The following is a 57,671-nucleotide window of genomic DNA, read 5'->3' as shown; positions in this document are numbered from 1 at the left end:
CGCCTGATAAATCACGTTTGCTTCTTTAAATAATCCAAAATGTTCTAACAACATTGCCGCTGATAAAATAGAAGCGATTGGATTGGCAATATTTTTTCCTTTTGCCTGAGGATAAGATCCATGGATCGGTTCGAACAACGCATTTTTTTCTCCTAAAGATGCCGATGCCAATAAACCAATAGAACCTGTAATAACACTTGCTTCATCTGACAGAATATCTCCAAATAAATTTTCTGTCAAAATCACATCAAATTGTTTTGGATTTAAAATCAATTGCATTGCTGCATTATCTACAAACAAAAAGTCTAAAGCCACATCTGGATAATTTACGCTGACTTTCTGAACGACTTTTCTCCATAATCTTGAGGTTTCCAAAACATTTGCTTTGTCGACCATTGTTAGTTTTTTGCGTCGGTTTTGTGCCGATTTAAAAGCTAAATGTGCAATTCTGGTAATTTCTTCTTCTGAATATTCACATAAATCCGAAGCGTGTGTTCCTTCTTCATTTAAAGTTTTAGCTCCAAAATAAGCACCGCCCGTTAATTCTCTGAAAATAGTAAAATCTGCTCCGTCGATAATTTCTCTTTTTAAAGGAGAAGCATCGATTAATGCTTTATACGGTTTTATAGGACGAATGTTTGCAAACAACCCAAGTTCTTTACGAAGCCTTAATAATCCTTGCTCCGGACGAACTTTTGAATTTGGGTTATTGTCATATTTAGGATCTCCAATCGCGCCAAACAAAACTGCATCCGTATTTAAACACAGATTCAGCGTTTGTTCCGGTAATGGATTTCCTGTTTTTTCAATAGCAATTGCCCCCATGAGAGCCTCTTCAAATACAAATTCATGATTGTACACCTCACCAATAGCATATAATGCTTTTTTGGCTTGTAAAATTACTTCCGGTCCAATTCCGTCTCCTGGTAAAACTGCTATTTTCAAATTCATAACGTCTCGTTCTTTATGTATTTAAATCCTTTATTTGTTCTCTTTATATTCTTTTACACATTTAAAATCTATGATTCTATGTGTTAAAACATTTTTCTCTTTCTTCTTTGTTCTTTCCTCTATTCTCTATTATCTCAATCCAACTAACTTCTAATCAAATCACCTTCAATTTTCGAAGCTTCAATAATTTGGTGAATATCTGCATCTATCACTTCTTTTTTGATATCTGCAAATTTCAGGAACTCAAGATAAACAATGTCCAATTGCACTTTTGTAAGCTCGTAACCTACTTTTTTAGCACGGTAAGCCAAAGCTGCTCTTCCGCTTCTGGCTGTTAAAATAATCGAAGATTCATTTACACCCACATCAAGCGGATCCATGATTTCGTAAGTTGCTCTGTTTTTAATTACACCATCCTGGTGAATTCCGGAACTGTGTGCAAAAGCATTTGCTCCAACAATAGCTTTATTAGGTTGAACGATCATTCCCATACTTTCAGAAACTAATCGGCTCATTTCATTCAATTCTCTTGTATTAATGTTTGTATCAAGATTTAAGTAAGGATGTTGTTTAAAAATCATCACCACTTCTTCAAGCGCCGTATTTCCGGCTCTTTCACCAATACCATTAATAGTACATTCTATTTGTCTTGCTCCATTTATAGCTCCTGCAATAGAGTTTGCAGTTGCCATTCCTAAATCATTATGACAGTGACATGAAAGGATCACATTTTCGATTCCTTTTACGTTTTCTTTTAAATATTTAATTTTTGCTCCGTATTCTTCCGGCAAACAATATCCTGTTGTATCCGGGATATTTAATACCGTAGCTCCTGATTTAATTACTTCTTCACAAACTTTTGCAAGGAAAGCGTTATCAGTTCTACCGGCATCTTCTGCATAAAATTCAACATCTTCTACATAAGATTTTGCGTGTGATACAGCATATTTTGCTCTTGCGATAATATCTTCTCTTGTGGTATTTAATTTATGGAGTATATGAGATTCAGATGTTCCGATTCCTGTATGGATTCTAGGTCTTTTAGCATGCTTTAAAGCTGCTGCAGCAACATCGATGTCGTTTTTTACGGCTCTTGTTAGTCCGCAGACGGTTGCGTTTTCTACGATCTTACAAATCTCAGAGACCGATAAAAAATCGCCCGGACTTGACACAGGAAAACCTGCCTCGATCACGTCAACTCCCATTTTATCAAGTCGTTCTGCTATAACTAATTTTTGTTTAGTATCTAACTTACATCCTGGAACTTGTTCGCCGTCGCGCAAAGTGGTGTCAAAAATTTGAACTTTCTCTCTATTCATATTCATTTATTTAATGTAATTTCACATCTTGATAACAAATATATATTGTACATAACGAGTATGAAATTCATTTTAATGAAATTATACTGTTCATAACACAATTTATAATGAATTAATCAATTAATAATCAATAAGTTATATTATTATATTTTACAATGGCTAACCATCAAAAAGATTTCTTATTTGTATTAATAAAATCACTTTCTAAATCCGAAAAAAGACAGTTTAAGATTTTTGCAAGCCGTTTAGAGACGAGTTCAAATACTAAATTCATTGAATTATTTAATATTCTGGACAAATCTGAAAACTACGATGAAAAGCTTATCCTGAAGAGCGGAATCATTAAAAAAGTACAGTTATCTAACTTAAAATCATACTTATACAAACAAATTTTGGTAAGTATTCGATTGAATATCCCAAGTCAGAACATTCGTTATCAATTGCGCGAACAAATAGATTTTGCGGGTATCCTATATAATAAAGGTTTGTATAAACAGAGTTTGAAAATTCTGGACAAAACAAAAATTATTGCGCTCGAAAATGACGAGAAATATATGGCGTATGAGATTGTGGAATTCGAAAAACTAATCGAATCACAATATATTACGCGAAGTATTCAGGGTCGCGCAGACGAATTGGTTATTCAGGCAAAAGAACTGAATTATAGAAATACAATCTCAAGTAAATTATCGAATTTATCGCTTCAGCTTTACGGAATCATGCTTAAAACGGGTTATGTAAAAAATGATGAAGAATATAAATACATCGATGATTATTTCAATAAACATATTGCCAAATTAGATGAAACTAAGTTTGGTTTTCGTGAGAAGTACTGGTTTTACAATGCTAATTTATGGCGTAGTTTTCTGGTTCAGGACTTCCTTGCAAGCTATAAATACGCTTATAAATGGGTGACTTTGTTTTATGACAACCCAAATATGATTTATCAGAATCCTGTGTTTTTCCTTAAAGGAAATCATTACTTTCTGGAATCCTTGTATATGTTGAAATACAAATCGAATTTCAAGAAATACCTGTCTCTTTTAGAAAAAACGATTCAGGACGAAAAATTCCCTGTAAATGACAACATTGCATCGCTATCATTTCTATATGTTTATAATAATAAATTAAACCTTCATATTCTGGAAGGAACTTTTGCGGAAAGCGAATACCTAATTCCCGAAATTTTAGAGAAGATCAAAATACACAGTGAGCATCTTGATGAACATCACGAAATGTTGTTTTTCTATAAAATTGCTTCTATTTATTTTGGAAATGAAAAATACAATGAATGCATTCTTTATCTTGATAAGATCATCAATAACAAGAACTTATCAATGCGCGAAGATTTAATGTGTTTTGCGAGACTTTTGTCTTTAATTGCTCATTATGAGTTAGGAAAAGATTATTACTTAGAAAATCATCTTAAAAACACGTATAAGTTTTTACTAAAAATGAATGACTTACACGAAGTTCAAAAAGAGATCATTAAGTTTTTAAGAAACCTGAATAACTTTTATCCGGCTGATATTAAAAAAGAATTCAAAAAAATGCACGCTCGTTTCGTTGAACTTGAAAAGAACACCTATGAAAAAAGAGCTTTTTTATATCTGGATATTATTTCATGGCTCGAAAGCAAAATTGAAAACCGCAAAATTGCTGATATAATAAGAGAAAAAGCAAAGTTTAATAGCCGTTAATTTAAAATCATTTTTTTTAAACTACAATCTTAAACAGTTTAAGATATATCCTTTTTAAAAATTTAAAAATTTGACAAAGGCTACAAATAATAAAAAGCGTGAAAGATTAAGGTCTTTCACGCTTTTTTTGTCATTTCGACGCAAGGAGAAATCACAAACTTTTTAGAGAATCTTTTTAAACAATAAACCCGACAGATTTTAAAAACCTGTCGGGTTAAAGCATTTATCTGCAATAACAGCATGTAGATGTTCCAGCAAGACAAATATCACCTCTTCCTGGTGTATTTGATAAAACTCCGCCGGCTTCTCCGCACAATCTGTCGCATAAACCTATAGTTGGATTAACGTATGGGAGAACGCCGCCAATTATAAATTTTTGTTCATTTTTACTTAAAACTTCAATGTTTCTTAGGTTTTTTAAGTTTTTCATAATAGCATGATTTGATTTTTCCTACTCTATTAGCTTTTCGGATTTCGCTTTTTAATTAAACTGAATTAACTCATTTAAATTCAAGTAATTGTCCTCTAAGTTAAAAATAAAAAGGTAATATTCGTACAAATAAAATAAAAACATACTGATATAAAATGACAAACCCGACAGGTTTTAAAAACTGTCGGGTTTACTTAATTCCAACGAATTGGATTTTTTAAACTTTATTCAACAATGTTAGAACTCGTTACATAAAAATCTTTACTCACCTCCATAGTTCTTTTTTCATTATTGGTTTTCTCAGATTTCCATTCTGTTGTGGGTTTCAACCATATTTCTTCGCCATTCAAGGTTACTTTTACCGGCATATCAAATTTAGAAACACAATTAGTCCAGTGATATCCAAAAGATCCGTTTTTAAAAATATATTCAAAAACCGGAATTTGTGTTGTCGTTAAATATTGAGCATAAACTCTGTTAAAATTAATTCCGGATTGATTATTTATATAATCTTCGATTTGCTTAGAAGTAACCGTTTGATGGTAAAAAGTACTGTTTAAACCTCTTAAAATCGATTTCCACTTTGCATCATCATTGATAACCTGACGAATCATGTGCAGCATATTGGCACCTTTTGGGTACATATCGCCAGATCCTTCATTGTTTACATCATAATTCCCTATAATTGGTTTATCATTTTTGATTCCTTTTCTGCATCCAATTACATACTCTGCCGCAGCATCTTTTCCATAATAATATTCCAGAAACAAACTTTCAGAATAGTTGGTAAAACTCTCGTGAATCCACATGTCTGCAATGTCTTTGTAAGTAATATTATTGGCAAACCATTCGTGTCCCGATTCGTGAATAATGATAAAATCAAATTTTAATCCCCATCCGGTTCCGCTTAAATCGCGGCCTAAATAACCGTTTTTATAGCCATTTCCGTAAGTTACACTACTTTGGTGCTCCATTCCTAAATAAGGCGCTTCGACTAATTTATAACTGTCTTCATAAAAAGGATAAGGTCCAAACCAATTCTCAAAAGCCTTTAACATTCTTGGAACATCTTTAAATTGTTCTTTGGCAAGAGCCAAATTGTCTTTTAAAACATAGTAATTACAATCTAGATCCCCTTTTTCTCCTTTAAACTTTTCAGAGAAATTGACGTAATCTCCAACATTAATATTTACTCCGTAATTATTAATAGGGTTCGAAACGTACCAATTAAACGTTTTTGTACCGTCTTTTTCTTTTTTAACGCTTTTTAGTCTTCCGTTCGAAACATCAGTTAAATCTCCCGGAACATTTACACTAATCAACATATTTTCGACTTCGTCATACATATGATCCTTGTTTGGCCACCAAACACTGGCACCTAAACCCTGACAGGAAGAAGCAATAAAATCTTTTCCGTTTTTATCTTTTTTCCAGGTAATGCCGCCATCCCAAGGCGGATTAACAGCTTCTTTTGGTTTTCCTCCAAACGAAATTATGATTTCCTTGGTTTCACCTACTTTTTGATTTGCTGTTAATTCAATAAAAAAAGCATTTCCGTCTCTTTCAAATTTCAATTCTTTTCCGTCCTGCGTTACCTTATAAATCTGCATAGGTTCCTGCAAATCAATTTGCATTTTGTTATAGGCAGTCAAAACGGTATAACGAACTGTGTTCGAACCTGTAATTGTTTTTTCTCCAGGATTTACCTTAACATCTAAATGATAGTATTTTAAATCCCACCAGATTCTTTCTTTTGTAATGCTTCCGCGTAAAGAATCCTGATGTGTAAAAACAGTTTCTGACTTATTCAAAAGTCCTTGTGCATTGGTCGTAAAACCAATTAAGAAGGCGATAAAAACGCCGACAAAGTATTTTTTCATACGAAGTAATATTTGCTTTTAACCAAAATAAAGCGGCTTTTCAACCTGCTCAAACTTCAACAAATGTAAACATTCGAATCAAATTTTGAATGATTTTACAATTCCGATTCTCAATATTTAATGTTAAACTTCATTTATTCTTCTGTATTTTAGCCAATCAAAATTATTTATACTATTTATGAAAATTAGTACAATCACTTTTATTTTGTGCTTGATATGTTCCATAGCAAACTACTCACAATCTGTTCCGGTTTATAAAACAAACGAGAAAATAAATATTGACGGTGATTTATCAGACTGGAAAACGCCATTTCTTGGTCCGTTTATCATTCATAATTCAGGCGAAAAAGCCAGCCAGAATACTTTTGTTTCACTTTCGTGGAATGATGAAAATTTATATATAGCGTATCGTTCTACTGATTCTAAAATAATTGGAAAAGCACAAAAAAGAGATTCTCCAATTTTTAATACTGATGATTTAGTAGAGATTTTTATAGATTCGGACGGCGACGGGCAAAATTATGTTGAGATTGGAGTCAATGCCTTTTCTTCTAATTATGATATGTTGCTAAAATGTATTTCGCCTATTTGTGGCGGCTGGAATACAACAATGTCTTTTGATATTGCAGGATTAGAAGCCGTTAGTAAAATAACTCCTGAAGGATATAATACCGAAATTAAAATTCCATTTTCGAGTTTAGAAACTATAAAAAACGGTAATTTTTTCAAACCAAAAATTGGCACAAAATGGAAAGGAAATACTTTTAGAATTGATTACGGTAATACAACCGAATATCTTGCATTACAACCTTATAAGAGTTTGAAATATGGTTTTCATCAACCGGAAGAATTTGCAGTTTTTGAGTTTGTGGAGTAACGTTTAGATGGTACGCGGATGACACGGATTCGCTAAAGCGAAAACGCAGATTTATGCGGATTTTTTGTTCTGTTTTTTGTAAACCGTATATTTTTTGTCAGACTGAGCGAAGTCGAAGTCCCGCAAAGTGATTTAGCAAACGGGACTTCGACTTCGCTCAGCCTGACATGAATGTAGATTGCAAATAAAAACTACTTCTGACGTTTCTTCAAAACATCAACAACATCATTCAATTGAAAACCTTTTGCCTGCAATAAAATCAAATAATGAAATAATAAATCAGCGCTTTCGCTTAAAAACAAATCATCATTATCATCTTTTGCTTCAATCACTACTTCTACAGCTTCTTCACCTACTTTTTGAGCAATTTTATTGATTCCTTTTTCGAATAACGAAGCCACGTAACTTTTTTCAGAATCAGCATTTTCTCTTCTGGTTTTGATTGTCTTTTCAAGATCAGAAATAAAACCATAATTGGCCGCGTTTTCTTCTTGCCAACACGTATCGGCGCCAGTGTGACATGTTGGCCCAACAGGTTTTGCCTGAATTAAAAGTGTATCGCCATCACAATCATTTTTGATACTTACCAGATTCAAAAAATTACCACTCTCCTCGCCTTTTGTCCAAAGCCTTTGTTTAGAGCGGCTAAAGAAAGTTACTTTTTGAGTTTCTATTGTTTTCTGAAGCGATTCTTCGTTCATATATCCCAGCATCAGGACATTTTTTGTTTCTGAATCCTGAATAATTGCCGGAATTAATCCGTGTGCGCTTTTTATATCTATGTCCATAATTATTTTAGATTTTAGAGTTCAGATTTTAGATTTTTCTGAATTCTATATTTTATTTCTTTCTTCTTGATTCTATTTTCTATTTTCTAAAGCCTAACTTCAATACCATTACTTCTAAGTTCCTGTTTCAAAACTTTAATCTCAATCTCTTTAAAGTGAAAAACACTCGCTGCCAAAGCAGCATCAGCTTTTCCGACTTTAAATGAATCTACAAAATGCTGAATATTTCCAGCGCCACCAGAGGCAATAATCGGAATATTAATCAACGTTGATAATTTCGCTAAAGCTTCGTTTGCAAAGCCATTTTTAGTTCCGTCGTTATCCATTGACGTAAATAGAATTTCGCCCGCGCCACGTTCTGCAACTTCTATCGCCCAGTCGAACAGATTGAGTTCTGTTGGTACTTTTCCACCAACCAAATGTACAATCCATTGTCCGTCAATTTGTTTCGCATCAATCGCAACTACAACACATTGACTTCCAAATTTCTGAGCTAAGTCATTAATCAACTGCGGATTTTTTACTGCCGATGAATTTATCGAAACTTTATCAGCGCCATTGTTCAATAGAATCTCAACATCTTCAACTGAAGAAATTCCACCACCAACTGTAAACGGAATATTGATTTTCTCCGCAACACTTCGCACCATATTCACCAACGTTTTACGACGTTCTTCTGTTGCCGAAATATCAAGAAAAACCAATTCGTCAGCGCCTTCAGCCGAGTAAATTTCTGCCAATTCAACCGGATCTCCCGCATCGCGCAAGTCAACGAAATTAACACCTTTTACGGTTCTTCCGTTTTTTATATCCAAACAAGGAATGATTCTTTTTGCTAACATTTTTTTAATGTGTCAATTTTTAATGTGCCAATTAGAAAATTTGATAATTAGATAATATAAATGCAATGTCAAAAAATATCTAATTTTCTAATTGGCACATTATCTAATTAATTCTCATTTTCTAATTATAAAGTTCTCTAATTGTTTCAAAGTAATTCTTCCTTCATAAATTGCTTTTCCAATAATGGTTCCTTCACAACCCAATTCAGCTAGTTTAGGCAATTCGTCGAAAGTTGAAATTCCTCCTGAAGCAATTAATTTTATGCCAATTGCTTCCTTTAATATTTTCTCATACAAATCAAAACTTGGTCCTTCCAGCATTCCGTCTTTTGCAATATCAGTACAAATAACATACTGAATTCCTTTGATTTGATAATCCTGAATAAACGGAATCAAATCTTCATTCGAATCTTCTAACCAGCCAGAAATAGACACTTTTTCATCTTTGGCATCAGCCCCAAGAATAATTTTATCTGAACCGTATTCAGAAATCCATTTTTCGAAAATCGCTCTGTTTTTTACGGCAATACTTCCGCCGGTTATTTGGTTTGCACCACTTTCAAAAGCAATTTTCAAATCTTCATCCGACTTTAAACCTCCGCCAAAATCAATCTTTAAACTCGTTTGTGTCGCAATTTGTTCTAGTATTTTATAATTGACAATTTTGCTTGATTTTGCGCCATCAAGATCCACTAAATGCAGATATTCTATTCCGTGCGCCTCGAATGATTTCGCTACTTCAAGCGGATTTTCGTTGTAAATTATTTTAGTATCATAATCGCCTTTTGATAAACGGACACATTTTCCGTCGATAATATCTATAGCTGGTATTATTCTCATGTTTTGATATTTTAGATTTTAGAGTTCAGATTTTAGATTCTCTAAATTGATATTTTGATTGAAATTGATTTTTGATATTGTATTACAATTGGAATTTTAAAATTTTACATTTTTAAAAAGTTCTCCAAAATCTTCTCTCCAACTGCTCCACTTTTTTCGGGGTGAAATTGAGTTCCGTAGAAATTATCTTTTTGTAATGCCGATGCGTATTCAAGTTCGTAATTGGTTATAGCAATGGCTTCATCGCAATTTGGAGCGTAAAAACTGTGCACCAAATACATAAATTCATTTTCAGGAATACCTTTAAACAAATCCGATTTTAAATCATAAATCTGATTCCATCCCATCTGTGGCACTTTTACTTTTGAAGTAAATTTAATCACATCAACATCAAAAATCCCCAAACCTTTTGTATTTCCTTCTTCAGATGATTTGCACATTAACTGCATTCCAAGGCAAATACCCAAAACAGGTTGTTTCAAAGTTGGAATCAAGCCTTCTAAACCACTTTCTTTCAGCTTTTTCATAGCCGAACTCGCTTCTCCAACTCCTGGAAAAATCACTTTATCTGCCGCAAGAATTTCTTCTGGATCATCACTCAAAACAGCCTTAAAACCAAGTCTTTCAATAGCAAACATAATGCTCTGAATATTTCCTGCTCCGTAATTTATAATTACTATTTTCATTTTGTTTTTTGTTTCTTTTGTTTCACGTTTCAAGTTTCAAGTTGCTCCACATAACGTGAAACCTGAAACTTTAAACTTGAAACAAATTTTAAATCATCCCTTTCGTCGAAGGCAAAATCATTTTCTCTGTATCTCTTTTCACTGCTACTTTTATGGCTTTCGCGAAAGCTTTAAAAATTGCTTCGATTTTGTGGTGTTCGTTTGTTCCTTCGGCTTTTATGTTGATGTTGGCTTTTGCTCCGTCTGAGAATGATTTAAAGAAATGATAAAACATTTCTGTTGGCATTTTCCCCACCATTTCACGTTTAAATTCGGTTTCCCAAACTAGCCAGTTTCTTCCGCCAAAATCAATCGCAACCTGCGCTAAGCAATCGTCCATTGGTAAACAGAAACCATAACGTTCAATTCCAAGTTTATTTCCTAATGCTTTCGCGAAAACTTCCCCTAAAGCAATTGCAGTATCTTCAATCGTGTGATGTTCGTCGACTTCAAGATCTCCTTTTACCAGAATTTCCAAGTCCATTTGACCGTGACGTGCAATTTGATCCAACATATGATCAAAAAAGGCAATTCCGGTTTCGATTTTACTTTTTCCGGTTCCGTCCAGATTCAAATCGATAAAAATATCCGTTTCATTTGTTTTACGCGTAATCGAAGCTGAACGTGCTTCTAGTTTCAAAAACTCATATATTTCTTTCCAACTTTTGGTTTGAAGGATAATCGTTTCATCTAATTCCTCTCTTTTAGAAGAGATTTCATTAGTCCCAATTCCGTCATTATCATTGATGAAAATTGCTTTTGCTCCCAGATTTTTAGCCAGTTCAATATCCGTTAAACGATCTCCCAAAACAAAAGAATTTGCCAAATCATACTCCGTATTATCAATATATTTTGTCAACATTCCCGTTCTAGGTTTGCGTGTTGGCGCATTATCTTCCGGAAAAGATCGATCGATAAAAATATCATCAAATAAAATTCCTTCGTTCTCAAAGGCTTTCAGGATAAAATTTTGCGTTGGCCAAAACGTATCTTCCGGAAAACTATCCGTTCCTAGTCCGTCCTGATTGGTTACCATAGCCAATTCGTAATCTAATTCATTGGCAATTTTAGCCAAATATTGAAAAGCTTTCGGATAAAATTCTACTTTCTCCAAAGCATCTAATTGATAATTTTCTGGTTCTAAAACAATCGTTCCGTCACGATCGATAAAAAGTACTTTTTTCATATATTTATTTTTGAGAATAAAGAAAAAAGAGTAAAGAAAATAGACTTTTCATTGTATCCAAAAAGCTCTTTCATTTTTTTCTTTCTTCTTTGCTCTATTCTTTCTTCTATGTTAACAACTTCAACTCTTTAATCAAAACTGCATTTTCCTCAGGAATTCCAATCGTAAAACGTAAACAATTCTCACATAAAGGTTGTGTAGTTCTGTTACGAATTACAATTCCTTTTGCAATTAATTGATCATATCTTTTATTGGCATCATCTACTTTTACTAACACGAAATTAGCTTCTGTAGGATAAACTTTTTCTACAAAAGACACTTCAAGTAACACTTTAAGCAGTTCTTCTCTTTGCTCAATAATTGAAGCTATTTCCTGTTTTATTTTATCCGAATCATTTAAACGAGTTATAGCTCTTTGCTGCGTTAATTCGTTTACATTATAAGGAGGCTTTATTTTGTTCAAAACCGAAATTACAGCTTCAGAACCATAACAAATTCCTAAACGAATTCCAGCCAGACCATATGCTTTTGAAAGCGTTTGGGTAATCACCAAATTTGGATATTCATCTATTTCCGTCAACCAGCTTTCTTTATCCGAAAAGTCAATATAAGCTTCATCAATTACAACCAAACCTTTAAAATTCTGAAGCAATTTCACGACACTTTCATCTTGAAAAGAATTCCCCGTTGGGTTATTTGGCGAACATAAAAAGATGATTTTTGTATTCTCATCAACGGCGTCTAAAATCTTTTCTACTTGTGGCTGAAAATCTGTAGAAAGTAAAACTTCCCTGTTTTCTACAGCATTGATATTCGCCAGAACGCTGTACATTCCGTATGTTGGCGGTAATGAAATAATATTATCAATTTTTGGCTCACAAAAAGCTCTAAAAAGTAAATCCAGAACTTCATCGCTTCCGTTCCCTAATAAAATCTGACTTGATTTTACGTTATTATTCTTCGCCAAAATCGCTTTAACCGAACTCTGTTGCGGATCCGGATAACGATTCACGCCATTTGGAAACGGATTTTCATTGGCATCCAAAAATATCATTTCTGCAGTATCAAAATCTTCAAATTCATCTCGTGCAGACGAATAAGGTTTTAATGTTTTTACATTTTCTCTTGTAATTGTATTTATATCGAATTTCATTTTTTTTATTTTTTTGAGGAGAGGAAAGATGCAAGAGACAAGAAAAAAGACTCAAATCTAATCCCATAAATCTTGCTTCTTGGCTCTTTACTCTATGTTCTATTTTCTCTACTCTAAACTCATCAATCTCAAAGTAACGGCATTTTTATGCGCTTGTAATCCTTCGGCTTCAGCCATAATTTCAATGGCGCGACCAATGTTTTGAATTCCTTTTTCGGATATTTTCTGAAAAGTCATTGATTTCATAAAACTATCGAGATTTACGCCACTATAATTTTTGGCATAACCGTTTGTTGGTAACGTATGGTTTGTCCCAGAAGCATAATCTCCGGCACTTTCAGGCGTATAATTTCCAATAAAAACCGAACCTGCATTTACGATTCCGTTGCAATAAAAATCATCAAATTCTGAACAGATAATAAAATGTTCCGGTCCATATTCGTTAATTAATTCCAAAGCAATCTGATCGTTTTCAACGTAGATTAATTTCGAATTTTCAATCGCTTTTTTAGCAATTTCTTTTCTTGGAAGTTCTTCAACCTGAATTTGAATTTCTTTTTCTACAGCATCAATCAATTTTTTCGAAGTCGAAACTAAAATAACCTGACTATCAGTTCCGTGTTCTGCCTGTGATAATAAATCTGAAGCTACAAATGCCGGAACCGCAGTATCATCAGCCACAACTAATAGTTCTGAAGGTCCTGCCGGCATATCGATTGCTACTCCAAACTGAGTTGCCAATTGCTTTGCTACCGTTACAAACTGATTTCCCGGTCCAAAAATTTTATACACTTTCGGGATTGATTTTGTGCCGAACGTCATTCCGGCAATTGCCTGTATTCCGCCCACTTTCAATATTTTTGTTACGCCACATAAATTAGCAGCATATAAAATCGCCGGATTTATTTTTCCGGTTTTATCCGGTGGTGAACACAAAACGATTTCTTTACAACCTGCAATTTCCGCAGGAACGGCCAACATTAGAACTGTTGAAAATAAAGGCGCAGTTCCTCCCGGAATATACAAACCAATTTTTTTAATTGGTCTTTTTTCCTGCCAGCAATTAACACCTTCAATGGTTTCTACTGAAATTCTATCTGTTTTTTGCGCAGTGTGAAATTTTAAAATATTAGCTTTTGCCAACTGAATCGCATCTTTTAATTCACTAGAAATCGAATTTACCGCTTCTTCAATTTCTGTCGTTGTAACCTCATAATTATCCAAAGAAATTCCGTCGAAAATTGAGGTATATTTTGCAACAGCTTCATCTCCTTTTTTCTGTACTTCTTTAAAGATTTCTTTTACCGTAACTTCGATATCATCAATAGTTTTGGTAGGTCTTTTTAATATATCTGACCAGGTTTCTGGTTTTGGATTGTCTATTTTATTCATTTTTTTTTAATGCTTTATGCTATAAGCCATAGGCCTTAAGCTTTAGTAACTTTGTATTTTTTTGGCGTAAAGCTTAAAGCTTATTGCCTAAAGCGCGCAAAGCGCATTAAAGAACCATTTTTTCGATTGGGCAAACTAAAATTCCTTCGGCTCCGGCTTCTTTTAATTTGTCGATTACGTCCCAAAAAGTGTCTTTATCGATTACGGAGTGTACGCTGCTCCAGCCTTCCTGAGCCAATGGCAAAACGGTTAAACTTCTTAAAACCGGTAAAATCTTACCTATTTCGTCGATTTTGTCGTTTGGTACATTCATCAGTATATATTTTGAGTTTCTGGCTCTTAAAACTGACTGAATTCTGAATTTTAGCGTATCAATATGCTTTTGAATTTCCGGAGATACTTTTGGTGATACGGCTAAAACTGCTTCACTTTTCAGGATTACTTCAACTTCTCTTAAATTATTTTTGAATAAAGTGCTTCCGCTGGAAACAATATCTACAATAGCATCTGCAAGACCAATGTTTGGTGCAATTTCTACAGAACCAGAAATTTGGTGAATATCAACTTTTAACCCGAAAGAATCGAAATATTCGTTAACTGTATTTGGATATGAAGTCGCAATACGCAAACCTGCAAGATCTTGTATCGAATTGTATTCGAACGTTTTAGGAACAGCAACAGAAACCTTGCATTTAGAAAATCCTAATTTCTGAATTACTTCAATATGCTTTCCTTTTTCTACTAATAAATTGTCTCCAACAATAGCAAGATCTACTACTCCATCAATTAAATATTGTGGAATATCTGAATTTCTCAGGTACAAAACTTCTAAAGGAAAATTTGAAGCTTCTGCTTTTAGCTGATCGTTTCCGTTGTTGATCGAAATACCGCAATCTTTTAGAATTTGAATGCTGTCTTCGTTTAAACGACCTGATTTTTGAATTGCAATTTTTAACGTACTCATTTTTTTAGTTTTTCTTGGATTAATAGTTTGAGTACAAAGAATAGGAATAAAAAAACCCGTTTGATGTACTCAAACGGGTTTTAAAATATGATGATTTACATGCATACCATTAACACATCGCTTGAGAGCAATAATGAAAATGATGACGATGTAATTGAATAGAAATCATGACTTGGTTTGTTTTTAATTCTTTGATTCGATTGCAAATATAATAGTTAATTTCATAAAAAAGCAATTTTTAATTTAACTTAAAGATTATTTATTGTTAAAAAAAAGTTTGTGCGGCAATTTCATTTGGTTTTTTCTATTTACGATAACGATTGCATATTATCATTAAAACTCAAAATTACGGTTGTTCCTACTCCTATCTCGCTATCAATCTTAAACTTAATATGAAGCAGTTCTGTAATTCTTTTTACAATAGACAAACCTAATCCGGTTCCTTTAATTTCTGGATGATCTGTTGAATTTGATCTAAAAAATGGATTCAAAATAGTAACTAAATCATCTTTGGCAATTCCGATTCCGGTATCTGAAATTTTGCAGATTATTTTACCGTTTTCTTCTGCAATTAAAATAGCAACTTCTCCACCGTCGTTTGTATATTTAATTGCGTTAGAAATAATATTTCTTAAAATTGTAACGACTAAAAAAGTATCTGATTTTGTATAATAATCTTTTTCCGCATCAAATTTAATATTGATTTTTCGATTGTTTATTTTATCAGAATTTAACTTTAAAACATCTAAAATTAGCGCATTTAAATAAACCGATTCTGTAACAATATTCTTTTTCTGATTTTCGAAACGTGCCATTAAAAGAAGCTGATCGACTAACATATTCAAATGATCTACTTCATTTATACAATAGTTTATTTTTTCTTCATACTCTTTATTATCACGAGGTTTACGAATTAAAACTTCAAGTGTTCCTTTGATAACTGTAAGTGGCGTTCGTAACTCGTGAGAAGCATCAGATGTAAACTGTTTTTCGCGTTCGATTGCGTCTTCAATTCGGTTTAATAAATTATTTATCGTTTTAGAAAGTGTGTATAATTCATCACGTGTTTTGGGCAGTTCAATTCGCGTTTTCAAATTATCCTTGGTGATAATTTTTGAAGTATTGATTATTGCATTTATAGGTTTTATACTTCTTCCTGCAAAAAAACGGGCTATAAAAAACAACAATATTAAAATTCCCAAAAAGGACAAACACATGATATCAAACAAGTTGTTTAAAACCATTGTTGAATCAGCAAGGGACATCGCTACAATTACATATCCTATATTTTTGTTTCTAACATGAAGCGGAACCTGAATTTGCCTGATGGCATGATCGCCCATTTTTGTATCAAATAATTCAAAATCTTCTACAGAATCATTAAATTCAAGTGTTTCAGTTTTTAGATTGGGCGCTTTTTCTATAATTTTCTTGTTTACATCGAGAAATTCAACAAATACAGGGTTTACATCTACTGTATTGTGTTCACGCTCTTTCCATTCTTCTTCATCAATAAGGATAATCTTGTTCCCTACTTCTTTGATTTCATCGAGATGGTTTTGAATTTCGACTTTGATATTTTCGTCAATATGGCTGTAAACGGTATGTTTTACAATAGAATATATAACCGAAAAAACTGCTGCAATCAGCAAACCGGTAGTAATAATATAGTTTAGGGCAATTCTATTTTTAAAGGAAAGCTGTGCCATTTATAAGTCGTTAGCGATATAACCAATACCGCGAATTGTTTTAATATAATCTTCTTCAATTTTTAGATTGAGTTTTTTTCGAATTGCATTCATAAAAACATCAATTACACCTGTATCGTATTCAAAATTAATCTCCCAGACATCTTTTAAAATCTGATTTCTTGTACATACTTTTCCTTTATTTTTTATTAAGTAGGTCAATAATTCAAATTCGCGTTGTGTGAGTGCTATTTCTTCTTCATTTTTCAGGACAATATGTTTAGATAAATCCATTTTTATAGTTCCTAATGTCAGAATTTCTGAACCTTTTTGATTTCTAAAATGAATTTTAATCCGTTCTACCAATTCTTCAAAACTAAAAGGCTTTTTGATGTAATCATTCGCACCGGCTTTTAGACCTTCAATCGTTTCTTGAACTGTATCTTTTGCGGTCAAAAAAATAATTGGCGTTTTCTGATCCTTAACCCTAATGGCTTTGCATAAATCCAGACCATTAATTTTGGGAAGCATCCAATCTAATAAAATCAAATCAAATTTTTGATTCTGAACTAATTCAAAACCTTTTGATCCATCATTTGCCGTTGTAATCTGGTAACCTTCTTCTTGCAGACCTTGTTGCAAAAACTGAACAATACCTAACTCATCTTCAACTATTAAAATATGCATCTGCGTTTTCTAATTATGATTATATCTCGTTTTTATCACTCAAAGATAGATATTTTACCTTTCAGAAATCGCTTAAAACCATTAGAATAGCGAAAACAATAGCATCTTAAGTAAACTTTAAGTTTACACTAAGCAAGGTAAAAGCATAACTTCATCAGGAACTAATTTATCAGAATTAATTTTGTGAAAAAATAATTTCATGGTCTTTTACAAAAAACTTTCTCCTTTTTACAATCTTGCTTTATTCTATTTTATTGTAAGTTTTCTATTGCGAATTGTTTTGTTTTTTCACCCGATAACGCAAAGTTCATTCACTATTCTTGAAAGCCTCAAAATCTTTTGCATAGGATTTATTTCTGACTTTTTTGTTTTTGTCATTGCAAGTATCTTTTTATGGCTTTATTTAATTTTTATTTCAAATTCTAAATACAACAAACCATCCGGTTATATTATTCTGGGATTTCTTGTGGCTTTATTATTGTATGTGGCATCAGGGAAAAGTATTCTGGATGAATATGGCGGCGCTTTACCCAGAATTGTTTTGATTTTTATTGGTATTAAAACAGTACTTTTTTCTATTTTTCTTTTTGTACCTAAATTAAGGGACAAAATCAGGTATTGGTTATTTGCTTTTGTAATGTTCTTGTATGTTTTACTGATTCTTCAAAATGGTTTAAGTGAGTATTTCTTTTGGAATGAGTTTGGTGTTAAATACAATTTTATCGCTGTAAATTATTTAATTTATACAAATGAAGTTATCGGGAATATTATGCAGTCATATCCTGTAATTCCTTTATTTTCTGCTTTATTTTTAGTAACCGGAATTGTGACTTATTTTATTCTGAAGGGCTCCAGAAGATATATTGATGAGATTCCGAATTTTAATGAAAAAATAAAAATTACCGGAATCTATATTCTTTTATTTCTAGTTTCCCTGGCGGCAATACCTGCTTTTGGAAAAACTGAAAATTCTAAAAATATTTTTGTAAACGAACTGCAAGCTAACGGATTGTATAAATTTTATTTGGCTTTTGAGAATAACAAACTTGATTATTTTAAATTTTACAAAACATTACCGTCTGAAAAAGCATATTCTATTTTAAAACAGCAATTTCCATCTATTTCCGGAAAAAATACAAGCCACATTATTTCAAGTGATTCTCTTGAAAATCATAAGAATGTTGTTCTAATTACTATTGAAAGTTTAAGTGCAGAATACATGAAAATGTACGGAAACCAGCAAAATATTACTCCGTTTCTGGATAGTTTAGCACAAAAAAGCATTCAGTTTACTAATCTTTATGCTGCGGGAAACAGAACTGTTCGCGGACTTGAAGCGGTAACTTTATGCCTGCCTCCAACAGCGGGTGAAAGTGTGGTAAAAAGGGAAGACAATAAAAATAAATTTTCGACAGGCTTAATTTTTAATCAAAAGGGTTATAATGTAAAATTCATGTATGGCGGAGATGCTTTTTTTGATAATATGCAGGATTTCTACTCTGGAAATGGTTACGATATTGTAGATAAATCTAGCTTTACTCCTGAGGAAATTACTTTTTCAAATGTATGGGGAGTTTGTGATGAAGATATGTACAACAAGGCTATAAAGGTTATGAACACGGAGGCGAAAGAAAACAAACCATTTTTTAATCATATTATGACGGTTAGTAATCACAGGCCTTTTACGTACCCAAATAATAAAATTGATATTCCGGGTGATATTAAATCTCGTGAAGGTGGTGTAAAATACACGGATTATTCCTTGAAAAAATTCTTTGCAATGGCTGGTAAACAACCTTGGTTCAAAAATACTGTGTTTGTAATTGTTGCTGATCATTGTGCTTCGAGTGCTGGAAAGACGCAACTTCCGTTAGATAAATACAGAATCCCTGCTTTTATATATAGTCCCGGTTTTAAACCTGCAAAATACAATCAGCTAATGTCGCAAATTGATCTTATGCCTACGCTTTTTGGTTTGCTTCATTTTAATTATAAAAGTAAGTTTTTTGGTGAGGATGTTTTAAAAGCTGATTATAAGCCTAGGGCTTTTATTGCTACTTATCAGGATCTTGGCTTAATAAAAGACAATGTTCTAACGATTTTATCGCCTAAACAACAAGTAAAGCAATTTAAACTGAAATTAGAAACAAAAGAAGGAATTGCGCCTGAATATCAGATTGATTACAACGAAAAATGTATGAAAGCTGAACGAACAGATTTAGTAAATGAAACGATTTCTTTTTACCAAACCGCTTCAGATATGTTAAAACATAAGAAATATCAAAAGTAGACTTATCAAATAAGCTAACTAAAAAAGCCTCAAATTCAAATGAATATGAGGCTTTTTTTTATTTAAATCTGTAAGAGACAGAAAATCTATCTAGTCATTTTGATTCTTTATTCCGAATAAGTTTCCTTGTTGAAATAATTGTAAATCATCACGTAAAGACTGGTAGTTTCTTTGTGTAACCGCTGATGCATCTAAGTCGCTTAAATCTGGTTTTCCAGCATTTACCCAGGCAGTATACCAAAAACTTGCTGTAGCAGTAATCGCTTTTTTCATTTGGCTTTCAACCATTCCGTTTAACTCTTCATGTAGTTTTTTAGCATACTCATCAGAGAAAAGAGCTGTATTGTATTTACTTTTTAATACTTTTCCGTCAGCATCCATTTTAAAAACCTTAGCTTCAGGAGTAGCAGTTCTAAGCTTTTTATCAATGTCTAATAATGGCTTAGCTAAACTATGCGTATCATTAATCATATCCCATGTTGCTTTATGAACATCTGCATAATATTGCGCTTGCGGAACATTTAACTTGTAATTTTTAGCAAATAACTCCGGAAGTCTGCTTTCCCAAAGCGAATGAATTCCTTTTTGGTCGCTTAATTGACCATCATGATTAGCAGAAGTATGCAATGGCATATGTGCGTCACCAATATAATGACCTAAATCTGCAGCAAGAAACAAGATTTCGGCTCTGTTTTTATCTTTAAAAGCTTTCGTTAATTTCACCATCATTTCTTCAATATACCAAGGTAAAATTCCGTTGTCATTCAGGAATTTAGCATCGTATTTTTTCTTCGCCGCTTCCATAGTTTGCGGAATACTGTCTACTGCTCCAAAATTTTCCATGTCAAAATAATGTCTTGGATTTTCGTCTTTATAGTTTAAAGCATACTTACGGATATCTGGTACAGAAGCTTCCTGTGTAATAAAATCGATATGATTGTAAAAAAACACCTGTAGCGATTGAGGCAAAGCCATAACGGCAGCTTTATTAATACGTTCGTGACCAACAATTCCCCAGGATAATGTCAAAAAACCAATTGCTGATGCGAATATTGCAATTAGCATTGGTTTCATTTTAAAGTTTTTCATTTGTAATTAGTTTGAGGTGCAAATTTATTTTATTTAAGCATAATTCAAAACAATACCAATGAATATTGTGATATTTTAATTTCTTTTAATTTTTAAACCCTGTTAATGATATAAGTTCAAATTAAAAGTTTCTTTGTAAATTCGTTTTGTTTTTTATTCTAAATTTTAAATTTATGCGCCCTATTTATTTAAGTGTTCTTTTCTTATTATTTTCTTCTGTTTGCTTTGCTCAGGATGATATTGTACAATTAAAAAATGTTAGTGATACTATTTTAAACACTAAAAGACAATTACTGGTAAAAAATCCTTTTGATGCTTTAAAAACAATGCAAAAGCTGTTTCCGGGTAAATTATATACTATGTCAGATCATAATACTTTTGTGAGCTGGAAATGTAAAAGCTGCAAACCTGTTGCATATGTTGACTCGAATGGCGAAGAAGGAGATCAATTGTTTCCCTATACTCAAGGTGTTGCCACAAGATTGCTTACTAATATTGATTACTCAGATTCAAAAGGAAATCAATTTAAGTTTCTGGTTTTCAATCATTCTGTTTATGACGAAGATGGATTGCAAACAAGCAGATTTACGGGCGGTCTTTTAAGCATTGCTAAATTTGTAAAAAATGAGAATAACTGGGAAATGAAATCTTTTCAACCTGCTATTCAGGCTTTTGGTTCTTTTGCACAATCTCCTGTACCCAAATTAGTGCAAATTGGCGAAGATCAATATGCTTTAACTCTTGTTCATGCAAATGGCGGCGGCGGTGCTCCATATTCCGGATACCTTTATCTTCTTGTTGGTTTTGATGGAAAATACCAACCTTTGATGGAAGTAGATTATTATAGCCTTTTTAATAGCAGCAGTTCAGATTGGTCAAGTGTATACACTGTGGCTAATGACAATAACAAGAAGTTTTTCCGTGATTTTATTATTACAACAACAGGTTCCTATAAAAAAGCAAAAGGTACTGAAGATGACTATGAAGTAGATTTACCAAGCGAAATTGCTACAATGGCCAAAACCAAAAAGCAATTTAATTTTGTGATTGAAAGACGTTTTTCATTTAAAGGAAAACATTACAGCATTGTTGGTAAACCCACAGTGAAATTTTCAAACGTAAAATAGAGAAAATCTTATTTTTTTAATTAAGATATAAAATTGAAGCCAAACCTAAAGCAGCAATAAATATCCAGAGCATAACACCTTGTAGTAAAGGCTTCACTCCTACTGATTTTACGGTACTGATATTTAATGTTGCTCCTATTAAAAACAGCGTTATTGTTAAACCAATTTTAGCAATACCAACAATATTTTGTGCCACTAAAGCGGTTGCAGGTACATAAGTGTTCAAAAGCATTGCCAGAATAAATAGCCCAATGAAGTAAGGGATTTTAATTTTTGCTCCCTTATTTTGTGATTTATTTTTGAAAAAAAATGCTGTTAAAAGTGAGATTGGAATAATCCATAATGCTCTGGCTAGTTTTACGGTTGTTGCAATTTGCAAAGCTTCGGCTCCGTATTTATTTGCTGCGCCCACAACTGAACTGGTATCATGAATGGCAATCGCGCACCATAAGCCAAAATCTTTCTGGGATAAATCAAGTTGATGACCAATAAAAGGAAAAACAAATAACGCGATAGAATTAAGAATAAAAATAACCCCTAAAGCTATTGAAGTTTGATTTTCGTTTGATTTAATTATCGGAGAAATGGCTGCAATGGCACTTCCGCCGCAAATAGCTGTTCCGCATGATATCAAGTGCGATGTTTTTTTATCGGTCTTTAACCATTTTCCTAAAAATGTACCTAATATTAAAGTACTGAAAATCGAGAATATTGTTAGCAAAAAACCTTCTTTACCAGCCGAAATGGCACTTGCTGCATTCATACCAAATCCTAAACCTACAACAGAAAATTGTAATAAATAAGTGATGGCTTTATTATTGAATTCGACAAATGGATTTCCAAAAACGTTCACCATTATAACGCCCAGTAATAATGCAATTGGCGGTGAAATGATAGAAAACAAACACAATACAACTATTAAAGCAAAAAATGACTGCTGGATATAAAGGTTAACTTCTAATAAATGTACGGATGAATGTTGCTTTGTTTTCAAAATAATGAATTTGATATTTCATTACAAAGGTCTGGCCTTTATATCATATTCACCAATTGTAAAAAACGATCGACTATAACCCTAAGTTATAGTAAGAAGAAATATTCTGAATAAAAAGTTCTGACAAAGAATCTGATTTGCCTAATAATGTGATGATATAAAAGTATCTTTCTATCGATAAATTCTGAACATCTAAAACTGCCAATTCATTATTTTTCAATTCCTTATCTACAGCATGTATGGACATAAATGCGAAACAATCAGAATTTAGCAAATAAGATTTTATGCTTTCTGTAGATCCTAATTGCATTTCGATTTGAAGATCGGTAATTTTTACATAGATTTGTTTTAAAGCAAATTCTATAACTTCAAGTGTTCCTGATCCTCGTTCCCGAGTAATGAATTTCATTGTCTTAAAATCTTCTAATGAAATCTCGTTTTGTTTTACTAAAGGATTTTTAGTATTGCAAACCAAAACTAATTCATCTTTTAAAAACGGAATGTATTTTATGGATTGATTTTTAGATTGTCCTTCTACAATTCCTATTTCGATTTCTTTATTGAGTAAAGCATTTTCGATTTGTTCTGTATTTCCGTTTAGCAAATTGACTTTAATATCTTTTTGCTTTTGATGAAAACGTGCCAAAACAGGCGAAATAATATATTGAGAAATCGTTGTACTTGCTCCTAACCTTAATAATCCCTGACGTTCATTAATAAATGAACTCATATCAAAATCTATTTCGCGATAAATTTCGAAGATGTTTTTGGTATGTTTTAGCAGAATTTCTCCGGCTGGAGTTAAAGCGATTTTAGAACCATTTCGTTCAAAAAGTTTGGTTTTATAGGTTTCTTCGAGTTCCTGAATGTGTTTAGAAACCGCTGGCTGCGAAATATATAATTCTGTTGCCGCTTTAGTAAAGTTTAAGCGAAGTGCAACGGTGTAAAATACTTTTAGCCTGAAATCCATATTTTTAGTTGTTTTTGTCTCAAGTTTAAAGTTTCAAGTTAAGCAAAACTTCTGTTATAATGTATAACAGAGATTGTCAAAGAATTCACAAAGTTACACTAAGAATACTTTTTATAAATTGTAATCACGATACTGAAGTGAGCTTTCAATATTAGCTAAAACTTATTTTTATTTATTGAGAAAAAGCTCTTACTGCCAATCTATCGGAAATGTTCCTGATTCATTTAACATTAATACTAAATTATATTTATCTGTCTTTTCATTTTTTCTGTAAATAAAAACGTTTTTTGAAAAAGCCTTTTTCACTAAACTATCTTCTTTTTCAACATCTATTTTATAAGAATTAAAATTTGCAAAACGAAATTCATTATCAGCATTGCTAACAATTATATCTCCTTTTGCTCCTTCGATAATTTTAGTAATTACAAAATGATAATTTTTTCTATTTTCTCCTCTTGCGTTCAGGTAAACAAGAAATAAAACACTTAAAAAAAATAAACTAAAGAAAGTAATGATTTTCTTTGCATTCATATAATGTTAAAATTAATTATCTCCAGATAAATAATCTGAAAGTTTATTAAATATAAATTCGTGCTAATTCGTGCAATTCGTGGCAAAAAAACTCGATTACAACAACCCGTTATACTTCCTTACAAACCATTCTGTTGTCAATAAAATAGCAATTAAAACTAATAACCAAACCCAGTCAATTAACGGAGTTTTTGTTGAAACGTTTTTCTCTATCGATTTGTATTCTTTATTTTCTAAAAGCTGCTGAATCAAATCATCCGCCTGATTTTCAAAGAAAGCTTTTCCGTTTGTTTGAAGTGCTAATTGTTTCAGTTTTACAACATCAGGATTTACAAATTGTTTTTCGATATCAAAATCTAAGATTTCAAAATGACTTGAATAAACTGTATTTGTATTTAATTCTTTTACGGTAAAATTATATTTCCCCGCAGCTAAACCGTCAAGATTTGCTGAAAACGAATTGTTTCCTTTTAATAGATCGTAGTTTTTTGCTTGCTTCGTTTCAGCATTTGTAACCGTAATTTTTAGCCTTGCTTTTTCATCAAATTCATAATTTTTATTGAAGTATTGTGCATTGATTACAATTGCTTCTCCGGAATTATAAAAACTCTCATGCGTCACTACCAGGGATTTCCTTGAAGTTGTCGAGGCTAAATATTGAATAATCTTGTCGATAAAAACATCATATTTCTCAAATGACTGATTATCGATATGACTTTGCAAACGCCATTTCCAGCTATTTTCACCTAATAAAAATGCAGTACGTTTTCCTTGATTTTCGGCGAAAGCCAACAAAGGTGCATTTGTAGCAACGTTTCTAATTTTTGAAGAAAGTAAAACAGACACATTTCCGTTTGTTGTAATTGTACCGAATAAATTTTGCAATGGTGGAAAATTCTCGAACCCAATATTTTCTATCGCAAACAAATTAAATTGGGATTGAAACTCTGTTAGGTAATCCTCTCTTTGATTGCTCATTTTAAAAACCAGACTAGTTTGTTGTTGGTTCAGAAAATTAAAATCGGTGTTGTTTCCTGTAATAATAAAAGTATTTGTCGCTGCTAATTTATTGTTGTCAAAAATAGCTTTAAAAGCAGCGTTTGGCTGATATAAAACTAAAACCGAAACTTCTTGTAACTGGTTAATATCATTTGGCTTGACCAATATTACTTTACGTTGCGCATTAACTTCTATTGAGCGTTTTAATGCTGCAATATCCGGATGGTTTATAGCAGATACGATCGCAATAGTCGACTTTTGATCAATTACTTCTACAGCAAAATTCTTGATGTTATTGTAACCGTTTTTTTCTTTTGAACCAGACGAAATACTTGCCTTAAAAATTTGTAACCCTACTTTATCAGCAGGTAAAAGCAAGTTTAAAGTTGCCGTTTTTTTAGAAGCAGAAAAAGAAACTTTCTCTTTTGCAACAATTGTATTTCCTTGTGATATTGTAAAATCAGCATTTACATTTTTATCTCCTGCATATTGAAGAAATACTTCGACAGGAAATTTATTTTTATGAAAAGCGTATTTGTTTACATTAAGCTGATTGATTTTTAAATCAAGAAAAGTGGTTGTATCTCCCACAACCAAGGGATAAACTTTATTAACAGGATCAAAACGATATACATAATCATTTCCTGTAGTTTGATTTCCGTCAGTAATAATAACCGTTGGGAAAATCAGGTTTTTATTGATACTTTTTAGGTTCTTGGCGACTTCGTCAAGATTGGTTTGTTTTCCTTTAAAATCAAATTTATCCAATGGTTTAAATTCAGCATCAAATTGATAAAACTGGATTTCAAATTTTTCTTTTAATGCCGGATTCGAAATTAACTTCTGGTATAATTCTTCCGTTTTTTTGTCTGATTTTAAAGCTGTAATCGAACTTGAGTTGTCGACTGCAATTGCTAAAGGTGTTTTGGTAATTTCAAGCTTATTTTTTGTCATTATTGGATTTATCAATAATAACAATAACCCAAAAATGGCAAGAAAACGTAAAAAAGCCAAAAACCAAACCACATTGGATTTGTTTTTGGCTTTAAAAAAATATTGAAAATACGATAACCCACCCGCTATTACTAAAGAAAGTAATAATAATAGAATCGTGTTTGTAGTCATAATTATTTAGTATTCAGTGTCAGTTTACAGTAATCAGATTAAAAAGTCAATTAATTATGACTATTGTTCAGCTTTTATTCTAGAGTCAGATAAAAACTGATTACTAAAACCTTTGAACCTTTGTAACTTAGAACCTTATTACCTTTTTAGGTAAGCATTCCTCCGCAAACATTCAGTACTTGCCCTGTAACATAAGCACTCATATCTGAAGCTAAGAAAAGACAAGCATTAGCTACATCTTCTACAGTTCCGCCGCGTTTTAACGGAATTCCGTCTCTCCATCCTTTTACTACATCTTCAGGTAATTTTGCAGTCATTTCTGTTTCAATAAACCCTGGAGCAATTGCATTACAACGAATATTACGAGAACCTAACTCTAATGCTACTGATTTTGTAAAACCAATTGCACCTGCTTTTGAGGCTGCATAATTTGTTTGACCTGCGTTTCCGGAAACTCCAACTACAGAGCTAATATTAATAATAGAACCTGCGCGTTGTTTCAGGAAAGTTTTCTGAATTGCTTTAGTCATATTAAATACTGACTTTAAATTCACATCTATAACCTGATCGAAATCAGCCTCAGACATACGCATTAATAGGTTATCTTTTGTAATTCCGGCATTATTAATTAAGATATCAACTGTTCCAAAATCTGCCAAAACAGCATCAACGAAAGTTTGCGCTTCATTAAAATCGGCCGCATTCGATTGGTATCCTTTTGCTTTTATTCCTAAACCGTTCAATTCAGCTTCTAAAGCCTGAGCTGACTCTACAGATGAGCTGTATGTAAACGCTACGTTTGCACCATGTTTAGCAAAAACTTCAGCAATTCCTCTTCCAATTCCACGACTAGCGCCCGTAATAATGGCAACTTTTCCTTCTAGTAATTTCATATTCAAAATTAATGTTAATATTTATTTGTAGCTAATCCTGATCCCGAAGCTTCGGGACGAGACATTTCAATCTTATATTTGCCGTGACTGACATAAAATGATTTCAAATACTCAGGGCTATGAATGACTTGTCAAATATATGATAATTCCCTTTTTAAAAAAATAACAATTGCAATAACCTTTGAAAAATCTCACTTATAGCGAAAATTTTATGTGTATTCTCTATTTAGAAAATAATTATAAAAAATATCTAAAACAGGATCAACTTCAATTACATATTTTTATGTCTTGTTTTTGGTATTTAACTACATAAAACTGAAAATTAAAAACCTACAGCTTAATAAAAAAGCCTTACTAAATAAATAGCAAGGCTTTTTGATGTTTTTATTTAAAACGGCTTTTTAGAAAGCTACATTCCATCTTGGTAATTTTGCATTTTCATCTAAGAAGCTTTGCAAAACTTGTCCTTCAACTGCAGTTGGAATTGCTTTTACATCAGCATTAAAAGTTTCATACCAAACTACTTCAAGAGCCGAAATTGTTTCTAACTTCATTTGTGCCGGCCATGAATATTTTCTTCCTGTTTTAGCAAATTGATGTCCGTTTACGATTTTATCGTATAATCCACCATTTTTGCTTTTCAAAGTTCCGTCGTTTTGAACAGTTCCTGTAGAACCAACCATGATTAGTTCTTTTGCATCACCTTCAACAGCATAAACAACAAATACTCCTGCACCTTCCGGAGCGTTACAAGCTTGTTCTAAACTATCTTCAGTTGTAAAAGTAAAACTATTGGTTACTTTAAATTTTTCTAATTCTTTGTACATATATTTTTTTTTAAGTTTCTGAGGTACTAAGGGTCTAAGATGCTAAGTTTTTTTTACTTTGCTCGCCTTAATATATCAAAAATGTAAAAAAGTCTCAACAAGATATTGAGACTTTTTTGGGAATTTATTATTTAAAATAGTAGAAATTATCCTAATATTTCTTTTACCTTTTTACCAATTTCAGCTGGTGAATCAACAACGTGGATTCCGTTGTCTCTCATAATTTGTTTTTTAGCAGCAGCAGTATCATCAGAACCACCAACAATAGCACCTGCGTGACCCATTGTTCTACCAGCAGGAGCAGTTTCTCCAGCGATAAAACCAACAACTGGTTTACGGTTACCATCAGCTCTAACCCATTTAGCAGCATCTGCTTCTAATTGACCTCCAATTTCACCAATCATGATGATAATTTCAGTTTCCGGATCGTTCATTAATAATTCAACAGCTTCTTTAGTTGTAGTTCCAATAATTGGATCTCCACCAATACCAATAGCTGTAGTAATTCCTAAACCTTGTTTTACAACCTGGTCAGCAGCTTCGTAAGTTAAAGTTCCAGATTTAGAAACGATACCAACTGTTCCTTTTTTGAAAACGAAACCTGGCATAATACCAACTTTAGCTTCACCCGGAGTAATAACTCCAGGACAGTTTGGCCCAATTAATCTAGAATTTCTTTCTTTAACATAATTATTTGCTTTAATCATATCTGCTACAGGAATTCCTTCTGTAATAGCAATAATTACTTTAATTCCAGCATCAGCAGCTTCCATAATTGCATCAGCAGCAAAAGCTGGTGGTACAAAAATAATAGATGTATCAGCTCCAGCTTGATCAACAGCATCTTTTACTGTATTAAAAACCGGACGATCTAAATGGCTAGTTCCTCCTTTTCCCGGAGTAACACCACCAACAACATTAGTACCGTACTCAATCATTTGAGAAGCGTGGAAAGTTCCTTCGCTTCCTGTAAATCCTTGAACAATTATTTTGGAATCTTTATTAACTAAAACACTCATGATATATATTTTATGTAGTTTTTAAAATTGTGATGCAAAAGTAAGGTTTTGTAACGTATTTTAACCTTTTTGTCTTCAAAAAAATTAAGAAAATTGACTCATTTGATACCCGCGATATAATTTATCATCTTTTATTTGCCAAATTGTAGCAAAATGGGCTAATAACATCTCTTCTCTTGGATTCTCAATCGTTTTCACAAAATGAGAATATCGTATCGAAACTAAGTCGTCTTCGGCTAGAATGTGGCTTATTCTTACTTTTGATCGCACGTAAGCACGACTAAGTTCATTCGCCATCTCTAACATCGAATTATAATCCATCTCAATTAATCCTTTGGTGCTATTCCAATCTAATTTTACATCAGGATGTAAATAGGTTTTCATAACTTCGCTATCAATTAAGGCGTCTGACTTATAAAATTTTTGAACAAATTCTTTAATAGACATATTATTTCAATTTATTTAAAATTTCAGGAATCTTTTTGATATTGGCTAATTGTTTTAACTTTTCTCTTGATTCTTCGATTGGGGTTCCAAAATAAGATTTTCCTCCTTCAACCGATTTAGTAACACCTGTCTGCCCCATAATAACAGCCTTAGCTCCTATTGTGATGCCACTGGTTGTACCTACTTGTCCCCAAATCGTAACTTCGTCTTCTATAATAACACAACCTGCAATACCTGTTTGCGAAGCAATTAAACATTTTTCACCTATTACAGTATCATGCCCAACATGCACCTGGTTATCCAATTTGGAACCTTCACCAATTGTTGTGTCGCCTGTAACACCTTTGTCAATTGTACAAAGCGCGCCAATGCCAACATTATCTTTAATTACAACTCTTCCACCGGAAATTAACTGATCGAAACCATCCGGACGTTTTTTATAATAGAATGCATCAGCTCCTAAAATAGTTCCTGCATGAATGATTACATTATCACCAATTACAGTATGATCATAAATGGTAACATTGGGGTGTATCAAACAGTTTTTACCAATTGTAACATTGTTACCAACAAAGCAATTAGGCTGAATAACGGTTCCTTCTCCAATAGTTGCAGAAAGTGATATTGATACATTTGTAGCCTGAAAAGGTCTAAAATGTTTGGTGAGGGTATTAAAATCTCTAAAAGGATCATCAGAGATTAAAAGAGCTTTATCTTCCGGACAATCTACTTTTTTATTAATTAAAACAATAGTAGCCGCAGATTGTAATGCTTTGTCGTAGTATTTTGGGTGGTCAACAAAAACAATATCTCCAGGTTCAACAACATGTATCTCGTTCATGCCTGAAACCGGAAAGTTAGGGTCGCCAATAAATTCGCACTCAAGCAAATTTGCAATTTCTTGTAAAGAATGAATCTTTGGAAATTTCATATATCTATTTAGTTTTTAGTCTCAGTTTTCAGTCACAGTTTTCAATCTATATCAATAAACTGATAACCGCGACTGAAAACTGAAAACTTGTAAAAACTACTCTTTTACGCGCTCCATGTAAGAACCTGAAGCAGTATCAATTTTAATTTTATCACCTTCGTTGATGAATAACGGAACGTTTACAGATGCACCAGTTTCTACCGTAGCAGATTTAGTAGCATTTGTAGCTGTATTTCCTTTTACTCCCGGCTCAGCATAAGTAACTTCAAGAATTACAGAAGATGGCATATCTACAGATAATGGCAAATCAGTTTCAGTATTAACCTGAACCATTACACTTGTTCCTTCTTTTAATAATCCCGGAGCATCCAGAATGTTTTTATTCAAAGAAATTTGCTCAAAAGATTCTGTGTTCATAAAATGAAATTCATCTCCTTCAGCATATAAAAACTGATAATTATGCGTTTCAACACGCACATCGTCAATCTTGTGTCCTGCAGAAAATGTATTATCCAATACTCTTCCTGTAGTTAAACTTCTTAATTTTGTTCTTACGAAAGCTGGACCTTTTCCAGGTTTTACGTGAAGAAATTCGACTATTTTATAGATATCGTGATTAAATTTAATACACAATCCGTTTCTAATATCTGATGTAGATGCCATTTGTTTTTATTTTAGATTTTAGAATGTAGATTTTAGGTTCTTAACAAGAACAAACCGTCCACTCTGTTATTTTTTATAATTTTAATTTTTACAGTATAGAAATCCAAAATCAGAAATCTATCCCGAAACTTCGGGACTAAAATTAATAGTTTCCTGAATAACCTTTCATGATTCCTCTTGATGAATTTCTGATAAAATCTAAAATTTCATCTCTCTCAGGAGTAGCTTCCATTTCAGCTTCAATAATACTTAAAGCTTGGGTTGTATTGTAATTCTTTTGGTATAAAATTCTGTAAATTTCCTGAATTTCTCTAATTTTTTCAGTACTAAATCCTCTTCTTCTTAATCCAACAGAATTGATTCCTACATAAGACAAAGGCTCTTTTGCTGCTTTTGTATACGGCGGAACATCTTTTCTAACCAAAGATCCACCAGAAATCATAGCGTGATCTCCAATATGAATAAATTGGTGAATCGCTGCCAAACCACCAATTACTGCGTGATTACCAACAACAACGTGACCTGCCAGGGCAACACCGTTTACAATAATAGCATTATTACCAATTTCACAATCGTGTGCAATGTGGGCATAAGCCATAACTAAACAGTTATTCCCTAAAGTTGTTTGTCCTGAAGCAACTGTACCTCTATTAATGGTTACGCATTCTCTAATCGTACAATTATCTCCTATAATAGCTAAAGAATCTTCTCCTCCAAATTTTAAATCCTGTGGTACCGCAGAAATAACCGCCCCTGGAAAAATGTTACAATTTTTACCAATTCGTGCACCTTCCATGATGGTTACATTTGAACCAATCCAAGTACCGTCACCAATAATAACATTATTGTGAATTGTTGTAAAAGGCTCAATTACAACATTTTTAGCGATTTTAGCGCCGGGATGAACATATGCTAATGGTTGATTCATCTGTGATTTTTATATTTTATATTAAAATAGTCTATTTGGGCAACAAACGTAAACAATAAAATTGATAAATTATTATTGTTTTCTTGCAATTTGAGCCATTAATTCTGCCTCTGTTACCAATTTTCCATTTGCGTATGCATTTGCCTGCATGTGACAAATTCCTCTTCTGATAGGAGAAATCAATTCGCATTTGAATATTAAGGTATCACCAGGCAATACTTTGTGCTTGAACTTAACATTGTCAATTTTCATGAAATAAGTTAAGTAATTTTCAGGGTCCGGAACAGTGCTTAACACTAAAATCCCTCCTGTTTGTGCCATTGCTTCAACAATTAAAACACCTGGCATTACTGGAGCTTCAGGAAAATGTCCAACGAAGAAATTTTCATTCATCGTTACATTTTTCATACCCACAACATGACTATCAGACATTTCTATAATTCTGTCGATTAATAAAAATGGAGGTCTGTGTGGCAAAACTGCCATAATTTTATGAATATCCATCAATGGCTCCAGGTTTAAATCGTAAACTGGAACATGATTTCTTTGTTCAATTTTAATAATTTTTGCTAATTTTTTGGCAAACTGAGTATTTACATAATGTCCAGGCTTATTAGCAATAATTTTTCCTTGGATTCTAACACCAATCAAAGACAAATCTCCAACAACATCAAGTAATTTATGTCTTGCAGCTTCGTTTGGATAATGTAAAGTAAGGTTATCTAAAACACCATTTGGCTTAACCGAAATTTTATCTTTACCAAAAGCTTTCTTTAAATTTTCCATTGTACCTTCAGATATTTCTTTATCTACGTATACAATAGCATTGTTTAAATCTCCACCTTTTATAAGTCCGTTCTCTAAAAGAGATTCTAATTCATGTAAGAAACTAAAAGTTCTTGAGTTAGCAATTTCATCTTTAAAATCAGCTATGCTTTTCATGGTTGCATTTTGTGTACCTAAAACTTTAGTACCAAAATCTACCATTGCAGTTACTTGATAATCATCGCTTGGCATCACTAAGATTTCGCTTCCGGTAGCTTCATCAGTAAACGAAATAACTTCTTTTACTACATAAACGTTACGTTTCGCATCTTGTTCTTCGATACCGGCATTCTCAATCGCTTCAACAAAATATTTTGAAGAACCATCCATAATAGGAAGTTCAGAAGCATTCAATTCTATAATAACGTTATCCAAATCGCAACCAACCAATGCCGCTAAAACGTGTTCAGGAGTTTGAATTTTTACACCTAATTTTTCTAAATTAGTACCTCTTTGCGTGTTAACAACATAATTAGCATCTGCTTCGATCACGGGCTGACCTTGCAAATCTACTCTTACAAAAGTGAAACCATTATTAATTGGAGCTGGTTTAAAAGTCATTGTAACTTCTTTTCCAGTGTGTAATCCAACGCCTGTTAGTGAAATTTCATTTTTGATGGTCTTCTGTTTAACCATTATTTCCATTTTTTGGGTTTATTATTTGTTTTTTTAATTCATCAATTTCGGCAACAATTTTAGGCAGATTTTTGAAATGTACATACGATTTATTAAAATCTGTATATGCAAGAGAAGGTGTTCCCTGCAATATTTCGTCATCTTTAATGTTTCTTGCTACTCCTGATTGAGCCTGCAATCTTACATTATTACCTATAGTTAAATGCCCTGCGATACCTACTTGCCCGCCAATCATACAGTTTTCACCTATTTTTGTAGAACCAGCCACACCAGATTGCGCAGCAATAACAGTGTTTTTACCAATTTCTACATTGTGGGCAATCTGAATTTGATTGTCTAATTTTACTCCTTTTCTAATTATTGTAGAACCCAGAGTTGCTCGATCTATTGTTGTATTTGCACCAATATCTACATTGTCTTCAATAATAACATTACCTATTTGAGGAACTTTACTGTAAACACCTTCTTCATCCGGCACAAAACCAAAACCATCTGCGCCAATAATAGTTCCGGAATGAATCGTACAATCGTTACCAATTATCGTTTCAGAATAAATTTTAGCGCCTGCAAAAATATACACATTATCGCCAATAACAACATTATCTCCAATAAAACTGTTAGGATAAATTTTTACGTTATTTCCCAGAACAACATTTTGACCAACATAACTAAAACTTCCTAAATATAAATTCTCTCCATATTTAGTTCCTTCAGACATAAAAGAATGAGTTTCTATTCCGTTTTTATTCAATTTTACCTGATTGTAAAATTGCAAAAGCTTAGAAAAAGACGCATAAGCATCTTCTACTTTTATTAAAGTTGTAGTAATTTCCTGTTCAGGTATAAAGCTATCATTAACAATTGTAACTGATGCTTTTGTAGTATATATGTAATTGATATATTTGGGATTAGCCAAAAAAGTAAGCGATCCTTCCTCGCCTTCTTCAATCTTAGACAGCCGAGAAACTTCTGCATTGGGATTCCCAACAACTTCTCCTTCTAAAATTCCTGCTATTTGTTCTGCTGTAAATTTCATTGCGACAAAAATATAAAAAATAGATTTTAAATGTTAATTTTAGATAAGTTGTTTTGGAAAACAGATGTAATATTTTGTCACCAATTTAGATAACGATTTCAAATTCAGCTGATCAGAAGCTTCTACAACATCCTCAATTGTTTTATCTTTTTTCAATATTCGTATTGGTTCAGCCTCTTTACTGTAAGCCTGATTTTTTATTTTTCCTCTAAATATAAAATACCCCGCCTCTAATTGCGTGATATGATGGTCATTAGCAAATTTTTCTTTTAATGATTGCGATTCTTCTGCCGGAATTTTCTCAGCACTTAACTTAATTTTAAGTAAATCTCTGTTAATTAACATTTTACTTAAAGTAGAAAGTATAAAATCACTTTGCTTTTGCCATGCCTTTAAAGCACTTATAATATCAAAATCATCTAATTGAGAAAATAAATCCAATTTTTCAGCATCAAAATCTTCTAAAGCGACTTTATTTTGCATAAAATACAAAAGAGGTTCACTACAAGGCAAACTAATTCCTTTTAAGGTTAATTCTTTTGCTCTTTTTAGAACATTCATCAAAATTAGTTCAGCTACTAAACTTGTTTTATGTAAATAAGCCTGCCAGTACATTAACCTTCTGGAAAGCAAGAATTTCTCAACAGAATAAATTCCTTTTTCTTCAATAACCAGAACACCATCAACCACATTCATCATCTGGATCAAACGTTCAGAATTTACGTTTCCTTCCGCAACTCCGGTATAAAAACTATCACGTTTTAAATAATCCATTCGATCCATATCTAACTGACTTGAAATCAATTGCAACATGAATTTTCTATGATAATCACCTTTAAAAACCTGAATAGCCAAACTTAGTCTTCCGTCAAATTCATCATTTAACTGGTTCATGAATAATAGTGAAATAGCCTCATGATTCACATCCTCTACAATGCTTTTTTCCATTGCATGCGAAAAAGGTCCATGACCAATATCATGCAATAAAATAGCAATCAGCAACGCACATTCTTCATCACTTGAAATCGCAACGCCTTTAAAACGAAGTGTTTCAATAGCTTTTTGCATTAAGTGCATGCAACCTAAAGCATGATGAAAACGCGTATGATTAGCACCAGGATAAACCAAATACGATAATCCCATTTGCGAAATACGGCGTAAACGCTGAAAATACGGATGTTGAATTAAGTCGTAAATAAGTTCGTTCGGAATGGAAATAAACCCGTAGATGGGATCATTGAATATTTTTAACTTATTGATATGAGTCACTATTTGATTCTTTTTAGGTCAACAAATATAAGTAAATAAGTATAAACCACTTTGTGTTTTTCATTTAAAAAACAACATTAAATTGTCGTGATTCTCAACCTTATGTCTAATTTAAAAAAGGATTTTACAAAAAAAACACTTTTTATAATTCTGAAATTTATACTATTTTTAATACTTTTTAAGTTCTATACTTCTAAATTGCATTAAAATTAAATTACGTTTATGGATAAGATAAAAATACTTTGGGTCGATGATGAGATTGACCTTTTAAAACCACATATATTATTTCTTGAGAAAAAAAACTACGCTGTAACCACTTGTAATAATGGTTTAGACGCTATTGCTTTGTTTGACGAAGACAATTTTGATATTGTTTTTTTAGATGAAAATATGCCCGGGATGAGTGGTTTGGAAACACTTTCAGAAATGAAAGAAAAGAAATCAGCTATCCCGATGATCATGATCACAAAAAGCGAAGAAGAATATATAATGGAAGAAGCCATTGGTTCTAAAATTGCTGATTATTTGATCAAACCGGTAAATCCGAATCAGATCTTATTGAGCCTGAAGAAAAATCTGGATCATTCAAGATTAATTTCAGAAAAAACAACCTTAGATTATCAAAAAGAATTCAGAAAAATTTCGATGGAAATGGCCATGGTAAATTCTTATGAAGATTGGGTTGAGTTGTATAAAAAATTAATATTCTGGGAATTAGAACTCGAAAACATCAACGATCAGGGAATGATAGAAATCCTTGAATCCCAGAAAGTTGAAGCTAATTCGCAATTCGGAAAATATATCGAAAGAAATTACGAAGACTGGTTTGCGCCAAAAGCTGATAAACCTATTCAGTCCCATAATTTATTCAAGGAATTAGTCGTTCCGGAGATTAAAAAGAAAGACAAACCTATATTGTTTGTTGTGATTGATAATTTGCGTTACGATCAATGGAAATCTTTTGAAACCGTTGTTGCAAATTATTATAAATTAGAGAAAGAAGTTCCTTATTTCTCTATACTTCCAACAGCTACACAATATGCCAGAAATGCTATTTTCTCTGGTTTATTACCTACAGAAATGGAAAAACAATTTCCTCAATATTGGAAAAATGATGTCGAAGATGGTGGAAAAAACCTTTATGAAGCTGAGTTTTTAAGTGCGCAATTAAAACGTTTAGGTTTAAATATTAAAGAGGATTATTTTAAAATCACCAATTATGCCGGCGGAAAAAAATTAGCGGAAAATTTCAAAGCATTAAAAGGAAATGATTTGGTTACAGTTGTTTATAATTTCGTAGACATGTTATCGCATGCAAAAACCGAAATGGACGTTGTAAAAGAACTTGCCTCTGACGATAAAGCATATCGTTCGCTAACATTAAGCTGGTTCAAAAATTCTCCGCTTTTAGAGATTATTCAGCAAGCACAACTTTTGGGTTTCAAATTAATCCTGACTACAGATCACGGAACAATTAATGTAAAAAACCCATCAAAAGTTGTTGGTGATAAAAATACAAGCTTAAATTTGCGCTACAAAACTGGTCGTAGTTTAACCTACGAACAAAAAGATGTATATGTTGTAAAAGAACCTAAAGACATAGGTTTACCGGCAATAAACATGAGTAGTTCGTTTATATTCGCTAAAAATGATTTCTTTTTAGCCTACGTAAATAACTACAATCATTATGTGAGTTATTATAGAAATACATATCAGCATGGCGGAATTTCGTTAGAAGAAATGATTATTCCGTTTTTAGTATTCAATCCAAAATAAAATATACTGCCACGAATTACACTAATTAGCACTAATTTTTTTTTAGTAAATAAACTTTAATTGGCTAAAATTCGTGAAATTCGTGGCAAAAAAAATCACAACAATGAATATCGTTTTTTCATTAGATCAGATTAAAGAAGTTGCGGCACAAATTTTAGCACAAAATCCAAAGAAAATTATTCTTTTTAATGGAGAAATGGGTGTTGGAAAAACTACTTTAATCAAACAACTTTGTAAAAGTCTTGGAGTTGAAGATGCAACAAGCAGTCCAACTTTTTCTTTAGTTAATGAATACTATACTTCTAACAATCAAATCGTTTATCATTTTGATTTCTACCGATTAAACAAAGAAACTGAAGCGCTTGATATGGGAGTTGATGATTATTTGTATTCCGGAAATTGGTGTTTTATCGAATGGTCTGAAAAAATTGCTAATCTAATTCCTGAAGAACATTCAATAATCAATATCGAGTTATTGGCTGATGGAAAAAGAGCATTGGAATTAGTTTAAAAGATAAGAAATGAATCCCCAAAATACAGTCGAAATAATCCCATTCTCACCTGATTTAAAAGATCCGATAAAAATCTTAAATAAAGAATGGCTTCAAAAATATTTTAGAGTTGAAGAAAAAGACGAAATAGTACTTTCGAATCCTCAGGAAGAAATTATTGATAAAGGAGGATTAATTTTCTACGCTAAATATAATGATGAGATTGTAGAAACTGTTTCCTTAATGAAAGTCAATGATTCGACATTTGAATTGAGTAAAATGGCAGTTTCTGATCAGGCGCAAGGTTTAGGAATTGGAAATATACTACTGGTACATTGTCTGGCTGTAGCCAAAGAAAATAACATTCAAAAATTGTTTTTGTATTCAAATCGAAAATTGCTTCCGGCGATTCACCTGTATGAAAAATTTGGTTTTACAGAAGTTCCCTTAGAAGGAGGGATTTATGAAAGGGCCGACATTAAAATGGAAAAAATTATGCCGTAATTTCATCACATACTATTAGCAGAATTTTTACATTGATTTAAAACTTTTTACGTAATTTGTACTCTTAATTTTCGCACAACCCATGTCAATCACCTTAACTCCATTTACGAAACAACAATTGTTGCCACAAGAAGAAAAACTTGAAATTGGCCGATTCAAAAGTGAACTTTTTATAGGAATCCCTAAAGAAACAAGTTATCAGGAACGTCGTATTTGCTTAACCCCGGATGCTGTAAACTCATTGACTTATGAAGGTCATCGTGTTATGATTGAGTCCGGAGCAGGAGAAAGTTCCAGTTATTCTGACAAAGAATACTCAGATGCAGGAGCAGAAGTAACAAAAGATACTAAAAAAGTTTTTGGTTGTCCGATGTTATTAAAGGTTGAACCGCCAACATTAGCAGAAATTGAGATGATTAATCCCGAAACGATTATTATTTCTGCCATTCAGTTAAAAACAAAAAAGAAAACTTATTTTGAAGCTTTGGCTCAAAAAAAGATAACAGCATTAGCTTTTGAATATATTAAGGATGAAGACGGATCATATCCTGCTGTAAAATCATTAAGTGAAATTGCAGGAACTGCTTCTATACTTATTGCTGCAGAATTAATGATTACTAATGAATTTGGGAAAGGTCTTTTATTTGGAAATATAACCGGAGTCCCTCCTACCGAAGTTGTAATTTTAGGTGCCGGAACAGTTGGTGAATTTGCAGCAAAAACGGCAATTGGATTAGGTGCAAACGTAAAAGTTTTTGATAACTCGATTACAAAATTACGACGTTTACAAAATAATTTAAACCAGAGAATCTTTACTTCTACCGTTCAGCAAAAAGCATTGTTAAAAGCTTTAAGACGTTGTGATGTTGCCATTGGCGCAATGCGAGGAAAAGAACGTTGTCCTATTATAGTAACAGAAACTATGGTTGAACACATGAAAAAAGGCGCTGTAATTGTCGATGTAAGCATAGATACCGGAGGTTGCTTTGAAACCTCTGAAGTTACGACCCACGAAAAACCAACTTTTATTAAAAGTAATGTTTTGCATTATTGCGTGCCTAATATACCTTCAAGATATTCTAAAACAGCCTCATTATCAATAAGTAACATACTTACTCCCTACTTACTTCAAATAGCTGAGGACGGTGGTTTAGAAAGTGCCATCAGATGTAATAAGGGATTAAAAAACGGAATCTATCTATACCATGGAATTTTAACCAACAAAGCAATTGGCGAATGGTTTGATTTGCCTGATAACGACATTAATTTACTTGTATTTTAAGGGAACTTTAGTGTACCTTTGCAAAAATTTTATTTCATGAAGTTCGCACATCGTTTTGCCTATTATTTAGTTGGTTTAGTTATGGGATGCTTTTTTGTAGCCCTTGTTTTTAGCGGAAAAGATACCCGTTGCAACTACTTCCCAAATGCCCGCGTTTTAAACAATTTACGTACAAAACCTTTTCAATATTCTGAAAAAGCAGTTCAGACTTTAAACGAAAAATGGATTGATACCGCTGATATAAAAAATACCCTGAAGTTTGGAGATGTAGATTTTGACCAAAGTAATGTTCCTTTCAAAAAAGGAAAACTTTATATTATTGAAGGAAAAACAGTTAAAAACCAAGAAGTAATTCTAAAAGTTATTAACTACGAAAATAAAGCAGTTTTAGACGAAATTGTTAGAAAATAAAAAAAAGCCAGTTAAAATTTTAACTGGCTTTTTTATTTAATTTTTTATTACCCTTTTGACATCAACCTTATTATCTGAATCCAATACTTTGATATAATATATTCCTTTACTCAAATCCTTTATAGAAATCTGATATTGGTCACCCTCAAAGTGATCGTTCAATAATAATTTTCCAGTAGTATCATATAGAAATATTGTATATTTCAAATTATCAACTAAACTAATATTAACGACATCAGATGTTGGGTTAGGATAAATGGTAGTTTTTAGTACTCGATCAAATGTTGCCACATCTAGTGTATTACAACTCTCAGAAAATTTCAAATCTAAAAATGCCAATCTATTCGTTAACCACGTAGAAATATAATCTAGTTCGGTTTCATCAGCATTATAATCTGGCCACGCCATACTTTCTCTCTCATAAACTCCATTTTGTTTTAGAATATTATAATTATTAGTAAGCATGGTCATTAAACTAGAATGTGTAATTAAAGTGTTTCGTAATTCACTCCATCTTAAATTTAATTTTTCACGAAATCCACCTGCTGAACAATCATTAAGTAAACGATCATACAAACCATTAGATAATAAATCATTAGTAATATTTTCATGCTGACCATTCCATATAGTTCCAAAGGTTCCATCCAAATCCCATGGCACATAAAAATAAGGGGAATTATTGTTATATTTTGCCAGATATAAATTTTTTCCACGATTATCAGTAGCTCTAAGTAAATTTAGAAATATAAAATAATCAACCGCGTTATTAATCTCAAACTTAGTTTTATATTCGCTCAAAAATTTACTATCAGTTTCATTAACAACAAAATCAACAAAATTGTAAATGTTTGTCCAATCGGTTTCCTCTTTTGGATGTTTGTATTCGTAACCACCCCATAGTGATTGATTATTATCATATGACAACAAGGAGTTTAGTAATGTGCTTTCACCCCATTGGTCACCTTTGTACAATTCCCCTTTTATATTTTTATTATATTTTTTTAGTTTTAATAGTTTTCTGTTTACTTTTTCTCCTACACAATATATACCTCTATATTCACCATTTAAAAATAGTTCAGCATATTTCATTTCGATACCACTTGCTGCTTCTGGCTCTGAATTAAGATAATATGGTTTATGTATTAATCTCCATAAATCATTATTAGTTTTACTATGGAATCTGAGAGATTCATTGTACATAGCCTGTAAGTTCCATCCATCATCAGAATGCATACCTAATAAGCTTTCGTCATGGGTTTCTTCTCCTGTTACATCGTTCCAAAATTCAATTTCGAAAGGTTTTTTAGGAAGAAATTGTGATGAAGCACCTCTATACTGTATGCCAATATTAGAAATTACCGTATTTTGATTCGTTTCAACTATTCTAAAATTGCCTAAAACATAAGGATCATCGACAATTAAGTCATGTGTCGTAATAGTAATTAAAGGTAACTCAGTAAAATAAAGTACATATAATTTGTTATCCGCTGGATTTATTACTTTGTAAGGAGTTCCAATTTTAATTATAGTTACAGGGGTTTCAAACTCATAATTCACATCAAATGTTATTGAAGTTTTTTCGCCTGACCATTGTATATTAATGTAAGTAACATCTAAATTAGAAAGTATTAATTTTTTATTGTTATCTATATTAAATTGATTAGATGGAATAACAATAATTTCGCTTGCATAAGAAAAATAAAAAAAGTTAAGAAATAGTAATAATAGTATTTTTTGCTTCATTTCGTTATTATAAATTTTGAGGGTGCAAAAGTAAGCTTAACTTTTACAAATTCTAATTTATCATGAAAACTCTTCATAATCCATTCCATTATTTTCCCGACCAAATCATTATATAATATGCATCTTCCTTTATCGAAGATGTTTATAAAGTTTTGAAAGAATTAAACTAAAGTTCTTAAATAATAATTTAACATGTATTATCCTAAAAAAATCCAAAAATTTTAAAAAACTGAAAACTATTTTAGAAAAAACAAAAAGCCAAAATGTTCTTTTCAATTAACACTTTGACTTTTTATATTAGCTTATCTGAAATTGGTTACCATTCAATTTCTTTCAATCCTTTTGATTTCAAGAAAGCATTTGCCTGACTAAAATGTTTATTTCCAAACCAAAATCCTCTGTTTGCGCTTAAAGGCGAAGGATGACCTGATTTTAAAATATAATGTTTTGATGAATCAATTAGCGCTGCTTTCTTTTGGGCGAAACCTCCCCATAATAAAAAAACGACATCTTTACTATTAGCCGAAATTTGTTTAATTACAGCATCTGTAAATTTTTCCCAACCTTTTCCCTGATGGCTTCCAGCTTCCGATTGTCTTACGGTTAAAGTAGCGTTTAAAAGAAAAACACCCTGATCTGCCCAACGTTCTAAATTACCCGTTTTAGGAATTGGTATATTTAAATCGGTTTCGATTTCTTTGAAAATATTTTGAAGAGAAGGTGGAAATGCTATTCCGTCGTTTACAGAAAAACACAAGCCATTTGCCTGATTAGGTCCGTGATAAGGATCTTGTCCTATAATTACAACTTTTACCTGATCAAAATGACAATGATCAAATGCCGAAAAAATCTGATTTCCTTTTGGATAACATATCTTAGTTGCATATTCAGATTTTACAAAATCAATTAATTCTTTGAAATAAGGTTTCTCAAATTCTTCCTTTAAAACCGGTTTCCAGGAATCATGCATTTTTACGTCCATATTTTTTTTAATGCTAATCTCGGAATTTTTTTATTGAAATCATATTTAGTAAACGATAAAATTTAGAGCTGAACTTTATAGAATTCAATGATTATGTTTTCGTACTTTTGCGTGTACTTTGTTAAAGAAATTAAATGATATCCATTACCGAAAAGACATTACAAGATTTACAATTTCCAACAGTGCTCGAAACCATTTCGGCAGGCTGTAACACAGATATAGGAAAAGAAAAAGCTTTAAAAATAACACCTTTTAAAGACAAAGAAACTTTGATGCAGGCTTTGATGCAAACATCAGAATATGTTTCGTCTTTTGAAAATAATAACGCCATTCCCAATCACGGATTTGACGCCATAACGCATGAAATAAAATTTCTTGCAATAGAAGATAGTTTCCTTGAAGTAGGAAGCTTTAGAAAAATTGCAACGCTTTCATCAACCGCAAATTTCTTATTGAATTTTCTTAAAAAGTTTGATGATTATTATCCAAATCTTAACGCAAGAGCTTCAAGAGTTGAATACACTAAAGATATTGTTACTCTAATCGATGCTATTGTAGATAAATATGGAGAAATCAAAGATAATGCTTCACCTGCTTTATTGAGTATTCGCCAGAATATGAACATAATTCGCGGTAAAGTAAATCAAAGTTTTGGCGTTGCACTTACCCAATATAATAGTCTGGGTTATCTAGATGATATTAAAGAAAGTTTTGTGCAAAATCGCAGAGTTTTAGCCGTTTTAGCGATGTATCGTCGTAAAGTAAAAGGTTCTATTTTAGGCAGTTCAAAGACCGGAAGTATTGCTTATATCGAACCGGAAACTACACTTCAATATTCTCGTGAACTAAGCAATTTAGAGTACGAAGAAAAAGAAGAAATTACCCGAATTTTAAAGCAATTATCAAATGCAATTCGTCCTTTCTTACCAATTTTAACTGAGTATCAGGAATTTCTAAGCGACATTGACGTAGTTTCAGGAAAAGCAAAATATGCCAATAGAATCAACGGAATCTTACCTACAATTACCGAAGAAAGAAGACTGTTTTTTAGAGAAGCATATCATCCAATTTTGTATTTGAATAATAAGCAGAAGAATGAAATTACGCATCCGCAAACTATTGAATTAAAACAAGATAACCGAATCATTGTAATTTCAGGACCAAATGCCGGAGGAAAAACAATTTCGCTTAAAACAGTTGGTTTATTACAATTGATGTTGCAATCAGGGATGTTGATTCCGGTTCATGAACGTAGCGAAACTTTTTTGTTTGATAGAATTTTAACAGACATTGGCGATAATCAATCTATTGAAAATCACCTAAGTACTTATAGTTATCGATTAAAAAACATGAATTATTTCTTGAAGAAATGCAACAAGAAAACCATGTTTTTAATTGATGAATTTGGTACAGGTTCTGATCCGGAATTAGGAGGAGCCTTGGCTGAAATCTTCCTGGAAGAATTTTATCATCGTGAAGCTTTCGGAATTATAACAACACATTATTCTAATTTGAAAATTCTGGCAAACGAATTGCCTTTTGCAACAAATGCGAATATGATGTTCGACGAAAAGTCGCTTGAACCAATGTACAAGTTGGCTTTAGGTCAGGCCGGAAGTTCGTTTACTTTTGAAGTTGCCTTAAAAAACGGAATTCCATTTGGATTAATAAATCGCGCGAAAAAGAAAATCGAAGTTGGCAAAGTTCGTTTTGATAAGACCATTGCAACTCTTCAAAAAGAAAGATCCAAACTTGAGAAAACTTCTATCAATTTAAAAGAAGAAGAAACGCGCGCACGTGAGGAAAGCAAAAAGATGGAAAACATCAATGTAAAAATCAAACAAAAACTAGAAAGCTATCAGGAATTATACGATAGCAACCAAAAGACGATTTACATTGGTCAGAAAATAGAAGATATCTCAGAGAAATATTTCAACAATAAAAATAAAAAGGAACTAATTGGCGAGTTTTTGAAAATCATAGAAATTGAAAATTCAAAACGAAAAAAAGCAACTCCAAAAGAAACAAAAGCCATAATCGAAAAGAAAAAAGAAGTTATTGCAGAAGTTTCGGTTCAGGTTGAAGAAATTAGAAAAGAGAAAAAAGAAAAGAAACTCAAACCCGTTATCGAAAAACCAAAACCAATTTTAAAAGTTGGTGACAGAGTAAGAATGCTTGACGGAAGATCTGTTGGAAGTATCGATTCTATCGAAAAAAATAAAGCAACGGTTAATTACGGAATTTTTACTTCGAAAGTAAGTTTAGATGAATTGGAATTTGTGGAAGCTGGTAAGAAGTAAGTTTTCAGTAGCAGTGGCAGTTTTCAGTTATAAAAAAGCTTAAATTTTATCGGAAACCAAAATAAAGCGATTTAAAGATAGATTTATAAAAAGATAATTAAGAAGATAGATATTTTATAAAACTCGATTAAAAACAAATTATGAAAGTCGTTTTTAATCTATAAAAATGATTAAAATTATAATTTTAATAAWCAAAAACAATAGTACTAAAAATCTTATATTTAAAATTTTATTCTTTAGTTTTGTCATTGCAAGGAACGAAGCAACCACACGAACATGAGCAAATGCAGTATATAAAAAAATAGTGAGATTGCTTCGTTCCTCGCAATGACTAAATTTAAAAAGAGGATAAAAAATGAAGCCGGGGTTCGTATATATAATTACTAATAAATATCAAACTGTTGTTTACACGGGTGTAACTTCACATCTTCCGAAAAGAATTTTAGAACATATAAATAAAAAATATCCTAAATCTTTTTCGGCTCGATATAATGTGAATACTCTTGTTTACTACGAACAATTTCAATGGATTGAAGATGCGATAACAAGAGAGAAACAAATTAAAGCCGGATCAAGAGAAGATAAAAATAATTTGATTCGTTCTATAAATCCAACTTGGAAAGATTTATTTAAAGAAATTGAGGATATAATGATTGTTTAAATACTACATAGAAAAATAAAGTGAGATTGCTTCGTTCCTCGCAAAGACATAACACAGGTCATTGCGAGGAACGAAGCAACCACACGAAAATAAGCAACTGCAATATATGAAAACCAAAAATGAGATTACTTCCTTCCTTGCAAACACAGCAACAAACAAAAAAATAATCCTCTTCGATGGCGTTTGCAATTTATGCAACGGCGCAGTTCAATTTATTATTAAGCATGACAAAAAAGATGTTTTTAGATTTGTGGCTTTGCAATCAGATTTGGGAAAAGAAATTTGTATTTATATAGGTGTCGATCAAAGCAAAATTGATAGTATTATTTTATACAATCCCGGTGTTGCCTATTATTATAAATCCTTAGCAGTTTTAGAAATTGGAGAAGATTTAGGAGGAATTTATAGTCTTGCTTCTATTTTTAAAATTTTTCCAGAAAAACTTCGAAATTATATTTATGATTATATTGCTAAAAACCGTTACAAATGGTATGGCAAAAAAGAAAGCTGCATGATTCCAACTCCGGAGTTAAAGGCTAAATTTTTGTAATTATTGTCGTGGAGAATGATGGTCACCCGCAGATTTTACGGATTAAACGGGTTTGCACAGATTTTTTATTCCCTTTTTTATTATTCCCTTTTTTATTCGCATTTTGTGTCATTTCGACGTAAGGAGAAATCACACGCGTAACTCGATAAAGATTGGCAATTTTCTTTGCGAAATTTCTAGTGTGATTTCTCGTTCCTCGAAATGACAAATTCTATATAAAAAAAAATCCCAAATTCACAATAATTGGAATTTGGGATTTTAAATTTTGAAATTTCTCAGATTATTATCTAATCAACTTTCTGTATTTCAAACGTTTTGGAGTTAAATCACCACCTAAACGTTTCTTTTTGTTTTCTTCGTATTCAGAGAAACCTCCTTCGAAATAGTAAACTTCCGAATCTCCTTCGAACGCTAAAATGTGCGTACAAATTCTATCCAAAAACCATCTGTCGTGCGAAATAATTACGGCACAACCTGCAAAATTCTCCAAACCTTCTTCAAGTGCACGAAGTGTATTTACATCTAAATCATTCGTTGGCTCATCCAGTAAAAGTACGTTTCCTTCTTCTTTTAAAGTCATAGCTAAGTGCAAACGGTTACGTTCTCCACCAGATAACATTGAGACTTTTTTATTTTGCTCACCTCCACCAAAATTGAAACGTGATAAATAAGCTCTTGAGTTCACTTGTTTTCCACCCATCATGATTAATTCCTGACCATCAGCAAAGTTTTCCCAAATAGATTTATTTGGATCAATATTAGAGTGTGACTGATCTACATAAGCGATTTTCACCGTTTCACCAACTGAAAATTCTCCGCTATCAGTAGCTTGTTCTCCCATAATCATTTTGAAAATAGTAGATTTACCAGCACCGTTTGGTCCAATAATTCCAACAATTCCAGCTTGTGGCAAAGTAAAATTCAAATTATCATATAATAATTTCTCCCCAAATGCTTTGGCAACATTTTTAGCTTCGATAACATTTGTACCTAAACGCGGACCATTTGGAATATAGATTTCCAAGTTTTCATCCAATTGTTTTTGGTCTTCGTTCAATAATTTATCGTAATTCTGTAAACGTGCTTTTTGCTTCGTCTGACGTCCTTTTGCTCCTTGACGTACCCAGTCAAGCTCACGTTCTAAAGTTTTTCTGCGTTTAGATGCCACTTTTTCTTCTTGTGCCATACGACTGGATTTTTGATCTAACCAAGAAGAATAATTCCCTTTCCAAGGAATACCTTCACCTCTATCTAGCTCTAAAATCCAACCAGCTACATTATCAAGGAAATATCTATCGTGCGTTACAGCAATAACAGTTCCTGCATATTGTGCTAAATGCTGCTCTAACCAAAGAACTGACTCAGCATCAAGGTGGTTAGTAGGCTCATCCAGAAGCAATACATCAGGTTGTTGCAACAACAAACGACATAAAGCTACACGACGACGCTCTCCTCCTGAAAGGTTTTTGATAGGCGTATCACCTTCTGGCGTACGCAAAGCATCCATTGCAATTTCTAGTTTTGTATCGATTTCCCAAGCACCAAGAGCATCAATTTTGTCTTGTAAAGCCGCTTGACGATCCATCAATTTATCCATTTTATCTGGATCTGAGTAATTCTCTTCAAGACCGAATAAATCATTAATTTGATTGTATTCTTCCAGAACGGCCATAGTTTCTGCAGCTCCTTCACGAACAATTTCGATAACGGTTTTAGAGTCATCAAGAATTGGTTCCTGCTCTAAATAACCTACAGTATAACCCGGTTGAAAAACAACATCTCCCTGATAATTTTTATCAACTCCTGCAATAATTTTTAAAAGAGAAGATTTTCCTGATCCGTTAAGTCCTAAAATACCAATTTTAGCACCGTAAAAGAAACTCAGGTAAATATTTTTAAGTACCGGTTTGTCTGCACCCTGATAGGTCTTACTCAATTTTTGCATTGAGAAAATTACTTTCTTATCGTCTGACATTATGTTTGTTTTTAATTTTAATTAATTATTTTTTGATATTATATTACTGACATTTTATAGAATTATACTCTACCTTTTAAAGCATTAAAAACCCATGCATTAGCAAAAAATCCAACACCAACTGCTACAAAACCCCAGCCAGAAACGTCTCTGTATCTAAAAGCGCCAAGACCTATAAGTAACAATCCCATAAGTACCATTATAAAAGTAGCCCATCCTAAAACGGTATTTTTATTCATTCCCATATTTGTGTAATTATTATTTTAAAAGTAGTAATTTTTTTAGAGATGCAAATATCGTGAATTTTCACGGCTTAATTAAATATTTTGTACAGCATTTCTTTTAATAAATCCGACTGAGGTAAAGCATTGGCTCCTACTCCTTTACTTTTAATATCAACATCACGCAAAGCTCCCACAATCTGACTGACTTTACGCATGGGATAATTTTTAAGTGCAAGATCGTATTCTTTTAAGAAATAAGGATTTACACCAATTACAGTTGCAACGTTTTTTGGGTTTTTATCTTTAAGTCCGTGGTATTTTAAAAGCTGAATAAAAAATCCAAAAACCAATCCTGTAGTCATTACTAATGGATATTCTTTAGGATTATGAGCAAAATTCTCTGCTATTTTATATGCTTTAAGCTGGTTTCGTTCTCCTATTGCCTTTCTAAGTTCGAATACATTGTAATCTTTACTAAAACCAATATTTTCTTCAATATGTTGAGGCGTAATTACAGTTCCTTGCGGTAAAATAATCTGTAATTTCTCCAGTTCATTATTAATTTTACTTAAATCTGTACCCAAAAATTCTACAAGCATAGCATTTGCTTTTGGATCAATCGTATATTTTTTTCCTGCAAGAACACGCTTAATCCAATCACCAACCTGATTTTCATAAAGCTTTTTACTTTCGTAAACGATTCCGTTTTGAGCTAATAACTTGGTAACTTTTTTACGTTTATCAAGTGTTTTGTATTTATAACAAAAAACAAGAACGGTAGTTTGCATAGGATTATTTACATAGGATTCTATTTTATCTATTGTTCTGGATAAATCCTGCGCTTCTTTTACAATAACAACTTGACGATCAGACATCATAGGATAACGTTTTGCCGTTGAAACAATATCTTCTACAGATACATCCCTACCATATAATACTGTTTGATTGAATCCTTTTTCATCTTCCGAAAGCACATTCTGCTCGATATATTCTGATAATTTATCGATATAATAAGGCTCCTCACCCATTAAAAAATAAATTGGTTTTATATTTCCGGCTTTTATATCATTAACAATTTTTACAACTTCATCCATTTATTTTATTTTTCAGTGTTCAGTACCAGTAAGCAGTTTAAAAAAATAATTATCTAATTTTCATATTGACTAATTTTCAAATTATATTTGCCGCATGCAGCAATTAAATTTTCCTACTTATACTTTCCGATTCAAAAATAGCGAAAATAAAGTGTCTATTTTTGATGAAATCAGGAAAAAATTTATCATCCTTACTCCAGAGGAATGGGTACGACAACACGTAGTTCATTATTTGATTGATGAAAAAAAATACCCTAAATCTTTAATCAATGTCGAAAAAGTTTTAACAGTCAACGGATTACGCAAAAGATATGATGTGGTAGTCTTTAATCCTGATGGTTCTATACATATTTTAGTAGAATGTAAAGCTCCTGCCGTAAAAATATCTCAGGCAACTTTTGATCAAATTGCCCGCTATAATATGACAATGAAGGCACGGTTTTTGAATGTTACAAACGGTCTGAATCATTTTTATTGTCAAATGGATTTTGAAAACGAAAAATATCAGTTTTTGAGAAGTTTGCCGGATTATAAAGAATAATATTAAAAATAAATAAAATTTTACTTTTGGATAAAATAGCAGTTGTCATTTTAAATTGGAACGGCGTAAAATTGTTAGAGCAATTTTTACCATCTGTTGTTCAGTTTTCAGAAGGAGCTCAAATATATGTCGCAGATAATGCTTCAACAGATGATTCTGTTAATTTTATCAGACAAAACTTTCCCACAATAAAAATAGTTGAAAACAGTGGTAATTATGGTTTTGCAAAAGGCTATAATAATGCTTTACAACATATTAACGCTGAAATTTATGCCCTTGTAAATTCAGATATCGAAGTAACCGAAAATTGGCTGAATCCAATTCTTGAAACTTTTGAAACAGAAAAACAAACTGCGATAATCCAGCCTAAAATACTTGATTTTAGAAATAAGGAATACTTTGAATATGCCGGAGCAGCAGGAGGATTTATTGATAAATTTGGTTTCCCTTTTTGCCGCGGACGTATTTTTGATACTCTGGAAAAAGACAATGGTCAATACAATGATAATTGTGAACTTTTCTGGGCTTCAGGAGCTTGTTTTTTTATAAGAAGTGAAGTGTATCATGAATTGGGAGGTTTTGATGAGACGTTTTTTGCACATCAGGAAGAAATTGACTTATGCTGGCGCGCTGCAAACGAAGGTCATATCATCAAATATAATTCAGGATCAACCGTTTATCATGTTGGAGGTGCTACTTTACAACAAGGAAATCCGAGAAAAACCTTTCTTAATTTTAGAAATTCTTTATTAATGCTGGTAAAAAATCTTCCTAAAAAAAGGATGTTTTTTGTTATTTTCTTCAGAATGATTTTGGATGGTATTGCCGGTATCCGTTTTCTTACACAAGGAAAATTTCAACATACTTTTGCAATTTTGAAAGCACATTTTTCATTTTATTGCATATCTTTAAAATATTTGCGGGAAAGAAAAGATTTTCAGATACAGCAATACTATACTGTAAAAAGTATCGTTTTCTTGTATTATATAAAGAAACTGACCGTATTTAAAGAAATCTTTAACAGTAATCAAAATATTAAAAACTAAATTTGTAATCAACGTTTAATTAAATATAATACCTATGAGAAAAATAGTAATCGCACTATCAGTATTAATGGCCTTAACTTCGTGTGTATCGAAAAAGCAATACGCAGCATTAGAAGCTAAGAACAAAGAAACCCAAGATTTATTAAACTCCTGTACCGTAAAACTAAATGCTTGTTTAGAGGAAAAAGCAGGACTTGCAGCTACAGCAGAAAGTTATAAACAACATAATCAAGATTTAATAAGCACTTCTAAAGACTTAACTGTTTTAACTACTAAAGGAGCTGAAAATCTTGAAAAATCATTAGAAAGTTTAAAAGAAAAAGATTTAAAAATCTCTAGACTTCAGGATGCTTTAACTAAAAAAGACAGTGTAACGTTAGCTTTAGTTACAAGTTTAAAAGGAGCAGTTGGAATCAACGATCCGGACATCGAAATCAATGTAGAAAAAGGTGTTGTATTTATCTCTATTGCAGACAAATTATTGTTTAAAAGTGGTAGCTATGATGTAACTGACGCTGCAAAAGGTGTTTTAGCTAAAGTTGCAAAAGTAGTAAACGACAAACCAGATTTCGAATGTATGGTTGAAGGTCATACAGATAACGTTCCTTACAAAAGCAACGGAGTATTGTTAGACAACTGGGATTTAAGTGTTAAACGTTCAACATCTATTGTACGTGTATTAACTAACGACCTTGGTGTTAACCCTGCTAAATTAATCGCAGCTGGTAGAAGTTCATATGTGCCTTTAGTTGCAAATGACACTCCAGACAACAAAGCCCGTAACAGAAGAACTCGTATTGTTGTTATGCCAAAAATCGATCAATTCTATGATATGATTGAAAAAGAAATGAAAAAACAACAAAAATAATATAAGGTTTTACATACTTTATTATACAGAAAAAGCAGGTCAATTGACCTGCTTTTATGTATTCTTAATTCTTTAATAACCAATTAAATATAAATCAAGAATAGCATTATCTTTTAATTAACTAACTAAATTTTAACTAACCTAAAGTTAGTTATTTATTTTAAACTTTTATAGTATTTCAGTTTTTTTTTACAAATAAACCATATTGATTAATTTTTTACTCAGATAATCAATTATTTAAATGCTAAATCTTATTTAATTCCGTAATTAAGAGGCAACATATCACCTACTTTCTTCTCTGAAATTTTACCTGAAAAAAGAATACTTTCTATATTTGAGTTATTTCCATATTTATAAATATAAAAACTATCAGTCTGAAAAGTAATTTTAGATTCTTCGGTTCTGTTAAAAGCAATATTATAAGAAGCAACAATATCTTTTAGGTTTTCATTTTTGATTTCTCCTTTTGGCTGTGGCAATACTTCTACTTTTACAAAATCTTCTTCCTCAGTTATTTTAAAACGCTTAAGAGGATCAATACTGTTATCATCATTAAGCAATAAAAACTTCTTTATTCCCCATTCTTTTTTAGCAAAATTCCTGAAAAACTGAATTTGAGATCCCTGATACGTTTTTTCCCTGCGTTCCAAAACAGCAACAGAACTATCAATATCTTCGAATCTACTTACTCCACCGTAGAAGTTTTTTATGACATCTTTAGAACTAATGCTTAATTTATTAAATGCAATTTCAAAAACTACCAACTCAAAATCAATTTTATATCCTAAAAAAGTATTTAGAATTACTAAAGGTTTATCTGATGAAGCAGTAAAAATTAGTTTTTCTTTATCGTATTTGAATCGAAGATCAGATTCATTTTGTATTACGGCTGATTTAGCATTCTTTGTTGTACCTAAAAAGTATTCTCTAAAAAGTTTTAATTTCTGTTCTCTTGTAAATAATTCATTTGTATTGATTACAACTTCTTTAAGTTCGTTTTTTGAAACTGTAAGAGCCACATTAAAAGGTCTGGACATATCAAGACCTGTAAGATATTCTGTTTGATACCCCATGAAACTTATCACTAAAATATTATTAGCGTTTGGCTCATATTTAATGGCAAAGTTTCCATTAGAATCCGAAATAGTAGAAATTGTGGTTCCGTCAAAATAAATATTTACACCTTCCAATGGTGCATTTTCTTTTGAAGTAATTTTTCCTTTTAAAACATTTTGAGAAAATATAGTAACTGATAAAAATAAGAAAAGTAACAAATAAAGGTTTTTCATAAAACAAAAAATGGTTTGGTTAAATTATATGCTAATTAACCAAACCATTTTCTATTAACCTAAATAATTTTAGATTTTTTCTTACAAGATATTTATATCTCCTTTTCCTTCTCTAATAATGACAGGTTCGTAGTCAGATAAATCAATAATTGTTGAACCAACATTATCCCCATAACCTCCATCAATAACAAGATCAACAATATTTTGCCATTTTTCAAAAATCAATTCAGGATCAGTCGTATATTCAATTACATCATCTTCATCACGAATAGAAGTTGAAACGATTGGATTCCCTAACTGTCTCACTATTTCTAATGCAATATTGTTATCCGGAACACGAATACCAACAGTAGTTTTCTTTTTAAACTCTTTTGGTAAATTATTATTTCCCGGTAAAATAAAAGTGTAAGGTCCAGGCAACGCTCTTTTCAAAATTTTGAAAGTAGCCGTATCAATCTGACGAACATAATCTGATAAATTACTTAAATCGTGGCAAATAAACGAGAAATTTGCTTTCTCTAACTTAACTCCTTTTATTTTTGCAATTTTTTCTAATGCACGTGAATTTGTAATATCGCAACCCAAACCGTAAACAGTATCTGTTGGATAAATTACTAAACCTCCATTCTGAAGCACTTTTACCACTTTGGCAATTGCAGCTTCATTAGGTTTATCGGGATATATTTTTATGAACTCAGCCATTTTTCTTTTTTTGTTAGTTTTGTTTCAGGTTTCAGGTTTGTCAGGCTGAACGGAATCGAAGCCCTCGTTTATCGATAAGCTCTTCGACTTCGCTGAGAGTGTGACAGATGTTTTCAAAACCTAATTTTAGAATACCACCCAATTAAGTCTTCAATAATCTATTAAATTCTCAAAATAGAACACATCTTTATCTTCTATTTTTGCATCAGATGGTTTTTCAGAAAAAAAGATTTCATTTATTCCACTAAAACTATAATTGATTACAGTCAAATCACCTGTTCGAGAATTTAATTTATAAAATTTACCGTTATTAATCCACCATCTTCCTCTTTCGTTCCAAACTCTTACTTCACAATCTTTTGTCGAGGTAAACACAATAAAGTATTTTCCATTCTCTTCTCTATTTATAGTCCAATATTTTTTAGGGACAAGTGTAATTTTATCATATTCAGCACCTTTCCAATATCCAACTAACTTTTTATCATTCTTGCTCGATAATACTTCTGATTGCCCTAAAACATTTAAAGAAACTAAAATTATTAGATAACATAATAATTTACTCATACTACCCGACCACATCTAATTTAGCAAATCTGAGTAAAAGCTTTTTCAAGCCTCCAACTTCAAATTTTATTTCGGCTTTTTTATCAGCTCCAACACCTTCTAAATTAACCACTTCACCTTTACCAAAACGTTCATGCATTACGACATTTCCAATCGTCAGCTTATTGTCGAATAAATTTGGCGCAGCACTATTTGGGTTTGTTCCTGTAACCGGCTTTAATTTACGAATGTTTAAATCCGGTTTTGGCTGGTTATCAGTAACATGTTTTGGTGGTGTTGATCCAATTGGTTTCGCCAGACGCAATTTAGATTTGTCGATATCTCCAAAAATATCTCCGTTTATTGGCGATTTATATCTGTAATTACTTTCTGCAGGTGTTAAATACTCCAGATATTGCCCGTCGATTTCTTCAATAAAACGTGATGGTTCACTATCTGTTAATTTACCCCAACGGTAACGTGATTGCGCGTATGTTAAATAAGCTTGATGTTCTGCACGAGTTAAAGCTACATAAAATAAACGACGTTCTTCTTCTAATTCACTTCTGGTACTCATACTCATCGCACTCGGAAACAAATCCTCTTCCATTCCTACCACAAAAACATGAGGAAATTCCAGTCCTTTTGCTAAGTGAATGGTCATCAAAGCCACACGATCTTCATCAGATGTATCTTTATCTAAATCAGTTGCAAGTGCTACGTCTTCCATAAATTCAGACAAAGCACCTCTTGCACCGTCAATTTCTTTTTGTCCTTCAGTAAAATCTTTCAAACCGTTTAAAAGTTCCTCGATATTCTGAATCTTTGCCATACCTTCAGGTGTAGCATCTTTCTTTAATTCCTGAACTAAACCTGTTTTTTTGGCTACGTAATCTGTAATGTAAAAAGCATCCTGATTTTGATCAATTACCTGAAAACTCTGAATCATTGTCACAAAATCATTGATTTTATTTTTTGTTCCTGAGTTCAGTTTCAAATCGATTTTATCAATATTCACCATTACTTCCCAAATCGAACGTTTGTAATGATTGGCAGCAATAGTCAGTTTTTCAACAGTTGTATCACCAATTCCACGTGCCGGATAATTAATAACACGAACCAGCGCTTCTTCATCTTTTGGATTAATTACCAAACGCAAATAACACAAGACATCTTTAATTTCCTTACGTTGGTAGAATGATAATCCACCATAAATTCGATACGGAATATCACGTTTTCTCAACGCATCCTCCATCGCTCTGGATTGTGCATTGGTACGATATAAAATTGCAAAAGAACCATTATGAAGCTGATTTTGCATTTTTTGTTCAAAAATTGTACTGGCTACAAAACGTCCTTCTTCGGCATCTGTCAAACTGCGGTGTACTTTTATCTTTTGCCCAAAATCATTTGCTGTCCAAACTACTTTATCCAGTTTAGTCTTGTTGTGCTCCATTACGGTATTTGCCGCTTCAACAATATTTCTTGTTGAACGGTAATTTTGCTCCAAACGAAACATAATTACACCTTCATAATCTTTCTGGAAATTCAAAATATTATTGATATTCGCTCCACGGAAAGCATAGATACTTTGCGCATCATCACCAACTACACAAATATTCTGGAATTTATCAGATAATGCCCTAACAATCAAATATTGGGAATGATTTGTATCCTGGTACTCATCAACCAGAATATAACGAAAACGGTTTTGATACTTTGCCAGGACTTCTGGAAAACGGGTCAGTAATTCATTGGTTTTCAACAATAAATCATCAAAATCCATTGCTCCCGCTTTAAAGCAGCGTTCTACATATTGTTGGTAAATTTCTCCTAATCTTGGTCTTTTTGCCATAGCGTCGGCTTCAACCAATTCCGGATTATTAAAATATGCTTTAACCGTAATCAAACTGTTTTTATAGGTCGAAATTCTACCTAAAATTTGCTTTGGTTTATAAATATCACGATCCAGCTGCATTTCTTTAATAATGGAAGAAATTAATCTGGCAGAATCCTGAGAATCATAAATTGTAAAATTGGATGGATATCCCAAATGATCTGATTCTGCACGAAGAATACGCGCAAAAATCGAGTGAAAAGTCCCCATCCACAGGTTTTTAGCTTCTGTTGCCCCTACAATATCAGAAATCCTGTGCTTCATTTCACGAGCTGCTTTATTCGTAAACGTAAGCGACAAAATATTGAAAGCATCAACACCTTGCGCCATCAAATAAGCAATTCTAATTGTTAAAACACGAGTTTTTCCTGAACCTGCACCAGCAATAATAATCATTGGCCCGTCCTTTTTTAGAACAGGTTGTCGTTGCGCTTCATTGAGCTGGTCAATATACTTTTGCATGAAATTTTTCTCCATATTATGCAAAAATAAGAATTAATGATTGAATAAGCTACTAAGTTTTTAAGGTTCTAAGTTGCTTAATTTTTTTATTTTTTTGAAGCAGATCAATTGGCTTTTCATGAAACATTGTTCCCGCTTTCGGCTATATCTCTTCTTTTCACTGCGAGGATACCGCCTCTATCGGGGCTAGATTAGAACAATTGTTTTTTAGAAAGGCACTTAGATTCTAAGTTACTAAGTTGCTAAGGTTTTGTTTTAGGATAACAAACCGTATTTTTTGGAATTTAAAAATTATTCCTAATTCGAAGT

At 32.2% G+C, this 57,671-nt stretch carries 53 protein-coding genes (1 of these 53 only partly in view); 15 read left to right on the top strand and 38 right to left on the bottom strand.

The features are described from left to right. A protein-coding gene (leuB, locus tag ASF10_RS20195) for a 3-isopropylmalate dehydrogenase (RefSeq protein ID WP_056253321.1) crosses the window boundary here: on the bottom strand, positions 1–951 show its 5' portion. Its footprint begins 168 nt before the window's first position; only the first 951 of its 1,119 coding nucleotides appear in the window; it begins with the start codon at positions 949–951; its stop codon lies off the left edge, out of view. A 143-nt stretch (positions 952–1,094) separates the two neighbouring features. Beyond that, a complete protein-coding gene (locus tag ASF10_RS20190) occupies positions 1,095–2,270 on the bottom strand; it encodes a 2-isopropylmalate synthase (protein ID WP_082472479.1) in 1,176 nt (391 codons plus the stop codon). Positions 2,271–2,425: 155 nt separating this feature from the next. Between ASF10_RS20190 and ASF10_RS20185 the strand changes: the two genes are divergently transcribed. After that, positions 2,426–3,970: a hypothetical protein gene (locus ASF10_RS20185; RefSeq protein ID WP_056253315.1), complete on the top strand. Its 1,545-nt coding sequence runs from the start codon at positions 2,426–2,428 to the stop codon at positions 3,968–3,970. 223 nt (positions 3,971–4,193) lie between these two features. Here ASF10_RS20185 and ASF10_RS20180 read toward each other — a convergent pair whose 3' ends face one another. Next, complete coding sequence (locus ASF10_RS20180; RefSeq protein WP_056253312.1) at positions 4,194–4,400, bottom strand: hypothetical protein; 207 nt, start codon at positions 4,398–4,400, stop codon at positions 4,194–4,196. Between the two features lie 224 nt (positions 4,401–4,624). Next, positions 4,625–6,280: a M1 family metallopeptidase gene (locus ASF10_RS20175; RefSeq protein ID WP_056253310.1), complete on the bottom strand. Its 1,656-nt coding sequence runs from the start codon at positions 6,278–6,280 to the stop codon at positions 4,625–4,627. A 178-nt stretch (positions 6,281–6,458) separates the two neighbouring features. Between ASF10_RS20175 and ASF10_RS20170 the strand changes: the two genes are divergently transcribed. Continuing rightward, positions 6,459–7,157 (top strand): carbohydrate-binding family 9-like protein, encoded by a 699-nt coding sequence (locus ASF10_RS20170; protein ID WP_056253307.1) that lies wholly within the window; start codon positions 6,459–6,461, stop codon positions 7,155–7,157. Positions 7,158–7,348: 191 nt separating this feature from the next. On the opposite strand, the gene hisIE is transcribed toward ASF10_RS20170, so the two are convergent. From hisIE to ASF10_RS20120, 10 genes are all read right to left on the bottom strand, one after another. Further along, positions 7,349–7,948, bottom strand: a complete 600-nt coding sequence (hisIE, locus tag ASF10_RS20165; protein WP_317039058.1) for a bifunctional phosphoribosyl-AMP cyclohydrolase/phosphoribosyl-ATP diphosphatase HisIE — start codon at positions 7,946–7,948, stop codon at positions 7,349–7,351. Between the two features lie 83 nt (positions 7,949–8,031). Further along, entirely contained in the window at positions 8,032–8,787 is a 756-nt protein-coding gene (gene hisF / locus ASF10_RS20160; protein ID WP_056253303.1) for an imidazole glycerol phosphate synthase subunit HisF, read from the bottom strand. Between the two features lie 114 nt (positions 8,788–8,901). Next, positions 8,902–9,627: a 1-(5-phosphoribosyl)-5-[(5-phosphoribosylamino)methylideneamino]imidazole-4-carboxamide isomerase gene (hisA, locus tag ASF10_RS20155; RefSeq protein WP_056253299.1), complete on the bottom strand. Its 726-nt coding sequence runs from the start codon at positions 9,625–9,627 to the stop codon at positions 8,902–8,904. A 104-nt stretch (positions 9,628–9,731) separates the two neighbouring features. Beyond that, positions 9,732–10,313, bottom strand: a complete 582-nt coding sequence (gene hisH, locus ASF10_RS20150; protein ID WP_056253789.1) for an imidazole glycerol phosphate synthase subunit HisH — start codon at positions 10,311–10,313, stop codon at positions 9,732–9,734. 88 nt (positions 10,314–10,401) lie between these two features. Then, complete coding sequence (gene hisB, locus ASF10_RS20145; RefSeq protein WP_056253295.1) at positions 10,402–11,538, bottom strand: bifunctional histidinol-phosphatase/imidazoleglycerol-phosphate dehydratase HisB; 1,137 nt, start codon at positions 11,536–11,538, stop codon at positions 10,402–10,404. 106 nt (positions 11,539–11,644) lie between these two features. Beyond that, entirely contained in the window at positions 11,645–12,691 is a 1,047-nt protein-coding gene (gene hisC, locus ASF10_RS20140; RefSeq protein ID WP_056253292.1) for a histidinol-phosphate transaminase, read from the bottom strand. Positions 12,692–12,799: 108 nt separating this feature from the next. After that, on the bottom strand, positions 12,800–14,083 hold the full coding sequence (gene hisD / locus ASF10_RS20135) for a histidinol dehydrogenase (protein ID WP_056253290.1): 1,284 nt from the start codon (positions 14,081–14,083) through the stop codon (positions 12,800–12,802). Positions 14,084–14,189: 106 nt separating this feature from the next. Beyond that, on the bottom strand, positions 14,190–15,047 hold the full coding sequence (gene hisG, locus ASF10_RS20130) for an ATP phosphoribosyltransferase (protein WP_056253288.1): 858 nt from the start codon (positions 15,045–15,047) through the stop codon (positions 14,190–14,192). Positions 15,048–15,355: 308 nt separating this feature from the next. Next, positions 15,356–16,756: a sensor histidine kinase gene (locus ASF10_RS20125; RefSeq protein ID WP_056253285.1), complete on the bottom strand. Its 1,401-nt coding sequence runs from the start codon at positions 16,754–16,756 to the stop codon at positions 15,356–15,358. Then, complete coding sequence (locus tag ASF10_RS20120; RefSeq protein WP_056253282.1) at positions 16,757–17,422, bottom strand: response regulator transcription factor; 666 nt, start codon at positions 17,420–17,422, stop codon at positions 16,757–16,759. It lies immediately after the preceding gene. 199 nt (positions 17,423–17,621) lie between these two features. On the opposite strand from ASF10_RS20120, the gene ASF10_RS20115 reads away from it, so the two are divergent. Beyond that, positions 17,622–19,712: an LTA synthase family protein gene (locus ASF10_RS20115; protein WP_056253279.1), complete on the top strand. Its 2,091-nt coding sequence runs from the start codon at positions 17,622–17,624 to the stop codon at positions 19,710–19,712. A 90-nt stretch (positions 19,713–19,802) separates the two neighbouring features. Here ASF10_RS20115 and ASF10_RS20110 read toward each other — a convergent pair whose 3' ends face one another. Next, on the bottom strand, positions 19,803–20,801 hold the full coding sequence (locus tag ASF10_RS20110; RefSeq protein WP_056253277.1) for a zinc dependent phospholipase C family protein: 999 nt from the start codon (positions 20,799–20,801) through the stop codon (positions 19,803–19,805). A 173-nt stretch (positions 20,802–20,974) separates the two neighbouring features. Here ASF10_RS20110 and ASF10_RS20105 point away from each other — a divergent pair, with 173 nt between their 5' ends. After that, complete coding sequence (locus ASF10_RS20105) at positions 20,975–21,928, top strand: hypothetical protein (protein ID WP_056253274.1); 954 nt, start codon at positions 20,975–20,977, stop codon at positions 21,926–21,928. 16 nt (positions 21,929–21,944) lie between these two features. On the opposite strand, the gene ASF10_RS20100 is transcribed toward ASF10_RS20105, so the two are convergent. From ASF10_RS20100 to ASF10_RS20035, 14 genes are all read right to left on the bottom strand, one after another. Next, positions 21,945–22,922: a YeiH family protein gene (locus ASF10_RS20100; protein ID WP_056253270.1), complete on the bottom strand. Its 978-nt coding sequence runs from the start codon at positions 22,920–22,922 to the stop codon at positions 21,945–21,947. Positions 22,923–22,995: 73 nt separating this feature from the next. Further along, positions 22,996–23,892, bottom strand: coding sequence for a LysR family transcriptional regulator (locus ASF10_RS20095; protein ID WP_056253269.1), 897 nt, complete (start codon positions 23,890–23,892; stop codon positions 22,996–22,998). 189 nt (positions 23,893–24,081) lie between these two features. Further along, the gene (locus ASF10_RS20090; RefSeq protein ID WP_056253265.1) at positions 24,082–24,423 is read right to left on the bottom strand and encodes a hypothetical protein; all 342 of its coding nucleotides are present in this window, start codon (positions 24,421–24,423) and stop codon (positions 24,082–24,084) included. 96 nt (positions 24,424–24,519) lie between these two features. Next, positions 24,520–26,547 (bottom strand): hypothetical protein, encoded by a 2,028-nt coding sequence (locus ASF10_RS20085; protein ID WP_056253262.1) that lies wholly within the window; start codon positions 26,545–26,547, stop codon positions 24,520–24,522. A gap of 146 nt (positions 26,548–26,693) precedes the next feature. After that, complete coding sequence (gene fabG / locus ASF10_RS20080) at positions 26,694–27,440, bottom strand: 3-oxoacyl-[acyl-carrier-protein] reductase (RefSeq protein ID WP_056253259.1); 747 nt, start codon at positions 27,438–27,440, stop codon at positions 26,694–26,696. A gap of 401 nt (positions 27,441–27,841) precedes the next feature. Further along, complete coding sequence (locus ASF10_RS20075) at positions 27,842–28,267, bottom strand: hypothetical protein (protein WP_056253255.1); 426 nt, start codon at positions 28,265–28,267, stop codon at positions 27,842–27,844. A 146-nt stretch (positions 28,268–28,413) separates the two neighbouring features. Further along, entirely contained in the window at positions 28,414–29,286 is an 873-nt protein-coding gene (gene sucD / locus ASF10_RS20070; protein WP_056253252.1) for a succinate--CoA ligase subunit alpha, read from the bottom strand. 84 nt (positions 29,287–29,370) lie between these two features. Further along, on the bottom strand, positions 29,371–29,733 hold the full coding sequence (locus tag ASF10_RS20065; RefSeq protein ID WP_056253250.1) for a nuclear transport factor 2 family protein: 363 nt from the start codon (positions 29,731–29,733) through the stop codon (positions 29,371–29,373). 1 nt (position 29,734) lies between these two features. After that, positions 29,735–30,664 (bottom strand): UDP-3-O-(3-hydroxymyristoyl)glucosamine N-acyltransferase, encoded by a 930-nt coding sequence (locus ASF10_RS20060; protein ID WP_056253248.1) that lies wholly within the window; start codon positions 30,662–30,664, stop codon positions 29,735–29,737. Between the two features lie 96 nt (positions 30,665–30,760). Next, positions 30,761–31,327 carry an elongation factor P gene (efp, locus tag ASF10_RS20055; RefSeq protein ID WP_026985157.1) on the bottom strand — a complete coding sequence of 189 codons (567 nt, stop codon included), beginning with the start codon at positions 31,325–31,327 and terminating at the stop codon, positions 30,761–30,763. Between the two features lie 142 nt (positions 31,328–31,469). Then, complete coding sequence (lpxA, locus tag ASF10_RS20050) at positions 31,470–32,255, bottom strand: acyl-ACP--UDP-N-acetylglucosamine O-acyltransferase (RefSeq protein ID WP_055092319.1); 786 nt, start codon at positions 32,253–32,255, stop codon at positions 31,470–31,472. 72 nt (positions 32,256–32,327) lie between these two features. Next, entirely contained in the window at positions 32,328–33,716 is a 1,389-nt protein-coding gene (locus ASF10_RS20045; protein WP_056253786.1) for a bifunctional UDP-3-O-[3-hydroxymyristoyl] N-acetylglucosamine deacetylase/3-hydroxyacyl-ACP dehydratase, read from the bottom strand. Beyond that, a complete protein-coding gene (gene lpxD, locus ASF10_RS20040; protein ID WP_056253245.1) occupies positions 33,709–34,752 on the bottom strand; it encodes a UDP-3-O-(3-hydroxymyristoyl)glucosamine N-acyltransferase in 1,044 nt (347 codons plus the stop codon). Before lpxD ends, ASF10_RS20045 begins: the two co-directional genes overlap by 8 nt. A 39-nt stretch (positions 34,753–34,791) precedes the next feature. Continuing rightward, positions 34,792–36,021, bottom strand: a complete 1,230-nt coding sequence (locus ASF10_RS20035; RefSeq protein WP_056253243.1) for an HD domain-containing protein — start codon at positions 36,019–36,021, stop codon at positions 34,792–34,794. A gap of 222 nt (positions 36,022–36,243) precedes the next feature. Between ASF10_RS20035 and ASF10_RS20030 the strand changes: the two genes are divergently transcribed. The 5 genes from ASF10_RS20030 (at position 36,244) to ASF10_RS20010 (ending at position 40,485) form a co-directional block, all read left to right on the top strand. Next, a complete protein-coding gene (locus tag ASF10_RS20030; protein WP_056253240.1) occupies positions 36,244–37,797 on the top strand; it encodes a bifunctional response regulator/alkaline phosphatase family protein in 1,554 nt (517 codons plus the stop codon). Between the two features lie 103 nt (positions 37,798–37,900). After that, positions 37,901–38,308 carry a tRNA (adenosine(37)-N6)-threonylcarbamoyltransferase complex ATPase subunit type 1 TsaE gene (tsaE, locus tag ASF10_RS20025; RefSeq protein ID WP_056253784.1) on the top strand — a complete coding sequence of 136 codons (408 nt, stop codon included), beginning with the start codon at positions 37,901–37,903 and terminating at the stop codon, positions 38,306–38,308. Between the two features lie 10 nt (positions 38,309–38,318). Continuing rightward, positions 38,319–38,792 (top strand): GNAT family N-acetyltransferase, encoded by a 474-nt coding sequence (locus ASF10_RS20020; RefSeq protein ID WP_056253236.1) that lies wholly within the window; start codon positions 38,319–38,321, stop codon positions 38,790–38,792. Positions 38,793–38,874: 82 nt separating this feature from the next. Continuing rightward, positions 38,875–40,074 carry an alanine dehydrogenase gene (locus ASF10_RS20015; protein WP_056253233.1) on the top strand — a complete coding sequence of 400 codons (1,200 nt, stop codon included), beginning with the start codon at positions 38,875–38,877 and terminating at the stop codon, positions 40,072–40,074. Positions 40,075–40,110: 36 nt separating this feature from the next. Next, positions 40,111–40,485, top strand: a complete 375-nt coding sequence (locus ASF10_RS20010) for a DUF4258 domain-containing protein (RefSeq protein ID WP_056253230.1) — start codon at positions 40,111–40,113, stop codon at positions 40,483–40,485. Between the two features lie 36 nt (positions 40,486–40,521). Here the strand turns inward: ASF10_RS20010 and ASF10_RS20005 are convergent, their stop codons facing one another. Further along, complete coding sequence (locus ASF10_RS20005) at positions 40,522–42,228, bottom strand: CotH kinase family protein (protein WP_056253227.1); 1,707 nt, start codon at positions 42,226–42,228, stop codon at positions 40,522–40,524. 316 nt (positions 42,229–42,544) lie between these two features. Continuing rightward, the gene (locus ASF10_RS20000; RefSeq protein WP_056253225.1) at positions 42,545–43,210 is read right to left on the bottom strand and encodes a uracil-DNA glycosylase; all 666 of its coding nucleotides are present in this window, start codon (positions 43,208–43,210) and stop codon (positions 42,545–42,547) included. 134 nt (positions 43,211–43,344) lie between these two features. Here ASF10_RS20000 and ASF10_RS19995 point away from each other — a divergent pair, with 134 nt between their 5' ends. The 3 genes from ASF10_RS19995 to ASF10_RS19985 all read left to right on the top strand — a co-directional run bounded on the left by ASF10_RS19995 (position 43,345) and on the right by ASF10_RS19985 (position 46,721). Continuing rightward, on the top strand, positions 43,345–45,510 hold the full coding sequence (locus ASF10_RS19995; protein WP_056253220.1) for an endonuclease MutS2: 2,166 nt from the start codon (positions 43,345–43,347) through the stop codon (positions 45,508–45,510). Positions 45,511–45,865: 355 nt separating this feature from the next. Beyond that, positions 45,866–46,171: a GIY-YIG nuclease family protein gene (locus tag ASF10_RS19990; RefSeq protein ID WP_056253218.1), complete on the top strand. Its 306-nt coding sequence runs from the start codon at positions 45,866–45,868 to the stop codon at positions 46,169–46,171. 106 nt (positions 46,172–46,277) lie between these two features. Then, a complete protein-coding gene (locus ASF10_RS19985) occupies positions 46,278–46,721 on the top strand; it encodes a thiol-disulfide oxidoreductase DCC family protein (RefSeq protein WP_056253215.1) in 444 nt (147 codons plus the stop codon). 283 nt (positions 46,722–47,004) lie between these two features. Here the strand turns inward: ASF10_RS19985 and ettA are convergent, their stop codons facing one another. The 3 genes from ettA to holA all read right to left on the bottom strand — a co-directional run bounded on the left by ettA (position 47,005) and on the right by holA (position 50,014). Beyond that, positions 47,005–48,696, bottom strand: a complete 1,692-nt coding sequence (gene ettA / locus ASF10_RS19980) for an energy-dependent translational throttle protein EttA (RefSeq protein ID WP_056253212.1) — start codon at positions 48,694–48,696, stop codon at positions 47,005–47,007. Between the two features lie 62 nt (positions 48,697–48,758). Next, on the bottom strand, positions 48,759–48,941 hold the full coding sequence (locus tag ASF10_RS19975; RefSeq protein ID WP_035680915.1) for a CAL67264 family membrane protein: 183 nt from the start codon (positions 48,939–48,941) through the stop codon (positions 48,759–48,761). Positions 48,942–49,009: 68 nt separating this feature from the next. After that, a complete protein-coding gene (holA, locus tag ASF10_RS19970; RefSeq protein ID WP_056253209.1) occupies positions 49,010–50,014 on the bottom strand; it encodes a DNA polymerase III subunit delta in 1,005 nt (334 codons plus the stop codon). A 94-nt stretch (positions 50,015–50,108) separates the two neighbouring features. On the opposite strand from holA, the gene ASF10_RS19965 reads away from it, so the two are divergent. The 3 genes from ASF10_RS19965 to ASF10_RS19955 are packed head-to-tail and all read left to right on the top strand — an operon-like array spanning position 50,109 to position 52,469. Then, complete coding sequence (locus ASF10_RS19965; RefSeq protein WP_056253204.1) at positions 50,109–50,555, top strand: type I restriction enzyme HsdR N-terminal domain-containing protein; 447 nt, start codon at positions 50,109–50,111, stop codon at positions 50,553–50,555. Positions 50,556–50,581: 26 nt separating this feature from the next. Next, complete coding sequence (locus tag ASF10_RS19960) at positions 50,582–51,601, top strand: glycosyltransferase family 2 protein (protein WP_056253201.1); 1,020 nt, start codon at positions 50,582–50,584, stop codon at positions 51,599–51,601. A gap of 34 nt (positions 51,602–51,635) precedes the next feature. Continuing rightward, positions 51,636–52,469 (top strand): flagellar motor protein MotB, encoded by an 834-nt coding sequence (locus tag ASF10_RS19955; RefSeq protein WP_055092349.1) that lies wholly within the window; start codon positions 51,636–51,638, stop codon positions 52,467–52,469. Between the two features lie 251 nt (positions 52,470–52,720). Here ASF10_RS19955 and ASF10_RS19950 read toward each other — a convergent pair whose 3' ends face one another. From ASF10_RS19950 to ASF10_RS19935, 4 genes are all read right to left on the bottom strand, one after another. Beyond that, positions 52,721–53,758, bottom strand: coding sequence for a carboxypeptidase-like regulatory domain-containing protein (locus ASF10_RS19950; protein ID WP_056253198.1), 1,038 nt, complete (start codon positions 53,756–53,758; stop codon positions 52,721–52,723). 81 nt (positions 53,759–53,839) lie between these two features. After that, positions 53,840–54,460: an L-threonylcarbamoyladenylate synthase gene (locus tag ASF10_RS19945; RefSeq protein WP_056253194.1), complete on the bottom strand. Its 621-nt coding sequence runs from the start codon at positions 54,458–54,460 to the stop codon at positions 53,840–53,842. 150 nt (positions 54,461–54,610) lie between these two features. After that, positions 54,611–55,024: a hypothetical protein gene (locus ASF10_RS19940; protein WP_056253192.1), complete on the bottom strand. Its 414-nt coding sequence runs from the start codon at positions 55,022–55,024 to the stop codon at positions 54,611–54,613. Position 55,025: 1 nt separating this feature from the next. Next, positions 55,026–57,362 (bottom strand): ATP-dependent helicase, encoded by a 2,337-nt coding sequence (locus tag ASF10_RS19935; protein ID WP_056253781.1) that lies wholly within the window; start codon positions 57,360–57,362, stop codon positions 55,026–55,028. Positions 57,363–57,671: the final 309 nt, after the last annotated feature.

It is taken from the genome of Flavobacterium sp. Leaf82, assembly GCF_001422725.1.
GTDB lineage: Bacteria > Bacteroidota > Bacteroidia > Flavobacteriales > Flavobacteriaceae > Flavobacterium.
This window is presented reverse-complemented; position numbering and strand designations above follow the sequence as displayed.

Bases quoted from the DNA above. Each gene is read 5' to 3' on its own strand.
- ASF10_RS20190 (WP_082472479.1), bottom strand. From the start codon at position 2,270: ATGAATAGAGAGAAAGTTCAAATTTTTGACACCACTTTGCGCGACGGC.
- hisG (WP_056253288.1), bottom strand. From the start codon at position 15,047: ATGAGTACGTTAAAAATTGCAATTCAAAAATCAGGTCGTTTAAACGAA.
- fabG (WP_056253259.1), bottom strand. From the start codon at position 27,440: ATGAAATTACTAGAAGGAAAAGTTGCCATTATTACGGGCGCTAGTCGT.
- ASF10_RS20090 (WP_056253265.1), bottom strand. From the start codon at position 24,423: ATGAATGCAAAGAAAATCATTACTTTCTTTAGTTTATTTTTTTTAAGT.
- hisH (WP_056253789.1), bottom strand. From the start codon at position 10,313: ATGAAAATAGTAATTATAAATTACGGAGCAGGAAATATTCAGAGCATT.
- ASF10_RS20170 (WP_056253307.1), top strand. From the start codon at position 6,459: ATGAAAATTAGTACAATCACTTTTATTTTGTGCTTGATATGTTCCATA.
- ASF10_RS20005 (WP_056253227.1), bottom strand. From the start codon at position 42,228: ATGAAGCAAAAAATACTATTATTACTATTTCTTAACTTTTTTTATTTT.
- ASF10_RS20115 (WP_056253279.1), top strand. From the start codon at position 17,622: ATGGTCTTTTACAAAAAACTTTCTCCTTTTTACAATCTTGCTTTATTC.
- hisB (WP_056253295.1), bottom strand. From the start codon at position 11,538: ATGAAAAAAGTACTTTTTATCGATCGTGACGGAACGATTGTTTTAGAA.
- ASF10_RS20120 (WP_056253282.1), bottom strand. From the start codon at position 17,422: ATGCATATTTTAATAGTTGAAGATGAGTTAGGTATTGTTCAGTTTTTG.
- sucD (WP_056253252.1), bottom strand. From the start codon at position 29,286: ATGAGTGTTTTAGTTAATAAAGATTCCAAAATAATTGTTCAAGGATTT.
- ASF10_RS19935 (WP_056253781.1), bottom strand. From the start codon at position 57,362: ATGCAAAAGTATATTGACCAGCTCAATGAAGCGCAACGACAACCTGTT.
- ASF10_RS19975 (WP_035680915.1), bottom strand. From the start codon at position 48,941: ATGGGAATGAATAAAAATACCGTTTTAGGATGGGCTACTTTTATAATG.
- ASF10_RS20180 (WP_056253312.1), bottom strand. From the start codon at position 4,400: ATGAAAAACTTAAAAAACCTAAGAAACATTGAAGTTTTAAGTAAAAAT.
- ASF10_RS20045 (WP_056253786.1), bottom strand. From the start codon at position 33,716: ATGGTTAAACAGAAGACCATCAAAAATGAAATTTCACTAACAGGCGTT.
- ASF10_RS19990 (WP_056253218.1), top strand. From the start codon at position 45,866: ATGAAGCCGGGGTTCGTATATATAATTACTAATAAATATCAAACTGTT.
- ASF10_RS19995 (WP_056253220.1), top strand. From the start codon at position 43,345: ATGATATCCATTACCGAAAAGACATTACAAGATTTACAATTTCCAACA.
- ASF10_RS20175 (WP_056253310.1), bottom strand. From the start codon at position 6,280: ATGAAAAAATACTTTGTCGGCGTTTTTATCGCCTTCTTAATTGGTTTT.
- ASF10_RS20030 (WP_056253240.1), top strand. From the start codon at position 36,244: ATGGATAAGATAAAAATACTTTGGGTCGATGATGAGATTGACCTTTTA.
- hisD (WP_056253290.1), bottom strand. From the start codon at position 14,083: ATGAATAAAATAGACAATCCAAAACCAGAAACCTGGTCAGATATATTA.
- ASF10_RS19950 (WP_056253198.1), bottom strand. From the start codon at position 53,758: ATGAAAAACCTTTATTTGTTACTTTTCTTATTTTTATCAGTTACTATA.
- hisC (WP_056253292.1), bottom strand. From the start codon at position 12,691: ATGAAATTCGATATAAATACAATTACAAGAGAAAATGTAAAAACATTA.
- ASF10_RS19965 (WP_056253204.1), top strand. From the start codon at position 50,109: ATGCAGCAATTAAATTTTCCTACTTATACTTTCCGATTCAAAAATAGC.
- ASF10_RS19985 (WP_056253215.1), top strand. From the start codon at position 46,278: ATGAAAACCAAAAATGAGATTACTTCCTTCCTTGCAAACACAGCAACA.
- lpxD (WP_056253245.1), bottom strand. From the start codon at position 34,752: ATGAAATTTACAGCAGAACAAATAGCAGGAATTTTAGAAGGAGAAGTT.
- ASF10_RS20065 (WP_056253250.1), bottom strand. From the start codon at position 29,733: ATGTCTATTAAAGAATTTGTTCAAAAATTTTATAAGTCAGACGCCTTA.
- hisA (WP_056253299.1), bottom strand. From the start codon at position 9,627: ATGAGAATAATACCAGCTATAGATATTATCGACGGAAAATGTGTCCGT.
- ASF10_RS19940 (WP_056253192.1), bottom strand. From the start codon at position 55,024: ATGAGTAAATTATTATGTTATCTAATAATTTTAGTTTCTTTAAATGTT.
- ASF10_RS20185 (WP_056253315.1), top strand. From the start codon at position 2,426: ATGGCTAACCATCAAAAAGATTTCTTATTTGTATTAATAAAATCACTT.
- ASF10_RS20085 (WP_056253262.1), bottom strand. From the start codon at position 26,547: ATGACTACAAACACGATTCTATTATTATTACTTTCTTTAGTAATAGCG.
- ASF10_RS20075 (WP_056253255.1), bottom strand. From the start codon at position 28,267: ATGTACAAAGAATTAGAAAAATTTAAAGTAACCAATAGTTTTACTTTT.
- ASF10_RS20015 (WP_056253233.1), top strand. From the start codon at position 38,875: ATGTCAATCACCTTAACTCCATTTACGAAACAACAATTGTTGCCACAA.
- ASF10_RS20125 (WP_056253285.1), bottom strand. From the start codon at position 16,756: ATGGCACAGCTTTCCTTTAAAAATAGAATTGCCCTAAACTATATTATT.
- ASF10_RS20095 (WP_056253269.1), bottom strand. From the start codon at position 23,892: ATGGATTTCAGGCTAAAAGTATTTTACACCGTTGCACTTCGCTTAAAC.
- ASF10_RS20060 (WP_056253248.1), bottom strand. From the start codon at position 30,664: ATGAAATTTCCAAAGATTCATTCTTTACAAGAAATTGCAAATTTGCTT.
- ASF10_RS20105 (WP_056253274.1), top strand. From the start codon at position 20,975: ATGCGCCCTATTTATTTAAGTGTTCTTTTCTTATTATTTTCTTCTGTT.
- ettA (WP_056253212.1), bottom strand. From the start codon at position 48,696: ATGTCAGACGATAAGAAAGTAATTTTCTCAATGCAAAAATTGAGTAAG.
- tsaE (WP_056253784.1), top strand. From the start codon at position 37,901: ATGAATATCGTTTTTTCATTAGATCAGATTAAAGAAGTTGCGGCACAA.
- ASF10_RS19945 (WP_056253194.1), bottom strand. From the start codon at position 54,460: ATGGCTGAGTTCATAAAAATATATCCCGATAAACCTAATGAAGCTGCA.
- hisF (WP_056253303.1), bottom strand. From the start codon at position 8,787: ATGTTAGCAAAAAGAATCATTCCTTGTTTGGATATAAAAAACGGAAGA.
- ASF10_RS20020 (WP_056253236.1), top strand. From the start codon at position 38,319: ATGAATCCCCAAAATACAGTCGAAATAATCCCATTCTCACCTGATTTA.
- ASF10_RS19955 (WP_055092349.1), top strand. From the start codon at position 51,636: ATGAGAAAAATAGTAATCGCACTATCAGTATTAATGGCCTTAACTTCG.
- efp (WP_026985157.1), bottom strand. From the start codon at position 31,327: ATGGCATCTACATCAGATATTAGAAACGGATTGTGTATTAAATTTAAT.
- ASF10_RS20000 (WP_056253225.1), bottom strand. From the start codon at position 43,210: ATGGACGTAAAAATGCATGATTCCTGGAAACCGGTTTTAAAGGAAGAA.
- ASF10_RS20110 (WP_056253277.1), bottom strand. From the start codon at position 20,801: ATGAAAAACTTTAAAATGAAACCAATGCTAATTGCAATATTCGCATCA.
- ASF10_RS20010 (WP_056253230.1), top strand. From the start codon at position 40,111: ATGAAGTTCGCACATCGTTTTGCCTATTATTTAGTTGGTTTAGTTATG.
- lpxA (WP_055092319.1), bottom strand. From the start codon at position 32,255: ATGAATCAACCATTAGCATATGTTCATCCCGGCGCTAAAATCGCTAAA.
- holA (WP_056253209.1), bottom strand. From the start codon at position 50,014: ATGGATGAAGTTGTAAAAATTGTTAATGATATAAAAGCCGGAAATATA.